54 protein-coding genes and 1 pseudogene (2 of these 55 running past the window's edge) are annotated in these 55,967 nt (G+C 59.7%); 26 read left to right on the forward strand and 29 right to left on the reverse strand.

Going from position 1 to position 55,967, the window contains the following annotated elements; all coding sequences use genetic code 11:
- The 4 genes from SM764_RS03955 to SM764_RS03970 form a co-directional block, all read left to right on the forward strand.
- Window positions 1–85, forward strand: the 3' end of a protein-coding gene (locus SM764_RS03955; RefSeq protein ID WP_274836274.1) for a GcvT family protein. Its footprint begins 2,423 nt before the window's first position; only the last 85 of its 2,508 coding nucleotides appear in the window; its start codon lies off the left edge, out of view; its stop codon occupies window positions 83–85.
- A 171-nt stretch (window positions 86–256) separates the two neighbouring features.
- Complete coding sequence (locus tag SM764_RS03960; protein ID WP_369001060.1) at window positions 257–1,495, forward strand: PQQ-dependent sugar dehydrogenase; 1,239 nt, start codon at window positions 257–259, stop codon at window positions 1,493–1,495.
- Window positions 1,496–1,590: 95 nt separating this feature from the next.
- Window positions 1,591–1,938 (forward strand): CidA/LrgA family protein, encoded by a 348-nt coding sequence (locus tag SM764_RS03965; protein WP_369001061.1) that lies wholly within the window; start codon window positions 1,591–1,593, stop codon window positions 1,936–1,938.
- Window positions 1,931–2,662 (forward strand): LrgB family protein, encoded by a 732-nt coding sequence (locus tag SM764_RS03970; protein WP_368948613.1) that lies wholly within the window; start codon window positions 1,931–1,933, stop codon window positions 2,660–2,662. Before SM764_RS03965 ends, SM764_RS03970 begins: the two co-directional genes overlap by 8 nt.
- A gap of 6 nt (window positions 2,663–2,668) precedes the next feature.
- Here SM764_RS03970 and SM764_RS03975 read toward each other — a convergent pair whose 3' ends face one another.
- The 5 genes from SM764_RS03975 to SM764_RS03995 form a co-directional block, all read right to left on the reverse strand.
- Complete coding sequence (locus SM764_RS03975) at window positions 2,669–3,259, reverse strand: HD domain-containing protein (RefSeq protein WP_369001062.1); 591 nt, start codon at window positions 3,257–3,259, stop codon at window positions 2,669–2,671.
- Window positions 3,260–3,344: 85 nt separating this feature from the next.
- Window positions 3,345–3,683: a carboxymuconolactone decarboxylase family protein gene (locus SM764_RS03980; protein WP_065271100.1), complete on the reverse strand. Its 339-nt coding sequence runs from the start codon at window positions 3,681–3,683 to the stop codon at window positions 3,345–3,347.
- 73 nt (window positions 3,684–3,756) lie between these two features.
- Window positions 3,757–4,413 (reverse strand): DUF938 domain-containing protein, encoded by a 657-nt coding sequence (locus SM764_RS03985; protein WP_369001063.1) that lies wholly within the window; start codon window positions 4,411–4,413, stop codon window positions 3,757–3,759.
- Window positions 4,413–5,489, reverse strand: a complete 1,077-nt coding sequence (locus SM764_RS03990) for an NAD(P)/FAD-dependent oxidoreductase (RefSeq protein ID WP_369001064.1) — start codon at window positions 5,487–5,489, stop codon at window positions 4,413–4,415. Before SM764_RS03990 ends, SM764_RS03985 begins: the two co-directional genes overlap by 1 nt.
- A gap of 2 nt (window positions 5,490–5,491) precedes the next feature.
- A complete protein-coding gene (locus tag SM764_RS03995) occupies window positions 5,492–6,442 on the reverse strand; it encodes an aldo/keto reductase (protein ID WP_369001065.1) in 951 nt (316 codons plus the stop codon).
- 129 nt (window positions 6,443–6,571) lie between these two features.
- On the opposite strand from SM764_RS03995, the gene SM764_RS04000 reads away from it, so the two are divergent.
- The gene (locus SM764_RS04000; RefSeq protein WP_369001066.1) at window positions 6,572–7,186 is read left to right on the forward strand and encodes a CDP-alcohol phosphatidyltransferase family protein; all 615 of its coding nucleotides are present in this window, start codon (window positions 6,572–6,574) and stop codon (window positions 7,184–7,186) included.
- Between the two features lie 45 nt (window positions 7,187–7,231).
- On the opposite strand, the gene SM764_RS04005 is transcribed toward SM764_RS04000, so the two are convergent.
- The 9 genes from SM764_RS04005 to xdhA form a co-directional block, all read right to left on the reverse strand.
- The gene (locus SM764_RS04005; protein ID WP_369001067.1) at window positions 7,232–7,549 is read right to left on the reverse strand and encodes a hypothetical protein; all 318 of its coding nucleotides are present in this window, start codon (window positions 7,547–7,549) and stop codon (window positions 7,232–7,234) included.
- Window positions 7,550–7,760: 211 nt separating this feature from the next.
- Window positions 7,761–8,834 carry a BMP family ABC transporter substrate-binding protein gene (locus SM764_RS04010; RefSeq protein WP_065271094.1) on the reverse strand — a complete coding sequence of 358 codons (1,074 nt, stop codon included), beginning with the start codon at window positions 8,832–8,834 and terminating at the stop codon, window positions 7,761–7,763.
- Window positions 8,835–8,905: 71 nt separating this feature from the next.
- Window positions 8,906–9,826, reverse strand: coding sequence for an ABC transporter permease (locus tag SM764_RS04015; RefSeq protein WP_274832287.1), 921 nt, complete (start codon window positions 9,824–9,826; stop codon window positions 8,906–8,908).
- Window positions 9,826–10,098 carry a hypothetical protein gene (locus tag SM764_RS04020; protein WP_368948606.1) on the reverse strand — a complete coding sequence of 91 codons (273 nt, stop codon included), beginning with the start codon at window positions 10,096–10,098 and terminating at the stop codon, window positions 9,826–9,828. Before SM764_RS04020 ends, SM764_RS04015 begins: the two co-directional genes overlap by 1 nt.
- Window positions 10,098–11,180: an ABC transporter permease gene (locus tag SM764_RS04025; protein WP_065271092.1), complete on the reverse strand. Its 1,083-nt coding sequence runs from the start codon at window positions 11,178–11,180 to the stop codon at window positions 10,098–10,100. Before SM764_RS04025 ends, SM764_RS04020 begins: the two co-directional genes overlap by 1 nt.
- 39 nt (window positions 11,181–11,219) lie before the next feature.
- Entirely contained in the window at window positions 11,220–12,737 is a 1,518-nt protein-coding gene (locus tag SM764_RS04030) for an ABC transporter ATP-binding protein (protein WP_369001068.1), read from the reverse strand.
- Entirely contained in the window at window positions 12,734–13,696 is a 963-nt protein-coding gene (gene xdhC / locus SM764_RS04035) for a xanthine dehydrogenase accessory protein XdhC (protein ID WP_369001069.1), read from the reverse strand. Before xdhC ends, SM764_RS04030 begins: the two co-directional genes overlap by 4 nt.
- Window positions 13,686–15,983: a xanthine dehydrogenase molybdopterin binding subunit gene (xdhB, locus tag SM764_RS04040; RefSeq protein WP_369001070.1), complete on the reverse strand. Its 2,298-nt coding sequence runs from the start codon at window positions 15,981–15,983 to the stop codon at window positions 13,686–13,688. Before xdhB ends, xdhC begins: the two co-directional genes overlap by 11 nt.
- Window positions 15,980–17,341 carry a xanthine dehydrogenase small subunit gene (gene xdhA / locus SM764_RS04045; RefSeq protein WP_369001071.1) on the reverse strand — a complete coding sequence of 454 codons (1,362 nt, stop codon included), beginning with the start codon at window positions 17,339–17,341 and terminating at the stop codon, window positions 15,980–15,982. Before xdhA ends, xdhB begins: the two co-directional genes overlap by 4 nt.
- Before the next feature lie 393 nt (window positions 17,342–17,734).
- Here xdhA and dnaE point away from each other — a divergent pair, with 393 nt between their 5' ends.
- A complete protein-coding gene (gene dnaE / locus SM764_RS04050) occupies window positions 17,735–21,247 on the forward strand; it encodes a DNA polymerase III subunit alpha (RefSeq protein WP_274832291.1) in 3,513 nt (1,170 codons plus the stop codon).
- A gap of 142 nt (window positions 21,248–21,389) precedes the next feature.
- Window positions 21,390–22,988: a putative bifunctional diguanylate cyclase/phosphodiesterase gene (locus tag SM764_RS04055; protein ID WP_369001072.1), complete on the forward strand. Its 1,599-nt coding sequence runs from the start codon at window positions 21,390–21,392 to the stop codon at window positions 22,986–22,988.
- Window positions 22,989–23,083: 95 nt separating this feature from the next.
- On the opposite strand, the gene SM764_RS04060 is transcribed toward SM764_RS04055, so the two are convergent.
- Window positions 23,084–23,278, reverse strand: coding sequence for a SlyX family protein (locus SM764_RS04060; RefSeq protein ID WP_065271085.1), 195 nt, complete (start codon window positions 23,276–23,278; stop codon window positions 23,084–23,086).
- Between the two features lie 133 nt (window positions 23,279–23,411).
- Here SM764_RS04060 and SM764_RS04065 point away from each other — a divergent pair, with 133 nt between their 5' ends.
- From SM764_RS04065 to hisG, 4 genes are all read left to right on the forward strand, one after another.
- A complete protein-coding gene (locus tag SM764_RS04065; RefSeq protein WP_368948601.1) occupies window positions 23,412–24,215 on the forward strand; it encodes a crotonase/enoyl-CoA hydratase family protein in 804 nt (267 codons plus the stop codon).
- 139 nt (window positions 24,216–24,354) lie between these two features.
- Window positions 24,355–25,842 (forward strand): histidine--tRNA ligase, encoded by a 1,488-nt coding sequence (gene hisS / locus SM764_RS04070; protein WP_274866592.1) that lies wholly within the window; start codon window positions 24,355–24,357, stop codon window positions 25,840–25,842.
- Window positions 25,843–25,846: 4 nt separating this feature from the next.
- Entirely contained in the window at window positions 25,847–26,935 is a 1,089-nt protein-coding gene (locus SM764_RS04075) for an ATP phosphoribosyltransferase regulatory subunit (RefSeq protein ID WP_369001073.1), read from the forward strand.
- The gene (gene hisG / locus SM764_RS04080) at window positions 26,932–27,621 is read left to right on the forward strand and encodes an ATP phosphoribosyltransferase (RefSeq protein ID WP_065271081.1); all 690 of its coding nucleotides are present in this window, start codon (window positions 26,932–26,934) and stop codon (window positions 27,619–27,621) included. Before SM764_RS04075 ends, hisG begins: the two co-directional genes overlap by 4 nt.
- A gap of 53 nt (window positions 27,622–27,674) precedes the next feature.
- On the opposite strand, the gene SM764_RS04085 is transcribed toward hisG, so the two are convergent.
- Window positions 27,675–28,106 (reverse strand): DUF1489 family protein, encoded by a 432-nt coding sequence (locus tag SM764_RS04085; RefSeq protein ID WP_369001074.1) that lies wholly within the window; start codon window positions 28,104–28,106, stop codon window positions 27,675–27,677.
- An 836-nt stretch (window positions 28,107–28,942) separates the two neighbouring features.
- On the opposite strand from SM764_RS04085, the gene SM764_RS04090 reads away from it, so the two are divergent.
- From SM764_RS04090 to SM764_RS04105, 4 genes are all read left to right on the forward strand, one after another.
- Window positions 28,943–31,237, forward strand: coding sequence for an adenosylcobalamin-dependent ribonucleoside-diphosphate reductase (locus tag SM764_RS04090; RefSeq protein ID WP_369001075.1), 2,295 nt, complete (start codon window positions 28,943–28,945; stop codon window positions 31,235–31,237).
- Between the two features lie 320 nt (window positions 31,238–31,557).
- Window positions 31,558–32,658, forward strand: a complete 1,101-nt coding sequence (locus tag SM764_RS04095) for an AAA family ATPase (protein ID WP_369001076.1) — start codon at window positions 31,558–31,560, stop codon at window positions 32,656–32,658.
- Window positions 32,655–32,843 carry a hypothetical protein gene (locus SM764_RS04100; protein ID WP_369001077.1) on the forward strand — a complete coding sequence of 63 codons (189 nt, stop codon included), beginning with the start codon at window positions 32,655–32,657 and terminating at the stop codon, window positions 32,841–32,843. The genes SM764_RS04095 and SM764_RS04100 overlap by 4 nt, the downstream gene beginning before the upstream one ends.
- A 107-nt stretch (window positions 32,844–32,950) precedes the next feature.
- Window positions 32,951–33,478, forward strand: coding sequence for an RNA 2'-phosphotransferase (locus SM764_RS04105; protein ID WP_369001078.1), 528 nt, complete (start codon window positions 32,951–32,953; stop codon window positions 33,476–33,478).
- Between the two features lie 409 nt (window positions 33,479–33,887).
- On the opposite strand, the gene SM764_RS04110 is transcribed toward SM764_RS04105, so the two are convergent.
- Entirely contained in the window at window positions 33,888–34,499 is a 612-nt protein-coding gene (locus SM764_RS04110; protein ID WP_369001079.1) for a hypothetical protein, read from the reverse strand.
- 34 nt (window positions 34,500–34,533) lie between these two features.
- On the opposite strand from SM764_RS04110, the gene SM764_RS04115 reads away from it, so the two are divergent.
- The gene (locus tag SM764_RS04115; RefSeq protein ID WP_369001080.1) at window positions 34,534–34,788 is read left to right on the forward strand and encodes a hypothetical protein; all 255 of its coding nucleotides are present in this window, start codon (window positions 34,534–34,536) and stop codon (window positions 34,786–34,788) included.
- A gap of 634 nt (window positions 34,789–35,422) precedes the next feature.
- Here SM764_RS04115 and SM764_RS04120 read toward each other — a convergent pair.
- A complete protein-coding gene (locus SM764_RS04120) occupies window positions 35,423–35,938 on the reverse strand; it encodes a hypothetical protein (protein WP_369001081.1) in 516 nt (171 codons plus the stop codon).
- A gap of 146 nt (window positions 35,939–36,084) precedes the next feature.
- Window positions 36,085–36,261: a hypothetical protein gene (locus SM764_RS04125; protein ID WP_369001082.1), complete on the reverse strand. Its 177-nt coding sequence runs from the start codon at window positions 36,259–36,261 to the stop codon at window positions 36,085–36,087.
- Between the two features lie 551 nt (window positions 36,262–36,812).
- Here SM764_RS04125 and SM764_RS04130 point away from each other — a divergent pair.
- A complete protein-coding gene (locus tag SM764_RS04130) occupies window positions 36,813–36,992 on the forward strand; it encodes a hypothetical protein (RefSeq protein WP_369001083.1) in 180 nt (59 codons plus the stop codon).
- Between the two features lie 113 nt (window positions 36,993–37,105).
- On the opposite strand, the gene SM764_RS04135 is transcribed toward SM764_RS04130, so the two are convergent.
- Window positions 37,106–37,348: a hypothetical protein gene (locus tag SM764_RS04135; RefSeq protein ID WP_369001084.1), complete on the reverse strand. Its 243-nt coding sequence runs from the start codon at window positions 37,346–37,348 to the stop codon at window positions 37,106–37,108.
- 647 nt (window positions 37,349–37,995) lie between these two features.
- Here SM764_RS04135 and SM764_RS04140 point away from each other — a divergent pair.
- Together SM764_RS04140 and SM764_RS04145 are read left to right on the forward strand one after the other, a co-directional pair.
- Window positions 37,996–39,828 carry a caspase family protein gene (locus SM764_RS04140; RefSeq protein WP_369001085.1) on the forward strand — a complete coding sequence of 611 codons (1,833 nt, stop codon included), beginning with the start codon at window positions 37,996–37,998 and terminating at the stop codon, window positions 39,826–39,828.
- Window positions 39,829–39,840: 12 nt separating this feature from the next.
- Window positions 39,841–40,749 carry a lipase family protein gene (locus SM764_RS04145; RefSeq protein ID WP_369001086.1) on the forward strand — a complete coding sequence of 303 codons (909 nt, stop codon included), beginning with the start codon at window positions 39,841–39,843 and terminating at the stop codon, window positions 40,747–40,749.
- 69 nt (window positions 40,750–40,818) lie between these two features.
- Here SM764_RS04145 and SM764_RS04150 read toward each other — a convergent pair whose 3' ends face one another.
- From SM764_RS04150 to hxsB, 6 genes are all read right to left on the reverse strand, one after another.
- A complete protein-coding gene (locus SM764_RS04150; protein WP_369001087.1) occupies window positions 40,819–42,324 on the reverse strand; it encodes a cytochrome-c peroxidase in 1,506 nt (501 codons plus the stop codon).
- A 68-nt stretch (window positions 42,325–42,392) separates the two neighbouring features.
- Complete coding sequence (locus SM764_RS04155) at window positions 42,393–43,619, reverse strand: His-Xaa-Ser system-associated MauG-like protein (protein WP_369001088.1); 1,227 nt, start codon at window positions 43,617–43,619, stop codon at window positions 42,393–42,395.
- Window positions 43,603–44,001 carry a TIGR03982 family His-Xaa-Ser system protein gene (locus SM764_RS04160; protein ID WP_369001089.1) on the reverse strand — a complete coding sequence of 133 codons (399 nt, stop codon included), beginning with the start codon at window positions 43,999–44,001 and terminating at the stop codon, window positions 43,603–43,605. The genes SM764_RS04155 and SM764_RS04160 overlap by 17 nt, the downstream gene beginning before the upstream one ends.
- Complete coding sequence (gene hxsA / locus SM764_RS04165; RefSeq protein ID WP_274837028.1) at window positions 43,976–44,512, reverse strand: His-Xaa-Ser repeat protein HxsA; 537 nt, start codon at window positions 44,510–44,512, stop codon at window positions 43,976–43,978. Before hxsA ends, SM764_RS04160 begins: the two co-directional genes overlap by 26 nt.
- The gene (gene hxsC, locus SM764_RS04170; RefSeq protein ID WP_369001090.1) at window positions 44,509–45,588 is read right to left on the reverse strand and encodes a His-Xaa-Ser system radical SAM maturase HxsC; all 1,080 of its coding nucleotides are present in this window, start codon (window positions 45,586–45,588) and stop codon (window positions 44,509–44,511) included. Before hxsC ends, hxsA begins: the two co-directional genes overlap by 4 nt.
- Entirely contained in the window at window positions 45,585–46,994 is a 1,410-nt protein-coding gene (gene hxsB, locus SM764_RS04175) for a His-Xaa-Ser system radical SAM maturase HxsB (protein ID WP_369001091.1), read from the reverse strand. Before hxsB ends, hxsC begins: the two co-directional genes overlap by 4 nt.
- Before the next feature lie 481 nt (window positions 46,995–47,475).
- On the opposite strand from hxsB, the pseudogene SM764_RS04180 reads away from it, so the two are divergent.
- Window positions 47,476–47,649, forward strand: a pseudogene (locus SM764_RS04180) (transposase); the annotation flags it as partial.
- 282 nt (window positions 47,650–47,931) lie between these two features.
- The gene (locus tag SM764_RS04185) at window positions 47,932–48,369 is read left to right on the forward strand and encodes an Xre family toxin-antitoxin system antitoxin (RefSeq protein WP_369001141.1); all 438 of its coding nucleotides are present in this window, start codon (window positions 47,932–47,934) and stop codon (window positions 48,367–48,369) included.
- 776 nt (window positions 48,370–49,145) lie between these two features.
- Here the strand turns inward: SM764_RS04185 and SM764_RS04190 are convergent.
- On the reverse strand, window positions 49,146–50,399 hold the full coding sequence (locus SM764_RS04190) for an NnrS family protein (protein WP_369001092.1): 1,254 nt from the start codon (window positions 50,397–50,399) through the stop codon (window positions 49,146–49,148).
- Window positions 50,400–50,477: 78 nt separating this feature from the next.
- Window positions 50,478–50,906 (reverse strand): pseudoazurin, encoded by a 429-nt coding sequence (locus SM764_RS04195; protein ID WP_369001093.1) that lies wholly within the window; start codon window positions 50,904–50,906, stop codon window positions 50,478–50,480.
- Window positions 50,907–51,005: 99 nt separating this feature from the next.
- On the opposite strand from SM764_RS04195, the gene SM764_RS04200 reads away from it, so the two are divergent.
- Window positions 51,006–51,701: a Crp/Fnr family transcriptional regulator gene (locus tag SM764_RS04200; RefSeq protein ID WP_369001094.1), complete on the forward strand. Its 696-nt coding sequence runs from the start codon at window positions 51,006–51,008 to the stop codon at window positions 51,699–51,701.
- Window positions 51,702–51,754: 53 nt separating this feature from the next.
- Here SM764_RS04200 and SM764_RS04205 read toward each other — a convergent pair whose 3' ends face one another.
- On the reverse strand, window positions 51,755–51,967 hold the full coding sequence (locus SM764_RS04205) for a DUF1858 domain-containing protein (protein WP_369001095.1): 213 nt from the start codon (window positions 51,965–51,967) through the stop codon (window positions 51,755–51,757).
- Between the two features lie 125 nt (window positions 51,968–52,092).
- Between SM764_RS04205 and SM764_RS04210 the strand changes: the two genes are divergently transcribed.
- The 4 genes from SM764_RS04210 to SM764_RS04225 all read left to right on the forward strand — a co-directional run.
- On the forward strand, window positions 52,093–52,545 hold the full coding sequence (locus SM764_RS04210; RefSeq protein ID WP_369001096.1) for a c-type cytochrome: 453 nt from the start codon (window positions 52,093–52,095) through the stop codon (window positions 52,543–52,545).
- Window positions 52,546–52,622: 77 nt separating this feature from the next.
- The gene (locus SM764_RS04215) at window positions 52,623–53,966 is read left to right on the forward strand and encodes a cbb3-type cytochrome c oxidase subunit I (protein ID WP_369001097.1); all 1,344 of its coding nucleotides are present in this window, start codon (window positions 52,623–52,625) and stop codon (window positions 53,964–53,966) included.
- A 4-nt stretch (window positions 53,967–53,970) separates the two neighbouring features.
- Window positions 53,971–54,765 carry a CbbQ/NirQ/NorQ/GpvN family protein gene (locus SM764_RS04220; protein ID WP_369001098.1) on the forward strand — a complete coding sequence of 265 codons (795 nt, stop codon included), beginning with the start codon at window positions 53,971–53,973 and terminating at the stop codon, window positions 54,763–54,765.
- A 4-nt stretch (window positions 54,766–54,769) separates the two neighbouring features.
- Window positions 54,770–55,967 carry the 5' portion of a nitric oxide reductase activation protein NorD gene (locus tag SM764_RS04225; RefSeq protein WP_369001099.1) on the forward strand. The gene runs 677 nt beyond the window's last position, so the window shows 1,198 of its 1,875 coding nt (coding positions 1–1,198); its start codon is at window positions 54,770–54,772; the stop codon falls past the right edge of the window.

Here is a 55,967-nt window from a genome sequence, read left to right on the forward strand (position 1 = left end):
GATGCTGGACCAGCTGTGGGATGCGGTCGTGACCTGCGACAGCCCCTATGATCCGAAGAACGAAAAGATCCGTGTGAACGGATAAATCAGCAAAGCCCCGGCCACCGTGCTGGGGCTTTTTTGTTGGAATGACGGACCGGTCGCGCTTTGCTGCCGGTTGTCCTGCTTCTTTTTCCGACTACCCTTTGCGATGTGCCGTGCATGGCTGTGGCGTCTGCGGGCTTGTGATCGAATTTGCGATTTCAGGGAGAAGAGGATGAGACAGGTCTTTGGTAGTGTAGCTTTGTGCCTGATGTTTGCTGCGTCTGCATCTGCGCAGTCTGCCCCCGGAGATCCGGACGCGATCAGGATCACCGGATCCGCCGAACACACCTATATCGACCAAGACACGGCAGATACCGATGCGTTGCGGCGCGTGTTGGAGGGCATCCGTTTGCCGACGGGGTTCAGGATCGAACTCTATGCGCTGGTTCCCGGTGCCCGCCACATGGCGCTTTCCCCTGGTGGCACAGTCCTGTTCGTCGGCACAAGGCGGGACAAGGTCTGGGCGGTTCTGGACCGTGACCGCGACGGCGCTGTGGATGAGGTCAAGGATTTCGCGCCCTCCCTGAGCCTTGATATCCCCAATGGCGTGGAGGTTTCTCCGGATGGCGATCTGTTCATCGCCGAGCGCAATCGGGTTTTGCGCATTGCAGGCGCCGAGGCCTTCGATCAGAACGCTGACATGGTCGCGGTGCCAATCGTGCCGCGGGGCAGCCTGATCCCCGAGGCCGAGGAAAGCTCTTATCACACGGCGCGGGTCATCAAGCTGGGGCCGGACAACAAGTTGTATATCTCGCTTGGGCAGCCCTTCAACGTGGCGCCACCGGAAAAGCTGGCGCTTTACAATGAAACCGGGATTGGTGGGATCATCCGCATGAACCGCGATGGCAGTGGGCGCGAAGTTTTTACCTATGGCGCGCGCAATTCCGTTGGGCATGACTTTCACCCGGAAACTGGAGAGCTGTGGTGGACTGACAATCAGGTCGATGGCATGGGCGACGACATTCCACCCGGCGAAATCAACCGCCAGACCGAGAAGGGTCAGCATTTCGGCTTTCCCTGGTACGGTGGCGGATCAACCCGGACGCGCGAGTATGCGGGGCAGGAGGTTCCGGTCGAGGTTGTCATGCCTGCGGTCGAAACCATCGCCCATGCGGCTGATCTGGGTATGAGTTTCTACACCGGGGACATGTTCCCCGAAAAATACCGCAACGCGATCTTTTCGGCCCAACATGGGTCCTGGAACCGCTCCGAGCGGGTCGGCGCACGGGTGATGGTGACCTTCATCGACGCGCAGGGGAACGCGGCCATTGAACCCTTTGCCGAAGGCTGGCTGAACCAAGACGGTGAATATGATGGTCGCCCGGTGGATGTCATCCAGCACCCGGATGGCTCCATTCTGGTGTCGGATGATTTTGCCGGTGCCGTCTACCGGATTTCCTATTCCCCGTAGGCCTGCTGCCTTGTCCGACCCGATGAGAGGGCACGCCGCTTGTTTGGATGCCAGAGGGATGCCACAGTCACCTCATCAGGTGCAGGAGGGATAAGATGCTGGGTTTCCTTACGCTTATACTGGTGTGTCAGCTGGCTGGGGAGTTCATCACCGGCGCCTTGGCGCTGCCCATACCGGGGCCGGTGCTGGGCATGGTGTTTCTGTTTATCATTCTGATGTTGCTGGGCCGGGTGCCCGCGCAACTGGATCAGACGGCAAACGGCCTGTTGCGGTCGATGTCGCTGCTGTTCGTGTCGGCCGGGACCGGGGTGATCCTGCATTTCCAGCTGTTGGGACAGGCGCTGTTGCCGCTGGGGCTGGCGCTGGTGGTCTCGACTTTGGCGACCATCGCGGTGACCGGGCTTTTGATGCAGTGGCTGGGGGCAGGGTCCGCCGATGGATAACCTGCAGGACACCTGGGTCTATCTCAGCGCATCGCCGCTGTTTCATCTCACCCTGACGCTGGTGGCCTTTCAGCTGGCCAGTTTCCTGTTTGAGAAAACCGGCAGGAACCCATTGCTGAACCCGGTGCTGGGGGCGGTGCTGATCGTTGTGGCTGTGCTGATGCTGACCGGGACGGATTATGGCAGTTATTTCGAGGGCGCCCAGTTCGTGCACTTCCTGCTGGGGCCAGCCACGGTGGCCCTTGCGGTGCCGCTCTATCGGCAATGGTACCGGGTGCGCCGTTCGGCTCTGGCCATCGTGGTGAGCCTTGTTGCCGGATCGCTGACCGCCATCCTGTCGGCCGTGGCGGTGGCCTGGATTGCAGGCAGTTCCGAGGCGGTTCTTGCATCGGTGGCGCCGAAATCGGTGACGGCGCCCGTGGCAATGGGCATTGCCGAGAAACTGGGCGGCCTGCCGTCGCTGACCGCGGTTCTGGTGATCGTGACCGGTATTCTTGGCGCCATGCTGGGGCCGAAGGTTCTGGACGTGACCGGCGTGGTCGACTGGCGCGCGCGGGGGCTGGCGATTGGCACCGCCAGCCACGGGATCGGTACCGCTCGAGCGCTGCAGGTGAACGAAACCGCAGGCGCCTTTTCCGGCCTTGCCATGGGCCTCAACGCGCTCGCAACCGCGCTGCTGCTGCCGATCATCTGGAGCGGCATCCTGTGGATCATGGGCGGCTGAGCCGGATCAGCTGTCGCTGGTCTCGTTCAGCTCCATGTGGCCTTCGCCGCGCGCGAGCACCCGGCGCAGGATCGGTTCGAAGAATTCCAGCGGTTTCGTCGGGTAATCCGGGTCAAAGGCGCATTGATCATAGTCGTGACAGAACTTGCGGCAGTCCTCCCAATAGGGGCTGTCGCGGTATTTGTCCCGTGCGTGACGGTCGCCGCCAAGGTGGTGATTGTAGTAATACCCCTGAAAGACGCAGTGGTGTTTCAGGATCCACCAGGTGCGTTCGCTGACATAGGGTTTCATCATCGCGGCGGCCAGTTCGCCGTGGTTATAGGGCGACAGGATATCGCCCACATCATGCACGAGCGCCGCAACGACGATTTCGTCATCGGCGCCATCGGCATGGGCGCGGGTGGCGGCCTGAAGACAATGCTGGAAGCGGTTCACCGGGTAGGGCGTCCAGTCCTCGTCAAGCGAGCGGATCGCGTCCAGAATGCGGTCGGGCAGGGCGGCGTTATAGGCCTCCTCATTCTCCATGACCGCATCCCAGTCTGCCTTCCCAGCCTCTTCAAAGCTGGTCCAGGTGGGGGTGTGACGTTGATCTTTCATGGCAGGCTCCCGGTTGATCTTTTCCGGAAGCCTAGCCGCTGTTTTTCGAATGGAACAGGCCATTCTGTGTGTAGTGATCCACGCCTCAGGCGGCGGTTAGCTCGTCAAAGCAGGTCATCGCCTTGGCCGCGTACATCATCGCGGGTCCGCCGCCCATCTGGATCGACATCGCGAGTACGTCGGCCACTTCTTCGCGGGTGGCGCCAGCCTTGATCAGGGTTTCCACGTGCAGCCCGATACAGTCCTCACACCGCAGGGCGACCGCGATGCCAAGCGCCACGAATTCCTTCTGCTTGAACTCCAGCGTGCCACCCTGCTTCACCGCCTTGCCAAGGGCGCCAAAGGCCTGCGCGGTCTCGGGGATCGCCCGGTTCAGATTGCGCAGCCCGTTGCGGGTTCCGTCCAGTTTCTCGTGCCAGCCCATGATCTGTCCTTCATCATCATATTCATTTTCCTGAAGGAGTAGGGTGGCTGCAGTACTGCGGCTTTGATCTGGGTCAGAAATCCGGTTTTTGCGCCACCAGGGCCAGATTGTTTGCTGGCATTTCGATCACCTCGGCCAGATCAAGGCCCGCCTCCTGCAGCCAGTCGATGGTGTCGAAATCGTCCTTGTAGCCGATGAGCGGATCATGGTCCGTCAGAGAGGCGTGGAACCTCTGATCGCCTTCGCTTGTCAGCTCACCAGCGCGCATGAAGGGGCCATAGATCGCGATCCTTCCGGCCGGGGCCAGCGCGCGTGCGGCTTCACGGATCAGGGTCCTGGCGTCTTCCTCGGTGATGAGGTGCAGAAGATTCGACAGGATGATGAAATCGACTGGCCCGACCGTTGCGGCCCAGCCCGACGCCGTCGCATCCAGTTCTGCGGCGGGGCGCAGGTTATCAAGGCCCGCCTCTGCGACATAGGCATCGATGCTGGCGCGCCGGGCGGCGTCCACCTCGGTCGGTTGCCATGTCAACCCGGGCAGGCGCCGGGCATAGGCCACCACATGCTGGCCGGTGCCGCTGGCGATCTCCAGCGCGCTGCCGGTTTCAGGGACGATGTCGGCCAAGAGATCGCACAGGGGATCGATATTGCGCTCGGCAGAGGGGGCGAAGAGCTTGCCATCCTGCGCAGCGGCGACAGAGGCGGTGCCGGGAACAGAGCGGACGGGCATCAGCGCAGCCTTTCTGGTGACAGGGAGGTAATGATATCGCGGTCCAGTTCGGGCGTCTTGCCGCCGATCAGATCGCGCAGCAGGCGCGAGGCGGCTGGTGCGGTCTGAAAGCCATAGCCGCCCTGCGCCGCGCACCAGATGAAATCGGGGCGGTCAGGGTCCGCGCCCAGCACCAGCGCGCCATCGCTCACGAAACTGCGCAGACCGGCCCAGTTGCTTTCGACCCGTGTGACGGGTTCGGTTACCTTTTCCTCATAACGCGCCAGCCCTTCGGCCAGCACCATATCGTCGGCAAAGGCATCGTGCGGCTCAACCGGGTCGGCATCCGCAGGGGAGACCAGCAGCTTGCCTGCATCGGGTTTGGCGTACCAACACTCCCCGACACCCATCATCATCGGCCACTTTGTGACATCGTGACCGCCCGGCGCGGGCAGTCGCGCCATGGAGCGGCGCTTGGGAGTGATCCCGATGGGCGCAACCCCGGCAAGGGCGGCGATACGATCCACCCAGGCCCCTGCGGCATTGATTAGTTGCTTGCCTTCATAGGCCCGACCGCCTGCCGTCACCTGCCAGCCTGACCCGCTATGCTGGATCGCGGTGACCTCGGCCCGTGTGATCACCTGTCCGCCTGCACCGCGCACCACGCGGGCAAAATCCTGGATCATCCGGTCGGTATCCAGATCCTGCGCATCCTCGTGCAGGGCGGCCATGGTGACGGAGGCCGGATTCAGGATCGGCACCCGGGCATAGGCATCGTCGATATGGATCTTGTGCAGATCCAGTTCTGCGACATCTGCCGCAAACCCGTCTTCTTCGCCGGGGCCTGCCACCAGCATGAAACCGCGCGGCGTCAGGTAACCGCCATTGGCATTGTAATGGTAGTCGGCGCTGGCCTTGTTGAGCGCGACAACGGCTGGGTTGCCATAGCTTTCCTCGAACATGGCGGCCGAGCGCCCCGAGGCGTGATAGCCAAGCGCCTCTTCCGCCTCCAGTACCGTGACGCTGCCGAGCTCCGACAGCCGTGCGGCGGCGCTGATCCCTGCGATGCCGCCGCCAATGACGATAAAATCCCTCATGCCTAAATACCTTCGTCCTGTTCTTCCAGCCGGTCTGTCGCCGGCGCCGGGCGCGGGCTGAGCGCTGAAATCCGCGCATAAAGATCGGCACTCATATCGAAATCCATCGCCGCAAGCGACGGCGCAAGTTGTTCTGCGGTGCGTCCCGAGATGATCGGCATCGGACCGCTGGAATGGGCCGCCACCCAGGCCACGGCAAGGGTCGCCGGATCGGTGCCAAGCTCTTGCGCCAGCGCGGCCAGATCTGCGGCGGCGCGGTGCATCCAGTCCTGCCCATAGCGGCTGTTGTAGCGGGGATCTTCCTGCAGGCGCCCTTCGCCACTGCCCTCGGCGTATTTGCCGGTCAGCAGTCCGCCGCCCAGCGGAGAGTAGGGCGCGATGGCGATGTCCTGATCTGCGCACATGGGCAGGATCTCGACCTCGGCCTGGCGTTTGACCAGGGAATACATCGGCTGCAGGATATCAATCGACAAATCGAATTTGGCGCCGATCATCTGCGCCTTGACTACCTGCCAGGCGGCGAAATTCGACAGGCCCACATAGCGGATCATCCCCTGTTGTTTCAGGGATGCAAAACATTCCAGCGTTTCGGTGAGGTCGGTTTCGGGATCGAACCGGTGCAGGTAAAGGACATCCACCATATCCAGATCTAACCGCGCCCGGCAGGTGTCGAACTGCGCTCGCATGTTGGCTTCCCCTGCGCCGCCGGTATAGCCCACCTTGGTCGCGATCAGCAGCTTGTCGCGCTCCCCCTTGATCAGGCGGCCGAGGATCTTCTCGCTTTCGCCCTCGTTATAGACCCAGGCGGTGTCGAAATGGGTGATCCCGGCTGCGCGGCAGGCGTCATACATTTCGGCCGATTGCGTTTCGTCGGCGCGGCCTCCGAACTGCATGGTGCCAAAGGCAAAGCGACTGACGGGGGCGTGGTCGGGGGTGGTCAGGATGCGTGTCATGGCGGCAACCTGCCACGTCGCGGGAACAGGGAAAAGAGCGAAGATGACGCAACAACAGGCTTCTGCCAAAAACGCCGCCGCGCGCAATTGTGACTGGAGCGCGCAGCGTTTGCAGGGCACAACAGAGCCATGTTTGATGCCCGTATCCGCCCGTTGATCGACCCTGCGTTGAACGCGCAGGGCAGGGTCATTGCGCGCTGGGGGATCAGTGCCAATCAGGTGACGCTGGTAGGGCTGGCGCTGGGTCTTCTGTCTGCCGGGCTGATTGCTCTCGGGATGTTTGGCTGGGCGCTGCTGCCGTTGTTGCTGTCACGCCTTGCGGATGGGCTGGACGGGGCGGTGGCGCGGGCCAGCGCGCCGACGGGGTTTGGCGGTTATCTCGATATCACCTGCGATTTCCTGTTCTACGGAGCGGTGCCCTTGGCATTCGTGCTGGCGAACCCTGGGGCCAATGGCGCGGCAGGTGCCTTTCTGCTCATGTCTTTCTACGTGAACGGTGCCAGCTTCCTTGGTTATTCCGTCCTGGCCGAGCGGCACCGGATGTCCAGCACCGCGCGCGGCGTCAAAACGCTCTATTTCACCGGAGGGTTGCTGGAAGGAGCCGAGACCATTGGCTTCTTTGTGGCGCTGTGCCTGTTTCCGGGGGCCTTTGCCCTGATGGCCTGGGTGTTCGGCGCCTTGTGCTTCGTGACGGCTGCGTCGCGTGTGCTGTTGGCCTATCGGGTGTTCTCGCAGAAGCGCTAGGCCCCCCGGTGATTACTGTCGAGGCTGCGTTGTCTATGCGCCAGCTTATCGGCGTCTGATCCGATCCCGTCGTGCGATAATGTGAGTGACCGCACAGACCGGAAGCCAGATCTGAGCAAGCAGACCTGCGCCCAGTACGTTCCAGAACAGCGCCTCGGCGCCGCCCGAAAAACCGAACCTGGTTCCGGAGAGCAGGAACGCCACGCAAAAGGAGATCAGGCAGGACAGGAAAAATGCGCGCCATGGCTGGTTCGGCAGACGCCGGATCGTGAGAATAGACGCTGCGCAAGCAACCACGGCAAGGGCGATGGAGTAGGGGAGCCAGTCGCCCGCCAAGAGATAGCCGTAATCGAAAAACTCCATCCTTTTCTAGGCCTCCCGGTCTAGCGCCCGCCGATGCTGGTGCGATGAGAATACTAGGAGAGTTGGTCGTGGTCTGCAAAAGGTTGCTTTGCTGCAGAAGTTGGGGTCGCCCAAGATTTGCGGAGTGGCTGTGCAGAGGAGAACTGCAGCCACCAAAAGAAAAGGCCCGCCAATCTGGCGGGCCTTTCCGTAACTCGTCTGGGCAAGCCGCTTACTGCGGGATATCGCCTTCGATGCCTTCCACAAAGAAGTTCATGCCGGCCAGGGTGCCGTCATCGGCGGTTTCACCCTCTGCCAGCCATGCCGAACCGTCCTGCTTGTTCAGCGGGCCGGTGAACGGGTGGTAGGAACCGTCCGCGATGGAGGCTTTCAGCGCCAGCGCGGCTTCTTTCACGTCGGCGGGAACCGCGTCGGAGATTTCACCGATGCCGACCATGCCCGGGCCGATGCCGTCCCAGGTGTCAACCGAGGTCCAGGTGCCGTCCATCACGGCCTTGGTACGGGCGATGTAATAGGGCGCCCAGTTGTCGATGATCGAGGAGACGCGCGGTTTCGGCGCGTATTCGGCCATGTCGGAAGCCTGACCAAAGGTGATCACGTTGCCTGCGGCCTGTGCGGCCGCCTGCGGTGCGGTGGAGTCGGTGTGCTGCAGGATCACGTCGGCGCCCTGTTCGATCAGAACCTTGGCGGCGTCGGCCTCTTTCGCCGGGTCGAACCAGGTGAAGGCCCAGACGATCTTGAAGGTGACGTCGGGGTTCACTTTCTTGGCGTGGATATAGGCAGAGTTGATGCCGCGGATCACTTCGGGGATCGGGTAGGAGCCGATGTAGCCGACGATGTTGCTCTCGGTCATGTTGCCCGCGATGGTGCCCTGAACGGCGCGGCCTTCATAGAAGCGTGCAGAATAGGTCGAGACGTTGTCGGCGCGCTTATAGCCGGTGGCGTGCTCGAACTTCACGTTCGGGAACTTCTTGGCGACGTTGATGGTCGGATCCATGTAGCCGAACGAAGTGGTGAAGATCAGATCCGCGCCTTGAAGGGCCATCTGGGTGATCACGCGCTCGGCGTCGGGGCCTTCGGCGACGTTTTCCACGTAAACGGTTTCGACCTTGTCGCCGAATTCCTCTTCTACGGCCAGGCGGCCCTGATTGTGCTCATAGGTCCAGCCACCGTCGCCGACGGGACCGACATAGACAAAGCCTACCTTGGTCTTGTCTTCGGCCATCGCGCCGGTCGCAAGGCCAAGCGCCATGGCGGCGCTGGTCAGAAGTGTCGTCAGTTTCATCAAAGGGATCCCCCGTGTTGTTTATAATGTGCCCGGATGCCCGGGCAGGGTGTTTGGCCTGCCGTCAGATCCTAACGGGAGGCATGGAAATTGCGGCCAAGGGCAGCGGGTGCGCTGCTCTTATCCGCTGATAGAATGACAAGCACCACAATGGTGATCAGATAGGGCGACATTGCCAGATACTCGACCGGGATGGCAACGCCTGCTGCCTGAAGATTAAGCTGCACCACGGTAACACCGCCGAAAAGATAGGCGCCCAGCAGCACCCGCCAGGGTTTCCAGCTGGCAAAGACCACCAGCGCAAGGGCGATCCAGCCGATGCCGGCGGTCATGCCTTCGGTCCACTGGGGGACCCGGATCAGGCTGATATAGGCACCGCCCATGCCAGCGCAGGCGCCGCCGAACAGGATCGCCAGCACCCGGATGCGCAGCACCTTGTAGCCAAGCGCGTGGGCCGCATCGTGGTTCTCCCCGACCGCGCGCAGGATCAGACCCACACGGGTGTATTTCAGTACCACCCAGACCACCGCTGTCAGGACAATGCCGAAATAGAGGATGATGTCATGGCCAAACAGGATCGGTCCAACGACGGGCAGATCACTCAGTACCGGGATATGGATGTCCTGCATCTGCGGCGGTTTGATACCGACATAGCTTTGTCCCATCAGCGCCGAGATTCCGAGCCCGAAGAGCGTGAGTGACAGGCCCGATGCGACCTGGTTGGCCTTGGCAAACTGGGTGAGGATGGCGAAGAGGGTGGACAGCGTCGCCCCCGCCACTGCGGCGATGACAAAGCCGAAGAGCGGTGAGCCGCTTTCGACGGCGGTGGCAAAGCCGGCGATGGCGCCGGTGATCATCATGCCTTCGACGCCAAGGTTCAGAACGCCTGCCTTTTCCACCACCAGCTCGCCCACGGCGGCCAGCAGCAAGGGTGTGGCTGCCACCATGAGGGAGGCGATCAGCAGGACCGGATTGATTGCAGAAAGATCCATTAGATGTCCCTCATGGCCAAAGCTAGGAGAAGGAAGCCGCTTGCTGCGAACAATGTGCCAGTTGCGACGGCTGTGCTGGACAGTACACGCTTCAGTACAGGTTGCGATGTTGTCTGCCCAACAAAGGCTACTGCTACGATGACCGGAATAGTAATGAACCAGAACATTGCCAGTGCAATAATCCACAATTGCAATCCAGCTAGATGCAGTACGGCGTACACGACCAACGCACCCAGGATGCCGAAAACGAGATTTGTTGCAGTGTCTCCCATCACGCCACCTCCGGCTTGCCGATTGCGATACGGAAATTGGTGAGCAGGTCGAATGCCAGAAGGAAGAACAAAAGCATCCCCTGGAAGACCTGGATCGCTGCCGAGGGCAGGCCCATGTTCGATTGCGCGATATCGCCGCCAATATACGTCAGCGCCATCAGCCCTCCTGCCAGCAGGATCCCGACGGGATGCAGGCGACCAAGAAAGGCCACGATAATGGCAGTGAACCCATAGCCCACGTTGAAATCGATCGAGACCTGGCCCGACGGGCCGGAGACCTCGAACAGGCCCGCAAGGCCGGCCAGCATGCCGGAGGTGCCAAGGCAGAACAGCACCAGCCGCGCCGGGTTCACGCCGGCAAAACGCGCGGCGCGCGGCGCTTCGCCGGTCAGGCGGATCTGATAGCCCAGCATGTGCCGGTTCAGCAGGACATAGGCAAAGATCACCGCGATTAGCGCGGCAACCACACCCCAGTGCATGCCGGAGCCTGCGATCAGATCGGCGTTATGGGCGCTTTCATATTGTTGCAGGTTGCGGCTGCCGGGAAAGCCAAAGCCTTCGGGGTTTTTCAGCAATCCCAGCGACATGGAGGCGAGGAACTGTTCGGCCACATAGACCAGCATCAAGGAGACGAGAATTTCATTGGTGCCGAAGCGAACCTTCAGAAAGGCCGGAATCATCGCCCAGATCCAGCCGCCAAAGGCCCCTGCGAGGACCATGAGCGGGAAGATGTACCAGGCTTCGTGAGGATAAAAGGCCAGCCCCATCCCGGCGCCGAACAGCGCGCCCATGATGTACTGCCCTTCGGCGCCGATGTTCCAGATCCCGGCGCGAAAGCCCAAGGACAGCCCGATGGCGATCAAGACCAGCGGCGCGCCTTTAATCAGCAACTGCGGGCGGTAGTAGAAGGCGAACTCGCCAAACAGCGGTTCCCAGAAAATGGTGCGGATCGCCTCGACCGGGTCCTTGCCCAGGATGGCGAACAACAGCCCGCCCGCGATCATCGTTGCCAGCACCGCCACCAGCGGCGTGGCCATCGACCAGGCGCGCGACGGCTGTGGCCGTTTCTCAAGCCGGATCATGCGTCGGCTCCTTCATTGATAGTCAAATACTGGCAGGGATCAGACATGCGCCACCTCCATGCCGTGGGCGCCGCCCATCATCAGGCCGATTTCATCCACCGTCAGCCCCGCAGCCGGGCGCGGCGCGCTCAGGCGGCCTTCGTTCAGCGCGGCGAAACTGTCGGAAATCTCCATCAGTTCGTCCAGATCCTGACTGATGCAGATGACGGCGGTGCCACCTGCGGCCAGATCCAGCAGCGATTGCCGGATCGCGGCGGCGGCAGAGGCATCGACGCCCCATGTGGGCTGGTTCACCACCAGCACCTCGGGGCGTTGCAGCACCTCGCGGCCGATGACGAATTTCTGCAGGTTGCCCCCGGACAGAGAGCGTGCCGCGTTTTCCGGTCCCGGCGTGCGCACGTCGAATTCGGAAATCACGCGTTTGGCAAACGCCTTGGCGGCGGGCCAATTGAGGAAACCGCGGCTGACCAGACCTTCGCGTACGGCGGCAGTCAGCATGGCATTTTCCGTGAGGCTCATGTCCGGCGCTGCCGCATGGCCAAGGCGTTCTTCGGGGGCCGACAGCAGCCCAAGGCGGCGCCGCGCAACCGGACCCAGCTTGCCGATGGGCTTCCCGTGAAGTTTTACAGCATCCGGAACCGACAGGGTCTCGCCCGACAGAACTGCAAGGAGTTCATCCTGCCCGTTGCCGGCCACACCGCCGATGCCAAAGATCTCTCCCTTGCGCACGCTCAGGTGGACATTTTTCAGCGCGGTGCCAAAGGCCGAAGGTGCGGGAACCGACAAGCCGCTGATGTCCATCGCCACGTCGCCCAGATCCCGGCCAGCGCGTTCCGGGGTCTTGAGAGCGGTACCCACCATCATCTCGGCCATGTCGCGGGCCGAGGTTTCGGATGGGGTGCATTCGCCGACATTCTTGCCCAGCCGCAGGATCGTGGCGTGATCGCACAGGGTGCGGATCTCTTCCAGCTTGTGACTGATATAAAGGATCGAGGTGCCTTCGCTGCGCAGTTTCTGCAGGGTCTCGAACAGGATCTCGACCTCCTGCGGGGTCAGCACCGAGGTTGGCTCGTCCATGATCAGCAGTTTCGGGTCCTGCAGCAGGCAGCGGATGATCTCGACCCGCTGGCGTTCCCCGGCAGAGAGATCGCCCACGGTGCGGAACGGATCGAGCGGCAAACCATAGGTTTCAGAGACCTCGCGGATGCGGCTGGCCAGATCGCGCAGCGGCGGCGGGTTTTCCATGCCAAGGGCGATGTTTTCCGCCACGTTCAACGCATCGAACAGGGAAAAATGCTGGAATACCATTGCGATGCCATCGGCGCGGGCGGCGCGAGGTTCGGCCGGGGCAAAGGGCGCTCCGCGCAGCAGCATCTGGCCGCTGTCCGGCTTCACCAGCCCGTAGATCATTTTCACGAGGGTGGATTTGCCGGCGCCGTTTTCGCCCAGAAGGGCGTGGACCTCGCCTTCGCCGATGTCGAAGGACACCTGATCGTTGGCAACGACGCCTGGGTAGGCCTTGGTCAGGCCCTGGAGGCTCAGAAGGGGTACAGTCACGCGTGCCGGTCCTTTCTTAGTTCCTGTTCTGCGCTGCCTCTTGCATCCAGCGCCAGCAGCTGCGCCGTCACACCGACCGCGATTGCCTGCGGGTGCTTGCCCAGGGCCGGATCCCCAATTGGGCAGGTGATCCGGTCGATCCGCGCGGGGGCGTGGCCTAGGGCAGCAAGCCGGGAACGGAAGCGCGCCCATTTGGTCGCGGAGCCAATCAGCCCGGCAAAGGCAAAGTCATGTTTCAGCAGGGCGTGGCATAGCGCCAGATCCAGCTCATGGGAATAGGTCAGAACCAGATGTCGGGCAGTTGACGGCGCGTGAGCCACCAAAAGCGACGGATTTTCAGCCCATACGGGGGTTATGGTGTCCGAAATATGCTCAGGAAACCGGTTTCGGGCGGTGTCGACCCAGGTGATGTCGTGATCGGGCAGGGGCGCCAAAACATCGACCAGCGCGCGCCCGACATGGCCCGCGCCCCAGATCCACAACGGGTGCTCTGGCCGGTGCCTGGCTTCGATCATCCAGCCGTCGATCAGCTGCGGGGCCGGGCGCTGGCCCTGATTGCGCTGCCGGGTCAGCAGACGCCGCACCGTGAGCGGCATCGGGCTGTCCTGTCCTGCAGGGCGCGCGATCACCTCGGTGTCGAGGCGTTCTAGGTCATTCGCCTCATAGACTTCGCTCAGCAGCGTTACCGATCCGCCGCAGCACTGGCCCAGATCGGGGCCAAGCGCGTGGGTGCTGAGAACCGATGCCCTGTCCTGCACGGCGGCCGTTTGCGCTGCTTCATATTCAAGCGCGCCTCCGCCGATGGTACCGGATTGGGCAAAACCATCCTCTGTGCGCCAGATCAGCATGGCGGCGCCCACTTCGCGTGGGGAGGAGCCGCGGATGGCGGCGATCACTACGCGGGTGACACGACCGTGTGCTGTTACTGCGGCCTTGAGCCCGTCCAGATCAAGTCCCATCACTGGTCCTCCGCGCCGCGCGCCAGATCTCTTCGGCGGTGGCCGGTGCATCAAGGGCAGGATAGGCCGCACCAAAGGCGGACACCGCATCCGACAGCGCCAGCCAAGCCGAAATCCCCAGCATGAAGGGCGGCTCGCCCACCGCCTTGGATCGGTAGATGGTCTCTTCGCGGTTCTGCCCGTCAAAAAGCGCCACGTTGAAGATAACCGGGCGGTCAGAGCAGGCGGGGATCTTGTAGGTCGAAGGCGCATGGGTGCGCAGAGCGCCCTTGTCGTCCCAGACCAGTTCCTCGGTGGTGAGCCATCCGGCGCCCTGCACGTAGCCGCCTTCGACCTGGCCGATATCCAGCGCCGGGTTCAGCGAGGCGCCTGCGTCATGCAGGATATCGGCGCGCAGGATGCGGTTTTCGCCAGTCAGCCGGTCCACCACAACCTCGGTCAGGGCGGCGCCATAGGCAAAGTAGAAGAAGGGGCGTCCCTGTCCCTTGATCCGGTCCCACTCCAGTTTTGGGGTTTTGTAGAAGCCGGTGGATGACAGGCTGATCCGCCCCTCGTAGCATAGTTTCGCCGCCGCATCGAAGCTGAGCTCCAGAGCGTCGCCGATCCGAACCACGCCATCTGCAAAGACCACATCCGCAGGCGCCGCCTGATGCAGGTTAGCCAGATGTTCGGCCATGCGGGCACGGATGGTGTCGCAGGCGGCCTTGACCGCCATCCCGTTGAGGTCAGACCCGGAAGAGGCCGCCGTGGCGGAGGTATTGGGCACCTTGGCGGTGTCGGTGGCGGTGATCTTCACCTTCTCCAGTGGGATGCCAAACCGGCTGGCGGCCACCTGCGCGACCTTCTGGAACAATCCTTGTCCCATCTCGGTGCCGCCGTGGTTCAGGTGGACCGAGCCATCCTGATAGACATGAACCAGCGCCCCGGCCTGATTGAGGTGGGTCAGGGTGAAGGAAATGCCGAATTTGACCGGAGAGAAGGCGAGCCCCCGTTTGAGCTGTGTCTGCCCCTGGTTCCAGTCGGCGATTTCTGCCTTGCGGGCGGCATAATCGGCGCTCTCCAGCAATTGCGCGGTCATCTCGTGCAATTCGAAATCGCTGACCTCCATGCCATAGGGGGTCGTGTTGTCGCCCGTGGCGGTGCCGGGGGCGGCGTAGTAGTTGCGTTGCCGCAATTCGACCGGGTCCAGCTTCAGATCATGGGCGATATGATCCATCACCCGTTCGATCCCGACCATGCCCTGAGGGCCGCCAAAGCCGCGATAGGCGGTGGCGCTTTGCCGGTTGGTCTTGAGGCGATGACTTACGATGCGGATCGCGGGGATCGCATAAGCGTTGTCAGCGTGCAGCATGGCGCGGTCGGCAACTGGCAGCGACAGATCCTGCGCCCAGCCGCAATCCACCAGATGGGTGAACTCCACCCCCAACAGGCGGCCGTCCGTGTCAAAACCCGCCCGGTAGGAAATGCGGAAGGCGTGACGTTTGCCGGTGATGACCATGTCGTCATCGCGGTCATAACGCATCTTGCACGGGCGCCCGGTGTGGCGCGCGGCAATGGCGCAGGCGACCGCCAGCGCGTTGCCCTGGCTTTCCTTGCCGCCAAATCCGCCACCCATGCGCCGGGTTTCCACCCGCACCGCATGCATCGGCAGGCCAATGGCCTCGGCCACCTTGTGCTGAATCTCGGTCGGGTGCTGGGTCGAGGAATTGACCAGCATGCCGCCATCCTCTTGTGGCTGGGCCAGCGCAGCCTGACCTTCCAGATAGAAATGTTCCTGCCCGCCAAGATCAAAGCTGCCTTCGACCATGCGCGGGGCGGTGGAGATGGCTGCGGCGGCATCGCCCTTTTGATAGATGCGCGGGCCTTCCTCGAACCGGCTGTCGGCGGCCAATGCGGCCTCCAGCGTCAGCAGGGGTGTTTCCTCGGCGTAGTCTATCATGGCTTTGCGGGCGGCGATGCGCGCGGCCCGGTGGCTGCTTGCCACCACCAGAAACACCGGCTGGCCGACATAGTTGACCGCGCCGGATGTCAGCAGTGGCTCATCATGGTTCGACGGGGAGACATCATTGTCAAAGGGCAGATCACCGGCGCTCAGCACCGCGACCACGCCGGAGCTTTGGCGGGCGGGCTCCAGATCCATCTTGGTGATGCGCCCCTTGGCGATGGGCGACAGGCCAAAGGCCAGATGCAGTGTACCGCGCGGCGTCGGGGTGTCGTCCACATAGCGGGCGGCGCCGGTCACATGCAGGCGGGCGGCGTCGTGGGGCAGGGGCTTTGCAACGCTCATTGTCCCACCTCCAGCACGCTGACGGTTTCGCCCGCGAGATCCGCGAAACAGCGTTGCAGCATGTTGCGGGCGCAGTCGAGGCGGTATTCATCCGAGGCGCGCATGTCCCGCATCGGGGTGAAGTCCTTGTCGAATTCCGCTTGGGCAAGGGCAATGGTCGCCGGTGTCCAGGGGTGACCGACAAGAGCGGCCTCAACATGGGACGCGCGTTTGGGAATGCCTGCCATACCGCCAAAGGCAATGCGGGCCGCGCGCACGATGCCATCTTCGACCGTGACATTGAAAGCGCCGAGCACGGCCGAGATGTCCTGGTCAAAGCGTTTGGAGAGCTTGTAGACGCGCAGGGTATCGGGCTGACGCGGGAAAGAAACCGCCTCGACGAATTCGCCCGGCTGACGGTCCTGTTTGCCGTATTCAAGGAAGAAGTCTTCAAGCGGCAGATCGCGCCGGGTATCGCCCTTGCGAAGATGCAGCGTGGCGCCAAGCGCGATGAGCGCGGGCGGGTTGTCCCCAATGGGGGAGCCATTGGCGATATTGCCGCCGACCGTGGCGGCTGCACGCACCTGCTGCGAGGCATAGCGGCGGATCATCTCGGCATAGGACGGGTGCAGCGGGGCGATGGCGGCCCGCATCCGGTTCATGTCGACCATGGCGCCGACGCGCGCGGTCTCTTCGCTGATCTCGATCTGTTTCAGGTCGGTGCAGCGGTCTAGGAAAATCATATGCTCCAGATCGCGCAGGCCCTTGGTCACCCAGAGACCGACATCCGTCGCCCCGGCCACCAGCGTTGCCTCGGGGTTAGCGGCGAAGAGCGCGGCGAGATCGTCGGATGAAGTCGGCATGTTATCAAGGGGTTTGGCCGCAGGTGGGGCCTCGGACGCGATCCAGTCGGGCACCGGTTGATCGGCTGCCGCCTTGGCCGCGCGGACGATGGGCGCATAGCCGGTGCAGCGGCACAGGTTTCCGGCCAATTGGTCGTCGAAATCGTGGGCGCCGTTCTTGTGTGCGGTGACCATCGACATGACGAAGCCGGGGGTGCAGAACCCGCACTGGCTGCCATGATGGTTGATCATTGCGTCCTGGACCGGGTGCAGGCTGCCGTCCGGCCCGGCAGCGCCTTCGACGGTGCGCACCGATTTGCCGTTCAGCTGTGGCAGGAACAGAATGCAGGCATTCAGCGGCTTTGCGCCCTGTTCATCGGTCACCATCACCGTGCAGGCGCCGCAGTCGCCCTCGTTGCAGCCTTCCTTGGTGCCGGTCAGGCCGCGCTCTTCGCGCAGCCAATCGAGCAGCGTCGCCGACGAATTCGCATCGCTCAGCGTTACCTCCTCACCGTTCAGATGAAAGGTGATTGTCATCTTGTGAAACCCGTCGCCTTACCCTGTTTTCCCGTACTGCCAACCCTTCGATGCGACGTAGAAGAGCCAGCGGGATATATGCATGCTTGTTAAGCATAGCCTAGAAAGCCCAAGCGGATTCTGGCAAGAAAAAGCGACACTACGGGCGGCAAAAGCTTTTGGCCGTGAAATCGTCCGGTCGAATGATTTCCATTTGTTATTAGTGCGGTAGCGGGGATTTGAGTGCGCTGGCTTGCCGCGCCTGTTGAAAACACTTTCAAAAAGAGGCGAAGAATACAGCCCATTATTCAGGCGAAAAGACAGAATCTGCGGTGACAGGCGGCAGCGCGCAAACTGCCGGGCGCGGCACGAATGCGCTTTTCTCCTGCACGTGGGATCGGATAGCTTGCAGCCATGACCAACGCTCCCCGATTCATTCACCTGCGCACCCACACCGAATACTCTTTGCTGGAGGGGGCGCTGCGGCTGAAGAAGCTGCCGGATCTGTGCAAGGCAAACGATATGCCTGCCATTGCGGTGACGGATACCAATGCGATGTTTTCCGCGCTGGAGTTCTCGGTCACCCTGTCCGGCGCCGGGATCCAGCCCATCATCGGCTGTCAGGTGGATCTGACTTTCGAGAAGACCGAACCGGGAGAGCGCCCCAAGGCGCCGGCCCCCATCGTTTTGCTGGCCCAGAACGAGGAGGGGTACGAGCATCTGATGAAGCTGTCCTCCTGTCTTTACGTGGACAAGGGTGGGCAGCTGCCGCAGGTCACGCTGGAGGATCTGGAGGTCAATTCGGCGGGTCTGATCTGTCTGTCCGGCGGGCCGGACGGGCCGGTGGGACAGCTTTTGCAGCAGGGACAGCGCCCGGCGGCCGAAGCGCTGATGCAGCGGTTGAAGGCGATCTACCCGGATCGGCTGTATGTAGAATTGCAGCGCCATCCGGGCGAGGACGGGCAGCCCGATGCGGAAAAGCTGACCGAACGCGGCCATGTGGAAATGGCCTATGCGATGGAACTGCCGCTGGTCGCCACCAATGACGTCTATTTCCCCAAGACCGAGATGTATGAGGCGCATGATGCCATGATCTGCATCGCGGAAGGCGCCTATGTGGACCAGTCCGAGCCGCGCCGCCGCCTGACCGCGCAGCATTATTTCAAAAGCCAGCAGGAGATGGTGACGCTCTTCGCCGATCTGCCGGAAGCGGTCGAGAACACGGTGGAAATCGCTAAACGCTGCGCCTTCATGGCCTATCGGCGCGACCCGATCCTGCCGAAATTCGCCGACGATGAGGTGCAGGAACTCAGGCGGCAGGCCAACGAAGGCTTGCAGAACCGCCTTGCCGTGATCCCGCACGCAGTCAGCGTAGAGGAATACCAGAAACGGCTCGACTTCGAGTTGGACATCATCGAGGGCATGGGCTTCCCCGGCTACTTCCTGATCGTTGCCGACTTCATCAAATGGTCCAAGGACAACAATATCCCCGTTGGGCCAGGGCGGGGCTCGGGTGCGGGCTCGTTGGTGGCCTATGCGCTGACCATCACCGACCTTGACCCGCTGCGCTATAGCCTGCTGTTCGAACGCTTCCTCAACCCGGAACGGGTGTCGATGCCCGACTTCGACATCGACTTTTGTATGGACCGGCGTGAAGAGACGATCCGCTACGTGCAGCAAAAATATGGCCGCGACAAAGTAGGCCAGATCATCACCTTCGGTGCATTGCTATCCAAGGCGGCGGTGCGCGATATCGGACGCGTCTTGCAGATGCCCTATGGCCAGGTGGACCGCCTGTCCAAGATGATCCCGGTGGAAGGGGTGAAACCTGTCTCCATCGAAAAGGCCTTGCAGGACGAACCTCGCTTGAAGGAAGAAGCCCGCAATGAGCCTGTGGTGGACCGGCTTCTGACATACGGTCAACAGGTCGAAGGTCTGCTCAGGAATGCCTCGACTCACGCGGCGGGGGTGGTGATTGGCGACCGGCCACTGGATGCGCTGGTGCCGCTTTATCAGGATCCGCGGTCGGACATGCCCGCGACCCAGTTCAACATGAAATGGGTGGAACAGGCCGGTCTGGTGAAGTTCGACTTTCTGGGCTTGAAGACGCTGACCGTAATTCAAAACGCGGTGGATCTTATCAACCAGTCCGGGCGCGATCTGCACATCGCAGCCGATGGCACCCAGCTTTATGAGCCGCCCGAAGGCGCGGTGAACGAGATCAACGCCATCCCGCTGGATGACGAGGCCTCTTACAAGCTTTATTCCTCGGCCAAGACGGTTGCCGTGTTCCAGGTGGAATCCACCGGCATGATGGATGCGCTGAAGCGCATGAAGCCGAACTGCATCGAGGATATCGTTGCGCTGGTGGCGCTCTATCGTCCCGGTCCGATGGAGAATATTCCAACCTATTGCGAGGTGAAGAACGGCCAGCGCAAGATCACCTCGGTACATCCGCTGATCGACCATATCCTTGAGGAAACCCAAGGCATCATCGTCTATCAGGAGCAGGTGATGCAGATCGCCCAGGTCATGGCGGGCTATTCGCTTGGCGGCGCCGACCTCTTGCGCCGCGCGATGGGTAAGAAGATCAAGGAGGCGATGGACGCCGAACGCCCGAAATTCGAAAAGGGCGCCGCGGAAAATGGCGTCGACAAGAAGAAAGCCTCGGAGGTTTTCGACCTTCTGGAGAAATTCGCCAACTACGGTTTCAACAAATCCCACGCGGCGGCCTATGCGGTGGTGTCCTACCAGACGGCTTGGCTGAAGGCGAACCACCCGGTGGAGTTCATGGCCGGGGTGATGAACTGCGATATTCACCTGACGGACAAGCTGGCGATCTATTTCGAAGAGGTTCGAAAGGGGCTGAGCCTGCCCTACGTGCCGCCTTGCGTGAACCGGTCAGAGGCGACGTTCAACGTGGTGAACGGCGAACTGGTCTATGCGTTGGGCGCGCTCAAGAACGTCGGCGTCGATGTCATGCGGCTGGTGACAGCGGCGCGGCGCGAGGATGGCACGGAACGGCCCTTTGTCAGTATTTTCGACTTTGCCCGCCGGGTGAATCTGAAGAAGGTCGGGAAGCGCCCGCTGGAAATGCTGGTACGGGCCGGAGCCTTTGATCAGCTCGACAGCAACCGCCGCCGCCTGTTCGAAAGCCTCGAGGGGCTGGTCAATTATTCTGCCGCGATCCACGAACAGAAGAATTCCAATCAGGTCTCGCTATTCGGCGAGGCGGGCGACGATCTGCCGGAACCGCGCCTTGCTGGTACCCCGGACTGGCTGCCTGCCGAACGTCTGGGCGAGGAGTTCAAGGCGATCGGTTTCTACCTGTCTGGTCACCCGCTGGACGACTATATGCCCGCCTTGAAACGCAAGGACGTGATGACCCTGGATGAGGTCACCGCCAAGGCCGAGCGCGGTCCCTTCATGGCCAAGATGGCCGGGGTTGTCGCCGGGCGGCAGGAGCGCAAATCGGCGCGCGGCAACCGGTTTGCCTTTGCCCAGCTCAGCGATACCAGCGGCGCCTATGAGGTGACCCTGTTCTCCGAAGTTCTGGAAAAATCGCGCGAGTTCCTTGAGACCGGTGCCAAGGTGGTGATCACCGCCGAGGCGACCATGGAAAGCGACCAGCTGAAACTGCTGGTGCGCTCGGTCGGGCCAGTCGATGCGGCCATTGCCGATGCCGGGAAAAGCTCGCTCAGGGTCTATGTCAGCGATGCCAGCGCCATCGGCACTGTGGCCCGCGTGCTGGAGGATGCAAAATCCGCCGCCCGCAACGCCAGCCGGGGCGAGGTGCTAATGTATCTGCAGGATCCCGGTCTTCCGGGCGATGTGGAAATGGATCTGGGGCAGATCTTTCCGATCAACCCGCAGATCAAGGGCGCGCTGAAGTCGCTGGAAGGTGTTCTGGACGTCGAGGAAATCTAACCCCAGACCCGGCGGGAAACCACCGCGCCGGGATGTGGGGAGGGAACCGTTAAAGCTTTAGATAAACGTCTTCTTCTTGCTGAACGTGTTTTTAGGATAACTGGCATAGTCAAAGGGAAACCTTTTGCACTAGGGCTGCTTCGTGTCATCGTTTTTCGCCAGATTGAAAGACTACTGGGTCTACCTGCTGATCTGTGCAGGGACGATGGTAACCTTTGTGATCAGCGTTGAAATCGATGCATTTGATTCCTTCTACGAGTATAGTCGCGCGCATGAGGACTGGGAGCTGGACGAGATCGCCATTCTGGTGCTCAACTTGGCCTTCGGGTCGTTTGTTGCGCTGATCGTAAGGTCCCGCCAGTTGGCCCGCGTTGCAGGGGAACGGGACCGGGCCGAGAAAGAGGCGCAGCAGTTCGCGTGGCATGATCCCCTGACGGGCCTGCCGAACCGGCGTGCGTTCGTCGATCACCTGGCTACGCTCGACAGCGCAGACGGGGCATCGGGCGGGGTTGTGCTGATGCTGGATCTTGATCGGTTCAAGGCGGTCAATGACATCCACGGACATGCCTATGGCGATCTGGTCCTGATGGAGTGTGCAGCGCGGCTGCGGGCAGAACTCACTGCGGATGATCTTGTTGCGCGTCTGGGCGGAGATGAATTTGCAATCGCGCTGGATCCAGAGACCACCGCGACGCGCGCTGAAAGCGTCGCCCGACGTTTGCTGACTGCGATTTCACAGCCGATTCTTGTGGATGGTATCCGGCTGTCCGTCGGCACAAGTGTCGGACTGGCCTTGCTGACACCCCGGCATAAGGCGTCAGACGCCCTGCAATACGCGGATCAGGCGCTCTATTCGGCCAAGAAAGGCGGCCGTGGGCAATTTGCCTGGTTCGACGCAGAGTTGGAACAGGAGGCCCGGGAGCGGCGCGCATTGGAGCTGGATCTGAAAGAGGCCGTAGCGAATGACGAAATCGCGCCCTTCTTTCAGCCCGTCTTTGACATTGCCACCGACAGGCTGCGCGGCTTTGAGGTGCTTGCGCGCTGGACCCACGCCACCCGCGGCGTGGTGCCGCCCGATCTGTTCATTGAAATCGCCGAGGATGTCGGGCTGATTGCCCCGCTGGGCTGGAGCGTCCTGCGCCAGGCCTGCCTTGTGGCGCGCAGCTGGGATCCGCGGGTGCGGCTGGCGGTGAATGTATCGCCGACCCAGTTCCGCGACGGTCATCTGGTCGAGCGGATGAAAGAGGTGTTCGAGGAAACGGGCTTTGATCCCCGTCGGTTGGAAATCGAGCTGACGGAAACCGCAATCATGTCGGATTTTGCCATGGCGCAATCCACCCTAAGACAGCTGCATGCACTGGGCGTCACAGTGGCGCTGGATGATTTCGGGGCGGGGTTCTCGTCGCTGTCAAACCTGCGGCAATTACCGTTCGACAGTATCAAGATCGATGGCAGCTTCATTTCCGACATCAAGGATCGGCCCGAAAACCAGCGAATCGTATCGGGGATCCTGGCCCTGGCGCATGGGCTGGATCTGGAGGTGACGGCGGAAGGAGTGGAAACCGATGCGGATTTCGACTTCTTGCAGTCGGTGAAATGCGAAATGGGGCAAGGGTATCATTTCGCCCGCCCCATGTCGGGGGAAGACGTGGCTTGGATGCTGGAAACAAAGTGGTCATCGCTGCGGCGCATGCGCTCCAACTCTGATCCGGAGCAGGACCGGTTCTCCAAGGCAGGTTAGCGCCGCGTGCCTGAAACGCCGCAGCGGCGGGGCGGAAACGGGTGACCGTGGTCGGGGAAGGGGCTTTCCAGCCTTGCCTGCAATCCTATAGCAGCTCAGTAATGCGGCGGCCGCTCATCTCCGAAAATCACCCCGCCGGTACCTTCCTGTGATCGGGTTGCCTCGCGTTCGAACAGCATCTGAACCCGGTGGGTTAGGCGATCCAGTTCGGTTTGCTGACGGGCAATCACATCGCTCAGCTCGTCAACGGTGCGGGTAAGATGCGCGATCTGTTCTTCCAGGTGCTGCATGATGTGTCTCCTTGGCTGCGCAACGTCATACGCGCGCCGGGCTTGCCGGTCCATGGGGGAAACGCCAACCTGCTACCACGGTGGGCCGACGGGAGACGGCCGACAGGCACAGGATCGACAGGGGGGATGCGCCATGACAATCAGCAGTGAAACACAGGATGGGGTCACTACCATCTCCATCTGCCGCCCCGAGGTGCGCAACGCGGTGGATCCGGATACGGCCCGCGCGCTGTTCGAGGCGTTTCTGGGGTTTGACGCAGATCCGGGCGCTCGGGTTGCTGTGCTGACCGGGCAGGGCGGTTATTTCTGCGCCGGGTTTGATCTGAAGTCCGCCGGATCGGGCGCTGCGGATGCCTGGATCGCCGGGCTGGATATTCCTGAAGGGTGGTCTGATCCCATGGTCGATCCACTGCCCGGACCGATGGGACCCTCGCGGCTGATGCTGCGCAAACCGGTGATCGCCGCCATCGAAGGCCCTGCCGTCGCCGGGGGGCTGGAACTTGCCGCCTGGTGCGATCTGCGCGTGATGGCTGACGACGCGACCGCAGGTGTATTCTGCCGCCGCTGGGGGGTGCCGCTGATCGATGGCGGCACGGTGCGCCTGCCGCGCATTCTGGGGCAGGGGCGCGCAAATGATCTGATCCTGACCGGACGCCCGGTGCAGGCATCGGAAGCCCTGTCGATGGGGCTGGCAAGTCGGGTCTGCGCCCCAGGGGCTGCGTTGGAGGAGGCTCAGGCGCTGGCGGCCGATCTGGTGCGCTATCCGCAGGCCTGCATGTTGGCCGATCATCTCTCCGCCCGCATGGCGCCAGCGGAACTGGCGGCGGCACTGAAACGCGAATGGCAATCGCGCGCAAGCTTCGTGGCCGAAGGGCGCGACGGCGCGGCGCGCTTTGCCGCAGGGAAGGGTCGTAGCGGGGACTTTGCCAATATCTGACGGGGCGGGGCCGGGCACGCACCTGCGGCGCAAAGGCCGCGACGTCACCTCAGCGCGTATCGTTACCTTGCCGTTGTTACATGCATCGGCTAGACCCCGCGGCACGTATCAGACCAACGACACCCGTGAGGAGGCCACAATGGCCAAAGTCAAGAAACAACCCCGCCCCAAGGCCATCACGCCCAAGGGTTTCCGCGATTATTTCGGCGCCGAGGTCACCCAGCGCACCGAGATGCTGCATGCGATCGCCGGGGTTTACCATCGATACGGGTTTGATGCGCTGGAATCCTCGGCCGTGGAAACGGTGGAGGCGCTGGGCAAGTTCCTGCCGGATGTGGACCGCCCGAACGAGGGTGTCTTTGCCTGGCAGGAAACCGACGAGAGCGGTCAGGGCGACTGGATGGCGCTGCGCTATGATCTGACGGCGCCGCTGGCGCGGGTTTATGCCCAGCACCGCAACGATCTGCCCACCCCCTATCGCCGCTACGCGATGGGGCCGGTCTGGCGCAACGAAAAACCGGGACCGGGCCGCTATCGCCAGTTCTACCAATGCGATGCCGATACCGTTGGTACCGCTTCGATGGCGGCGGACGCTGAAATCTGCGCCATGCTGTCTGACACGCTGGAAACCGTCGGCATTCCGCGTGGCGACTATCTGGTGCGAGTCAACAACCGCAAGGTTCTGAACGGTGTGCTTGAGGCCATGGGACTTGAGGAAGGCGCTGCCTCCCGCGATGACGTGCTGCGCACCATCGACAAGTTTGACAAGGTCGGCGAAGAGGGCGTGCGCCAGCTGCTGACCAAGGGACGGCTTGATGCCTCGGGCGCCTATATCGATGGCGTTGGCCTTAGCGAAGAACAGGCCGCACCGGTCCTGGCCTTCCTGACCTCCAAGGCTGCCGACACTGCTGGAACGCTGGAAAACCTGCGCGCTGCCGTGGGCGACAGCAAGATCGGCGCCGAAGGCATTGCCGAGCTGGAGCAGATTGGCGCGTTGCTGGCGGCGGGGGGCTATGGCCCCGACCGGATCGAGATCGACCCCTCGGTGGTGCGCGGTCTTGGCTATTATACCGGTCCGGTGTTCGAGGCCGAGCTGACCTTTGAAATCCTTGATGAAAAAGGACGCAAACGGCAGTTCGGCTCGGTTGCGGGCGGCGGTCGTTATGACGGGCTGGTGAAACGGTTCACCGGGCAGGAAGTGCCGGCCGTTGGGGTCTCCATCGGCGTTGACCGCTTGCTGGCGGCGCTGCGTGAAAAGGGACGTCTTGCCACCCAGCCGACCGGGCCCGTGGTGGTCACCGTGATGGACCGCGACCGCATGGCCGATTATCAGGCGATGGTAACCGAACTGCGCAACGCAGGCATCCGGGCCGAGGTCTATCTGGGCAATCCCAAGAATTTCGGCAACCAGCTGAAATATGCGGACAAACGCCATTCCCCCGTCGCCGTGATCGAAGGCGGCGACGAAAAGGAAAACGGTGTGGTGCAGATCAAGGACCTGATCCTTGGGGCAAAGATTGCCGAAAACGCCACGCTGGAAGAATGGAAAGAACGGCCCAGCCAGTTCGAAGTGCCGCGCGCGGATCTTGTCGCGAAGGTGCGCGAGATCCTCGAAAGTCAGGGATAGTCCGATGCCCACACGTTCAGACATATTGGCCCGCGCCGCACGGTTGCGGATGAATTTCGAGGCGGCCGGTGCCCAGGCAGTCGAGCCGCCGCTGTTGCAGCCTGCTGAAACGCTGCTGGATCTTTACGGCGAGGACATCCGCGCCCGCGCCTATATCACCTCGGATGCGCTGCGCGGCGAACAGATGCTGCGCCCCGATTTCACCGTGCCCGTCGTGCAGATGCATATGCGCCAAGGCGCCGATCCGGCCCGCTATACCTACTCGGGCGAGGTGTTTCGCCGTCAGGAACATGACCCGGACCGCGCCAATGAATATGTGCAGGTCGGCTATGAGGTCTTTGACCGCGCCGATCCCGCCGGGGCCGATGCCGAGGTTTTTGCCCTGATCGCCCTGCAGCTCCGGGGCCTGCCGCTGCGCGCCGCGACTGGCGATATCGGTATCCTGATGGCCGCGGTAGAGGGGCTCAACACCACCGACAAGCGTAAATCCGCGCTGATGCGGCATATCTGGCGGCCGCGCCGGTTCCGCAGCCTTCTGGAACGCTATGCCGGGCGGGGCACCGTGCCGGAAAGCCGTAAGAAGCTCTTGTCCACCGAAGGTTCCTTGAGCGGATCCGCCCCCGCGATTGGCAAGCGCCGCGCCGCCGAGGTTGACGCACGGGTTGAGCTGCTGCGCGCCGATGCCGCCATGCCGCCGATTTCCGAGCATGAGCTGTTGGCGTTGGAAGCGCTGATGGCCGTGCGCGAAACCATCCCCTATGCCATCGAGCAGATGCGCGATATCGCGGTGGATCTGCCACAGATCCTGCCCGCGCTGGACCGGCTGGAGGCGCGCAGCGCCGCGATGAAGGCGCGTGGCATCGATGTCGACAGTCTCGATTTCGAAGCCTCCTACGGGCGAACCTCGATGGAATATTACGACGGTTTCGTCTTTGGCTTTTATGCCGAAACCCAGCCCGGACTGCCGCCGGTTGCCAGTGGCGGACGCTATGATGCGCTGACCCGGCAGTTGGGGCAGGGTGATGAAATCCCGGCGGTTGGCGGGGTATTGCGCCCCGATCTGATGCTGATGCTCGAGGAGGTGCAGTCATGAGCCTGAAGCTTGGCGTGCCGTCCAAGGGGCGGCTGATGGAAAAGACCTTTGACTGGTTTGCGAAACGGGGCGTGACCCTATCGCGCACCGGGTCCGAGCGTGAATATGCCGGCGCCATCGAGGGCGTGCCGGGGATGGAACTGGTGCTGCTGTCCGCCGGGGAAATCCCGCGTGAACTGGCGGCGGGGCGGATTCACCTTGGGGTGACAGGCACCGATCTGGTGCAGGAAAAGCTACCGCGCTGGGAACAGCAGGTCGAAGAGCTGGAGCCACTGGGGTTCGGCTTTGCCGATCTGGTGCTGGCGGTGCCGCAGTTCTGGATCGACGTGGATACGCTGGATGATCTGGATGCGGTCGCGGCGGCCTTTCGCCAGACCCATGGCCACCGCCTGCGGATCGCAACGAAATACCACCGTCTGGTGCGGGAATTTCTGACCGAGGCTGGGGTGGCGGATTACCAGTTGGTCGACAGCCAGGGCGCCACCGAAGGCACGGTCAAGAACGAGACCGCGGAAATGGTCGCAGATATCACCTCGACCGGGGAAACCCTCAGGGCCAACCACCTGAAGCTGCTGAGCGACGGTCTGGTGCTGAAGTCTCAGGCGACTCTGTGGCGCAGCCGCGAGGCGAAATACTCCGCCGATGAAAAGGCCGCGCTGAATACCCTGCTGGACATGATTGGTTAAACTCTCACGTCGGCCCTTGGCTCCCGCGTTCGCGGGGGCCGGGGCAGGGCGCGTTACAGGACGCCGATCTCCGCCAGTGCCTGTGACAGTTCGGCGGGCAGGGGCTGTTCCTCTTCGCGCCCCTCTGGCAGGTCTGCGGGGCTGTCCTCGGGCTTCAGATAGCGCCAGCCCTGAAACGGACGTTTGGGCGCGGTGTTGGTGCGATGCAGATTACGGTCCAGCACGATAGCGCAGCGGCGGATACCGTCCTCGCCGGTGACTTCATCCAGCCGCAGAATGCGCTGGCGGCATTGGATCAGCCCCTTGATCACCCAGAAAACCGAGCCGCCATTCAGCAGTTCCGTCTCGCGTTTCGGCCACATGCGGGTCACGTGGCGGGGCAGGCCTTCGGGCAAAGTTTGGCGGTAATGCTCCTGCCAGGCCTGCAGGTTTTCAACACTTTCGGTCCCGACCGAGAGTTTGACCAGATTGATGTGCTTTTCCAAGGTCGTCCCCCAAGTGCCCAGTCACTGTGTCCGGGTTCTTTATCCTAGACCTTTTGCCGCGCGCAGCAAGCGACTGCAAATCGCTTTTGCGTGGGAGGCACTCGCGCCGTTGTCATGGTGCAGGTTCGGGCGGGACCGTCGAAAATTCTCCCGCAGTTATCCACAGGCTGCCCACAGATTCCTCCCTGCAGCTAACAGCATCTAGTGTCTATCTTGGGGGTGTGTGCCAATATATGGTGGGTCAAGGGCAAAATTCTATGTCGAAATCGTAAATTTGCGTTGAAGTGCGCAATTTTGCTGTAGAAGAATGTAGAAGAATAAGGACGGCGCCGACCTTCCATGTGAATTTGCCGTTCTCGAAAGGTCAGCGCCAAAGATGTCCGATCCCCTGAAGTGAGGAACCAGAATCTTGAGTTACCTTAAACGAACTTTACTGCGCTCGACCAGATCAAAGAATGCTGAGCTGAGAATCCGATCCCGTTTCAGTGAGGTTATAGTCCACGGCAGCCCGGACTTTGTTCGGTCCTCTATGACGGAATGGCAGATCTGGAGGCTGGTTCATCGGGCTGCCGGATTTGGCATGGCATTAATCTTGATCTGGTGCACAAGTGGCTGATGGACGGGATAAAAAGCCCCCTCAAACTATCCACAGGCTGTCCACAGATTTCTCCCCGGAAGTAACAGTATCTAGTGTTTTGTTTGGGGTGGGCGCCAATATATGGTAGGGTTGAGGGCAAAAATCTATGTCGAAATCGTAAATTTGCGTTGAGGCTTCTCCAAACCGTGTAGTATCGAGAGCGCCAAGCCGTAACGACCAGCCACGAGGGATTCGCTGTATGAGCCGCTTTGCCGCCCCCATTGCCGAGCAGATCTGGGACATGAAATACCGCTTCAAACAGGCGGATGGGACCCCGATTGACGTCACTGTCGAAGACAGCTGGCGCCGGATTGCACGCGATCTGGCACGGGCCGAGGACAAGCCCGATGTCTGGGAGGAAAAGTTCTTTGAGGCGCTGGAAGATTTCAAATATCTGCCCGCAGGCCGCATCACTGCAGGGGCGGGGACTGCGCGTCAGGTGACCCTGTTCAACTGTTTTGTCATGGGCACCGTGCCCGACAGTATGGCGGGTATCTTCGACATGCTGAAAGAGGCAGCCCTGACCATGCAGCAGGGCGGCGGCATTGGCTATGATTTCTCGACCATCCGCCCGCGGGGCGCCGACGTAAAAGGCGTGGCGGCAGATGCATCCGGCCCCCTGTCCTTTATGGATGTCTGGGACGCCATGTGCCGCACCATCATGTCCGCAGGCTCGCGCCGCGGCGCCATGATGGCGACCATGCGCTGCGATCACCCGGATATCGAGCAGTTCATCACCGCCAAATCCGACCCGGCGCGGCTGCGTATGTTCAACATGTCGGTTCTGGTCACTGATGATTTCATGGATGCGGTCAAGGCTGACGGCTCCTGGGATCTGGTCTTTGGCGACAAGGTCTACCACACGGTCGAGGCACGTGATCTGTGGAATAAGATCATGCAGGCCACCTATGACTATGCCGAACCGGGCGTGATCTTTATCGACCGGATCAACAAGGCCAACAACCTCTCCTACGTCGAGGAAATCTGCGCCACGAACCCCTGCGGCGAGCAGCCCCTGCCGCCCTATGGCGCCTGCCTTCTGGGCTCCGTCAACATGGCGCGGCTGGTGTCGAACCCGTTTGAAGCCAATGCCGAGCTGAATCTTGATGCGATGCAGGAACTCGTCGCCACCGCGGTGCGGATGATGGACAACGTGGTTGACGTCTCCAAATTCCCGCTGGACGCGCAGGCGGCTGAAGCCCAGAACAAGCGGCGGATCGGCCTTGGTGTCACCGGGCTGGCTGATGCGCTGCTGATGCTGGGCCTGCGCTATGGCTCGGACGAGGCGGCGCGTCAGACCGACGAATGGCTGCACCAGATCGCCCGCGCCGCCTATCTGGCCTCGGTGGATCTGGCCAAGGAAAAAGGCGCCTTCCCGCTGTTCGATGCAGAGAAATATCTGGCGTCGGGCAATATGATGAACATGGACGAGGACGTGCGCGACGCGATCCGCGAACACGGCATCCGCAATGCGCTGCTGACCTCGATCGCGCCCACCGGCACCATCTCCCTTTATGCGGGCAATGTGTCCTCGGGGATCGAGCCGGTCTTCGCCTATGCCTATACCCGCAAGGTGCTGCAAAAGGACGGCTCGCGCACCGAAGAGGAAGTGGTGGACTACGCGGTGAAGATGTACCGCGACAAGTTCGGCGCCGATGCGGAACTGCCCGACTATTTCGTCAACGCCCAGACCCTGGCGCCCGCGGATCACGTGAAGATGCAGGCGGCGGCGCAGAAGTGGATCGACTCATCGATCTCCAAGACCATTAACTGCCCGGAAGATATCTCGTTCGATGACTTCAAGGACGTCTACATGCAGGCCTGGGATCAGGGCTGCAAGGGCTGCACCACCTACCGCCCGAACGACGTTACAGGATCGGTGTTGTCGGTCAGCGAAAGCGCAGACACCGCGCCGGGTGAAACCGCGGATGCACCGCACGAGAGCGATACCGAAAACGGCGCCGAAGTGGTCTATATGTCCGAACCGCTGGACCGCCCGCAGTCGTTGGAAGGCCATACCTACAAACTGAAGTGGCCGGACAGCGAGCATGCGATCTACCTCACTATCAACGACATCATCATCAACGGCCACCGCCGCCCGTTCGAGGTCTTCATCAACTCCAAGAACATGGAGCACTACGCCTGGACGCTGGCGCTGACGCGGATGATCTCGGCCGTGTTCCGCCGTGGTGGCAACGTATCCTTCGTGGTGGAGGAACTGAAAGCCGTCTTTGACCCACGTGGGGGGGCCTGGGTGCAGGGCAAATATATCCCCTCGATCCTGGCGGCCATCGGCGGCGTGATCGAAACCCACATGGTAGCAACCGGGTTCCTCGAAGGGGAGGGCATGGGGCTGAAGTCGGATCCCAAGGCGGAAGTCGTCACTCTGAATACCCCGCGCGGCAAGGCCTGCCCAAGCTGCGGCCAGTTTGAAATGCAGATGGTCGAAGGCTGCATGACCTGCCGCAGCTGTGGCCATTCCAAATGCGGCTGAGCGTGGGGTAACCAAAAGTCATGTCGGGACCACTAATAAACTGCCATTGACGGGGGTTTTTTGCCATTCCCGCACGAGATAAATTGCCACCGGCTGCGTTGCAGTCGGTGGTTTTGTTTTTAAACAATGACTTAGGCGAGGCCCCCGATTTGCCTGCAGAAAGAGGCCTTACTCCCTTGAGCAACAAAGGCACCTGTTGACCGAGGCAACCGTATTGAGCAGGACTGAACTCAATACCTGGCCAGGTTCTTCCCCAAACTTCCCGACCGCACTTCCTTGCATTCGGGAACCAAACGGCGCGGTGCGTCGGGAAAGGACCAATGATGACTAAGATCAAATTCATTGAGGCGGAGTTTTATGATGCCAATGCAGACAAACGAGCAATTCGGCGGCGCCTGGAACGGTTCCTGAAAGTACGCCGCGCTCCAGGGCTCGGGGTCGCGCCGCCCGATCCGGATGTTCCGAGTGATCTCCTGCGTTGGGAGAGCGATTTGGCCTTTGTTGAAATCGGGCGCGAAGTTGAGGGGCGGATAGATCGCCGGGCTGGTAGGATGGTGGAAATGCGGGCCGCGCTCGCAGGCCTCTCTCATCTCAAGCACGATGACTTGAAGGCCCTGAAGGTTTTGCGCAACGGTGCGGAGCTGATCCAGATCCGGTCGGAGCAGCAGGCGGATGAAATCGCTGCCGGGATCCACGAAAACATGCCTTGGATGGCGCCCGCGACAGATTTTCTCTGGAAGTCGATGCGACGCTCAGTTCGCAATGGCGACGCGGGCTTCCGCCTTCCTCCGGTTCTCCTCGACGGACCGCCGGGGATCGGAAAAAGCATGTGGGCCCGTCAGTTGAGCACAAAACTTGGTGTGCCACGTTGTGGTGTGGAGGCGACGGCAGAGCAGGCGTCGTTTAGCATCGTGGGGGCGCAGCGCGGCTGGGCCAGCGCAATTCCGGGACGCCCATTGACGACAATCCTGAAGCATCTGATTGCGAACCCGGTGGTTGTTGTGGATGAAGTTGAAAAGGCCGGGGTTGCCAACTCGACCAAAGGGACCAGCTTTGGCCTGACCGAGGGGTTGTTATCCCTCTTGGAGCCATCTTCCGCGATCTCGTGGCAGTGCCCCTTTTACCAGGTGGGGTTCGACATGTCCTGGATTAGCTGGGTGCTGACCTCCAACACATTGGCGACTTTGCCTGCTCCATTGCTGAGCCGCCTGGAGGTTATGCGCCTGCCAGCGATTCCTGTTGCTGAGCTAACCGATTTTGCCCGACGGGAGGGCAGGAGGCGTGGACTAACGCAATCTTCGGTCGAGGCCGTCGTCGAGGCGTTGGACATTGCTGGGCGAGGCGCGGAGCTGAATCTGAGGCATGTGACCCGAATGCTGACACGGGGTGAAGCGATGGAGGTGGTTGGAATTCGTCATTGAGCACACAGTTCTGCGCCCACTTCATCCACAGAAAAGGAGCCGCATATCCCAAGCTCGCGCGGATCGATCCAGGTTTCCTGGCATGGTATCTTTTCTTTGATCTCCTGACTTTGGATGCATTGAAGGTCACCGAAGAAACCTACGACTTCCTGACCGAGATCATGAACAGGGCGGTTGGCGAGTAACCCACACCCGGATCCGCGATCCTTTTTATAGAACGTACATATTTACAGGGGCATTGATGAAATCGTCCCCACCTTGGAACCAAGTGAGATGAGGTAACACAAAGACCATGTCGAGACAGAGCAAGCTTTTATCACGCATCCTCCGGCATGAACCTGACCTGGTCGGGCTGACACTTGGCAGGGGCGGCTGGATCCAGGTGGATGACCTGCTGCGCGCCATGAAAAAGGCAGGACATCGGATCACGCGCGACGCTCTCCGCCAGATCGTAGCGGAAAATGACAAGCAACGCTTCACGCTCTCCGACGACGGGCGGCGCATCCGGGCGACGCAAGGTCACAGTATTCCGGTGGACCTGGAACTGTCTCCCTCCGAGCCCCCGACCGAACTGTTCCACGGTACCGCAAGCGCAAACCTCGATGCGATCTTTGCATCGGGCCTCATCCCTGGCCGCCGACAGCACGTCCACCTGTCGCCGGATCAGGGCACCGCGTTGAAGGTCGGCACGCGTCACGGCCGCCCGGTCGTCCTGCGGGTCAACACTGCGGCCATGCACGCAGATGGCCTCATCTTCTGGAGAGCGGATAACGGCGTTTGGCTTACCCCTTCCGTTCCATCTAAATACTTGGGCTTCTGAGCTCTTGATTACTCTCAGAGCCGTTGATCCAGACCACTATCCTGGGCGAAATTGGCAGCCTACATTGGTGGACAGCGCGGTTAGGCTGCGCCTACAGCCGCCTGGCATGACCGGTCGGCTAGGCGCAGGAAGTAGACCTGGTGTTTGGAGTATAGAACGCCGCCCAGTCCGGTGCATAACAGCCCTTCGTGTGAGACACAGCGTGAGGCTGCAGCCAGCCCAATTAAGACATTCGTGCAAGGCACAACGTTGCCCCTGCTGCAAGCGTGAGCAAAAATGACGATTTTCCCGAAAGCAGCCCCCTTCAGTAGGGAACCTCGATCCTGCCAGATGCTGCAGCTTGCACGACAGCGGCATTTCGCCCGATCAAACAACCTCTGCGCTCGTTTCTGACGTCAGTCCCCTGACATTATGGCGCTCCTACCCGCCTCTTGATCTCCTCGGTTACACCATTCGAAATTATTGCCGAGAATAGAGCAACACCTGGTGGGTTCAGTGTATCGCTACTGTAGTGAAGTACCTGTGGAAGCCCCCACAGCCGATCCTGGTACCAATGCAAAACATGACAACTGGCAAAAGTACCACCGGACAGCAAGAAATCTTTGCCTTCAAGCGGCGAAAAATCTGGTACGCCCTCTATCTCCACATACAAGTTAGAAGGTCGGAAAGAAATCGTCTCTGAACTTCCATTAGCTAATAAAATATCTTTGTCTTGTTCGAAAGTTAATGTGGACTTTGCTGTGAACGGGCCGATGACTTGGGCGGAGGTCGACCCATCATAAAACATTATATCACTAGCGGAGTATTGCTGGTTTGAGCTGCACTTGTAACCTATTATCAAAGTTGGAGAAAACCCATCATTATAAATACTCACCTCCACACTGAGCGCAGTGATGTCGATCTCATAACGTCCATGTGCATCATAGGGGATATCCGATATGTCGGGTTGCCAACTTGCTGCACCAAATAATGGCGGATTTTCAAAAAAGTAGTAACCGAGATACTTGTCGATGCTAGTCACGTAGTTTCCGGCCAATGTTACTGAGAGGGCTATAGTGGCTACGATCAGTGAGGCGGGACCGGAGCTTGAATTTAGAAACCTAATCCAGCGTTTCTGGCTTTTTTGGCAAAGGGGACAAACAGTCGCCATTTTGAAAATATCAGATCCGCATACCGCGCAAGGTTTGCACAAAATATCAGACCTAGCCGTTGGCGAGGTTTCGCCTTTGGAAGGGCTGATGGGTGGTTTTTCAACTTCTTTACTCATGATGCATAAGGCCCTTAAACCGGATGAAGAAAGTGTGCTTTAATATTTGGCGCCACTCCATCTCCTTCTTGCAAAAGGCACAAAAAGCAGCGGTCTATGGGACATAGTCAAGCGTCCGCTCTGCCCTCACCATTCACCTTCGATGGCAGTTGATAGTTGCACTTGCGGCGAAAGTCGGATTTTCCGATCCCCATGCAGCATAGGACTTCCGTCATGGTCCCAAAACCCACGATTTTGCAATTGGTGCTTCTTGCGCCTAGCATACACAGCCGCCCGGACCCGCGTCCTTCGAAACCTGATCGATCGCTCCCAGCCCATTCGTGACATGAGCGATCCGCGCACCGGGTAGACTGCAGATCTTCGCCGCGCACAGCATGAATGTCCAGAATGCGCAGGGGCGGACGGACGAATCGCCGTCCCTTGTCGACGCGACGCGCAGGAAGCGGACATGCCTAAATTCAAGGGAACTGATCCACCTATGCCCACGAGTCCGTGCCCAATGCGATCACGCGTCTGCGGCCCAGCGAGGCTGTCTTGCGCCGCCTGGTGGTCGGTAAGCTGAAGGAACTCGGAGTGAAATAGGGCTATTGACATCAGAGCCCCGCCATTTGGCGGGGCTTTTGATTAAGGTGGCCGAAGCACATCTCCGAAGTCTGCAGTTCGGAGCCTAACCCTGTTCAAACTGCGCCGTTCAATGAGCCGTTTTTGCGATAGTGCATTATGTCAACCCGACAAATTTCAGAGACGATTTCCGGGTGTAAATTGTGGCGGTGGGCTATTTCTTCCGTGCCGAGACCTTGTGCTATATGCCCCTCTACAGTTTTGTGGGGCAGGATCACTTCGGCGGCAGCAATAATACCAGCGTCATCCGCTGCTACATTGAGAGTGTAGCGGCCAGCTCTCTTCACAAGAGCATTGAGCAAGGAACCAGCATCCTCTGGGGTCGAGCAATACCCATCCATAGGAGTAAAGCAGTGCATCATTTCTTTGATAATGATGAAATCGCGCCAGTGATTTTCTAGTTCATCGTGGACGTAGACTGCTGCCACCTCGGGTTCGGGGGTTCCCGGCAACACAAGTCGGGCGAACATCCCGTCAACCGGTCTGGGCAGTCTCTCAATATGTACGTCGATCTGATCAATGCTCGTATGGTCTGATGCGAGAACGGCGTTCCACACTTCCGCGACGGTCATAGCGCTACCAATAGCGCGACCGGTTTTGTTGTGACGCAACTGGTGAAGGTGTTGGGCTAGATACGTAATTTTCAAAAAACGAGGCCTCCGGCTTGGCACCGGAGGCCCTTGTTGATTGTGTGGACACTGCACGGCGTCCAGACTGATTACATCAGAGCTTCCGCTCCCGCAAGAGGCGAGGCGTTTTTGACAACTTCAGCCAGTTTGATGTCAATGCTGGTTACAGCTTGGTCGGCTGCTTCAACAGGATTGACAATAAATTTTACGTCGCGCACCTCGGCTTCGGGGTACTTTTCGCGAAGCGCGACGAACAGCTTTTGCATTTTTCGCACCTCCTTGTGCTTCGCTTGTCCGACTCGACATGGGCGAGTCAATGATAACTTTCCAGCCGCTTACGTCATGATTATGACGTTTGCAAGATAACATTTTGTTAAATTCGGCTTGCAGAGCGTTCTGTCGCACTCCTTGAGAAAAAGTGTAGCTGAGCCACTTCGGTATCGCCAGAAGAATTTTTTTCCTTATGGTCCAGGCGCTTGATAGGCGTACTGTTCGTGCGGTGCATGCTCGATCATGTTGCGCTAGCAAAATCACGACTCTGTTTTACAGTCGTGTGTAGTGGAGTAGGTGCTTTTCGTCGGTCCCTACTGGGTTCTTTCATTGGAGAGAACGATGTGAGTTTGACGACGATCCAGGTGTCCAGATTGCCAGATGGTCAGGTGAGCGTCAGTAAGGGCTTTTGGAGTGATGTGTTCCCTGAGGAGCGGCGTGAACTGCGGGCGGCTTGGTGCGAGAGTATCCACGCCTGCTGGTGCGGGAGCTTGCTATTAGCTCGTCTGCCTAGCCAAGATACGACTACAACCATTTGGAGAGAATCATGTCCGATACAGCTAAATTTGTTTCAACCAATGAAGGTCGTCACCGCGTTGCCTATGAGATGGCTCTGGGCATGTGGACGGAAACCAATGCTGGTAGACGCCCCTCTGTAGAAGACAGCGAGAAGTTTCTTGAGCTAGTGGAGCGTTGTACCAATGCACTGGCCTATGGAATGGGGTGATTTGCGGCCTCGTCAGGAAAAGTAGAGAAAGCCCCATAAAACGCGGGGGTTCTTGGTATATCGGAGACTTTTCAGGCGGCAGCTGCCGTGACTTCCAGCTGCATTCCAAGCCCTTAAAATGCTGTTTCGACCTGTGCCAGCTTGCTTTCGTGGTTCGGGTCAAACATCCTGTCAGCCTTGGTCTTGGGCCACCCGGCGACCTGTTGCAGATTCGCGCGGGTCATGCCTGCAGCTGTCAGTTCCCTGTAGAGCTGAAGCTTGATGCTGAGTGCCAGGGGAACGGCAGAGCCATGATTGACGGATAGGTAGGGAAACTCCTGAAAGCCATTCATCCGCGCTGCGATAGCTTGCAGCACCGCTTTCCGGCCATGCTCCCTTGCTTCCTCCTTGGTGTCGCGAAAGGAGGTTGCTTCCGGGAGGGCCGGGCAGGTCACCAGAAAGGGGTCGTTATCGTCAGGGGGGGCGTTAAATCGGGTAAGACATGGCGGGTTCCTTTGTGGGTAATCCCGGCCTTATTCAAGACTGAGGCCTGGAGTATTCTGTTCAGGAGACCTGTTTTAAGCCCTTTTCTCTAGCCAAGCATTGGTGACTGAGAGGTCTTGTCGCCTAGCTTGACCGTCCTATGTCCACCTCCGCCTTTGTGGTTTTCTGAGGTGCGTCCATGCCGCTTGAATGGATCCTTGAAATTTCATGCTGTTCACTGGTTTGTATTATACTTAAACGCGCAATTGGCGTGTGGTAGGCGGTAGTGCTTTTTGGTTTACGTGAGGCTGTTACGTAAATGTGCCTGCCCAACTGCTCAAGGATATCGGTGTTCATCCAGGATGAGGTATTATTCTTTTTGGAAATCCGGATCCGGATGTACTGTTTCAATTTTGTTTGTGAGGGTTGCATTGGAAATCGTATGGATTGCAATTCACCTTTTGGTTTCCGTTTTTCAATAGAGAGTTTGCGTTCCCTGTGGTAAGGTTCACGCATTCAATACAAAGTCCTGGGGGATGAGATGCCCGACGCAACGTCGATCCGAAAGGCAATGATCATTATTGCCGTCTCTGACTACGTGGGCGCCTACGCGCAACTGCCTGGCACGTTAACCAGTGCTGCGAGGCTGGCTACTTGGGCCAGGGACCCTGCGCCGGGCAGAGACTACAAGGTACTCGAGATCACCGATGCAGCCAATAAGCCTGTCACGGTTGACCGGTTACGCAAGGAGATCGAGGCCTTGCTGTCGACCACAATCATCGACCGGCTGGTGGTCTATTTCGCCGGTCATGGCCTTGTGCGCTCGGCCACCGACCAGTTTTGGCTTCTGACCAATGCTGCACATGATCGGCGAGAGGGTGTTGATTTGATGCCTTTCATCGACGGGTTGAAGCGCTACAGCATCGGTGCTTCCAATCGGCATCTTAACAAGGGGCAGCTTTGCATCATCGCGGATGCCTGTCGCGATACCAGCCGTGAGGCAATCAACTTCACCGGCGATCCGATCCTAACTTCTGCTGCGCAGGCTAGCCCGATGGACATGGATATGTTCTTGGCCACGACACTGGGCGATTTTGCCTATCAGCCCGCTGCAGTCGCGGGCGCACGCGCTTCGTGTCTGTTTTCCGATGTTCTGTGCGAGGCGCTTGAAGGCAGCGTGCCAAGCGTGATCGACCCTGATCACAATTTCGGCGCGGTCATCGATAACCAGAAATTGGCGACCTATCTCGACGATGAAGTCCCGAAAAGGGCGAAGAAATACAATGAAAAGATGACGCCTGACACAATCAGCGGTCTGCGGCGCGACTTCAACTTCTACGACGTAGCCCCCCAGCCGCGCCTGGAAGTTCCGACAGCGGCTGCGCGTTACGCTACCGTCGTTGCGAACTCCACCATAGAGCCGCTCAACCCAGTGGCTGGCGATCGCATCGCCCGCGACGTTTCCGCTCTTGGCCTCGCACCCGCCGAAATGCGGTCGAGTGGCTTTGGCCATGTCATCGCCCGTAGTGCCGATCTTATGGACAAGCTGGATGTTGGTCGGCGCCGCGATGGCGCGGTCGTCTCCGAATTCGACGAACGGGTCGCTCTTCCGGAAACGGTCACGAGAAATCTTTCAGTTTATGGGAGCCGCTGGAGTTTCCTGCCCGAAAACGCCCACCCAGCACCGCAGCTTTTCGTTAGGCAGCGCCATTTCTGGACGCTCGCCCCGGTCTATCCACACAGTGTGACGGTGCTGCAGCCGTCAAACCCCGGCGATGTTCTGGTCAAGACACGTGGCGAGGACCCTGGGACGGAATGGGACACCGCGCTCAATTCCTCCGTCGCTAATAGCCGATGGGAAAATCGCCGTATGGAAGACGCGATCCGAGCCGCGGATCAGCTGCGCTTTGGCAAGGAGCGCCAGCCGTTGCATGCCGATCAAGCTGGGTATATCTATCATATGATTGGTGACACCGATAACGTCGTCCGCACTGCGCACTACATGGCCCAGGTCGGTTTCCTAAGCTGCGATCTAGCATGTCTTGCGGCGACGGAACTTCGGTGGTCACAGGGCCCAAACGGCTGGGAGATATATGCCGACTTGCCAGCGGTGGAGCCCGATGATGACCCTCTGCGCCCCGATTTTGCGAATACAGCGATGAACCCTTGGCGCAACGTGCCTGTGAACACGCTTTTCCCAGTTTTCCGGCAGGGCTGGCGCCGGATGGCCGAACTTCCCTACAGCAGCATGCCGAAGGTCTTGCGAGAACTGTCGCATATGACAGAGGGCTACGCCGCCGTTGTCTTGCCCGACAGCGCTATGCCCATCATTCAAGAGCACTTCTCGTATGTGATTCGTGATTTGTCCCGATAGGAGATTTAATCCATGCGACGTTTGGTTTTCGTCCACGGCATCAACAATGAAAGCCGTACCCGCGAAGACATCGCCAAGTTGTGGTGCGACGCACTGCGACAATCAATCGGGTCGCGCGCTGATCCATGGTGGGGTGAAGTGGAAGTGCGTACCGCTTACTATGCGACGACACTGGCGCGGGAAACGAGTGACTGGGACAAGGTGGAGACCACCGGCACCCGGATGAGTGCTGCCTCTCCCAACACCGATTACGCGGATCAGGACGTTGCGGCTCTCTACCTTGCGCTGCAGCGGGCTTACGGCATAGACGATGATCGTGTGGCACAGGAACTTGACCCCGGCGACGAGCGCGCAGCGGCGACGCGCATGGCTGCAGGCATCCACAAGGAATGGCTCAAAGCCATCGCCCGCACACTGGAAAAGGTCATCCCCTCGGCGGCTGACGGACTGGCTCGCAAGTTCCTTGCGCAAGCCGCAGCCTATCTCAACAAGCCAGGGGTTTTCGATCAGATCAACGAAATGGTGAATGAACAGGTTTTCAGCGATCTGGATCCGCTGGACCGGACCGTTGTCGTCGGCCATTCTCTCGGCACCGTCGTCAGCTATGTGCTGCTGCGCAGGATGGTGCGGGATGACAAGCTGCCGGTTTTCGTCACGCTTGGCTCACCGCTCGGCATCGATATCGTGCGCAATCGCGTGGGTCATCCCCGGATCACGCCTCCCGTGGCCGCGCGATGGGTCAATGGCGCCGATCCGGAGGATTTTGTGGCACTTCAGCCCAGTCTTGATCAGGTCAGTTTCGGCCCGGCGGAGATCGTCAATTTTCCAAATCTCGACAACGGGCACGAGGATGCCCATTCGATCGAGCGATACCTCGCGCATCCTGAGATCGCAGAAGTGATCTACGCGGGTCTGAAGTGACTTGACAGGAAAAGTTCCGATTCCTGGTGGGATTTGATGAGCCGCTAGCTCAGCTCAGGCGGCAGTCACTTAATTCCTAGCCTGCCCAGCTCGGCGATCTTCGAGAGACCGTAGAAATTTGACGAGTAGCTCCATCTGCTCTCGGGTTACTACCTTCTTGCTTGAAAGAATTGGCGAAATTGACGCGATCTCAGCGGGCTCCATGAGGTGCGCGCCAGTTTCTGCGTATTCTCGTGAATATCGATATGGATTAAGGTGCTGAGTGACTACGTCGATGAGGCTATTGGATTGCCCATTGTGAAAGTATGGAGCAGTCAATGTGATGTTTCGCAACGGAGGCGTGCGGAAGAGAAAGCGATCTTTTGGGAAACCCGTAGCATAATACCGTCCCAGATCTTTGTGCTCTCGCGGGTCTGGGACACCCACAGAATGGAAGCCAAAATCACTGAAAAGGTTCCCGCTATGACAGACGGAGCACCTTCCCACTCCGAAAAAGACAAGAGCGCCGCGCTTCTGCTCTTTCGTCAAAGCTTCAAGGTCTCCGGTGAGGTACATGTCCCACGGTGTTTCCCGGGTTTGAAACTCGATTTCAATATAGTGTGCCAGCGCGTTTCCTATATGGGCTGGGCTGATCTGCTCGGCACGGGTCAAGCCGTAGCTTGTCTGGAATAGCTCCTGGTAGCCAGTGTTTTCACCCGACATCTCTGCTTCACCGGTGAAGAGCAACTGGCTAAGGCGCGCCAAGACGTCTTCAGGTTCCAATGGGGCGATGCCACCAGGTGCTATCGCGTTTTGAGGCCCCGGTTTCCCCAGCATTTCAACCGGGCTGAACACCGGGCGGATTGATTGAAGCGCCATCAGGTTTTCGAAGCCGGATGTGTCAAGTCCTTCGGGAGACGAGAGGCCTCCAAGGCTTGCTGCAACCTCCACCTCCAGGCGTCCGTCCCATAGCATCGCAGAAACGTCATTATGGTCGCGGTTCCATAAATCCGGTACATTGCGGGCTGGTATTTCTGGCACCAGTTCTGGCGCCACCTCGAGCCGCGGTTCAAGATCATCCGCGTTAGAAGTGGCATTCTGCAGGTTGTGGCATGTCGCACAGGTCCGATCGCCGTAGCCACTCAACCGCGGATCATGGAAGAGCTTCTCGCCAAGCAGAAACTTTGGATCTCGCAGGTATTCTTTCAGGGGTAGTGGGGTGAGGTCCAGTCTCTCGATCGCGATGCGCAGTCGAGCATCGAGCTCAGCCTCTGTGGCACCACCCTCTCTCAGATCGGGATAGGCTGGGTCAGCGGTGGCAGAGAGGTGCAACGCTGCGAGAGCGTGCTTAGATACGTCCTGAGCAAGCAGGTGCTCTCTTAGCCGCGCGTAGCTCTTGCAAGGGAGCCGCGCTATGTCCAGAGCCTGGTCCAGGCGAGCCATCTCGGCCGAAGAGATGCGTTCGCGGGTGGCGCCATCCATGTCAGCGGCGCGCACGGCCTGATCGCAGGCCGCAGCGAGGTGTCGGAACTCTACCTCACTGAGATGAAGCTGGAGGCGAGGATGGAACTGCGCCAAGTAAAGGTGGATCGCCAATGAAAAGCATATTCCGACTACCGACAGGCGAAACAAGATGCTGAGTACAGATGTGGCTGATATCGGCCTCAACGTTCGGACTCGGGGTCGAAATCCAGCGCCGAGAGGAAGTCGACAATGTCTGAGATCTCCTGCGTACTGAGTTCGACCGAGTACACTGGTTCCTGCGACCAGCGCGCAATCCTCTGGTAGACTTCCGCGCGATCCAAGGGGGAAAGGGCGCTGGTGTCAATTTCTGCCAGCGGGTCCACATGTGTGCGGATTGCCTTAGCCAGATCAGGTTCTGCCCCGGAGTGGGAATAGGGAGCTGTCTTCGTCACATTGAATAGAGGAGGGGTCCTGAAGGTGTAAAGGTCACGGGGATCCTGGGTGAAGTTGTACCGCCCGTAATCAATACCGAAGCCGTTGAAGCCGAAACCGAACTGGGGGAAGGGGACCGCATGAAAATCGAGATCCGAAAAGTAGGGTCCAGAATGACACGCCGCGCATTGGCCGCGTCCATAAAAAATCAAACCACCTGCCAACTCGGATTCACTTAGATCCTCGCCATCGAAAACAAACCTGTGCAGTTTAGTGTCGCGAAGCCGAAACTCCATCCGGATGAAGGCTGCGAGCGCTTCAGCAACCTGCAGATAGTCCAGTTCTGCAATGTTGATATCGAAGGCATCCGCCATTGGTTTTGCGATCTCGGGGGTGGCCCGGATACGTCTGGCGATCTCCTGGTGAACTTGTTGGGCTGCATCGACGTCGCCTTGGCGCAGCCATTCCGTAGCATCGCTCTCACCGATCATTTCACGAAATTCGACTGTAGGTAGATGTGCAGCCACGACGAGCGGGTCATCTGAAGGGACGAGCGCGCCGAACTGGCTTTGCACCGAGCCGGAGCTGCCATCGACCCGGCCATCCCAGAAGAAAACATCGAAACCTGCGCCTCCTCGTCCCCAGAGTGCTAGGGCATTGCGAGAAAGCAGCCCCGCCGGGCTTTTCATCCTCTCGACGCCGACCCCGACGCCGCCCGCCCCGTGACCGAGCGGCAGTCCGTCCGCAGACCCGAACTCATCCAGATGGCAACTTCGACAGGAGACATTTCGCGTGAGCGAAAGCAGCTCGCTCTCAAAAAGGCGTTCGCCGACAGCGGCCTTGGCGGGATTGAATTCCGGCCAGAGCGCTTCAGACCGGCTCAGACCGTTGTCGAGTGCAGCCTGCCGTAGCACTGCCTCTCGCATGGTCTCCGCAGCGGCGGGGACAGAAAGGGTCAGCACGAGAGTGCATACAAGTTTAGTAACGAATTTCATGGATCTCGATCACGTCTTGCAAATCGATGGCTTTCGCTTCGATGGCTTTTAGCGCCATGAAGCCCAAGGCGTTCTCATCAAGGCCGAACAGCTGCAATCGCTTTCGGAGCAGATCGTAGTCCTGGCAGTCGATAAGACCAATCTCACTCGCCTCAAGCGCACGGACCGTTTCTTCGGAAGGCGCAGCTTCGACCTTTTGCTTGGCAATGAGATGGGCTCGCATGGAACGATCACATCTGTAGGTGACCTCTTGATAAGAGGTTTGCGCCACCGAGATCACCGCCCATTTCCATGCCGGTGGAGCGATTTGACCGACAAGTACGCCAGCTACAAAGATCAAGGCGCGACCGGCCCATTTATTTCGCGACGATATTGAGCGCATCTAAGACCTCCGGGGTGATCGTTCCAGTAATACGCAAGCTCCAGTCTTTTTGGAATTTGCTGATCGCGGATCTGGTGCCGGTGCCGACGATGCCGTCTATCGGGCCGGTGTAGTATCCGTAGGTATAGAGTGCCGTTTGGACGCGCTTTACGATGTCGATGAAAGCGGAGCTATTGCCTGGCAGTGGCTTTGGTGCCTGAGAAGCCCGTGGCATCACCGATGCGGGAGGGGTGCTGTTGCTTGACGGTGCGGTAGAACGGCTTGTCCCAGCCCCTGAATACCCACCACCCGACGAGGAACGGTGACTGCCGTGAGAGCCATGTGACCCATGGCTCGAGTGGGACCGATGACCTGCAAGTGTGTACTTGTGCTCACCTCGTAGCACTCGGAACAGTGATGTGGGGTTATCAGTATCCACATCGAACCCTGATGTTGCCACGGCCGCCTGGGTGGCCTGAGGCAGATAACCGGCAGCAGCGAGAGTGATGGCAAAGGTTCCAAATTTTTTCATTGGGGACGTATCTCCGTAAATCCACTATCTTCGCGATACCATTCGAAGAAACCGGTACAATCAGAGCGGAGCTGGCACTCTGCGCAAGCGGGAAGGTATTTTTGTTTCCAATCCGAAATCGAACGGGCTGCATATCGTCGGTATGCCGGAGGCACGGTGCAGAGCGGAAAATTGTAAAGGGTCACATCTTGATTGCGAGCCTGTATTAGGTCGATGGCGGTGCCAAGCTCATTGAAATCTGCGCTACTGTCGAAGAAACAACGGTCCCAGTTCATGCGCCCGTAGCCGATGCGCTCCATCTGCATAATCGCCCATGTGGTCGCGAAGGGAATATGTCGAGATATGAAGTCGGCAAGCCCGGCCAGTCCTGCAACGTTCTGTGTCATCACCACCGTTCGCAGCTCTATAGCCGCCCCAGCTAGCCCCATCAGCGAAAGGCTGTTGGACAGTTTATCAAAAGCGCCAGACTTACCCACGAGGTCATCATGAACCGAGGGAATTTCAGAATAGATCGGGATTCCCCAAAGCAGTTTACTTCGGTGCGCGCGCAGCCATGGCAGGTCATCGCGCTCAAAATGCTGCCCATTGGTGAGAATGTGGAAAGTCAGATCGTCTCTGTCGGTAAGGGACGTTTCGATGAATTCAAAAAGCTGCTTCTTGTGCAGCAGGGGCTCGCCACCTGACAGGCCAATACGAGCCCCGAGGGGGGCAAGTCTAGCGGCAGCCAGAAAATGGGCGAACATGTCCTCATGGTGGGGCTTAGGAGGCTGCGAGCACATGACGCAGAGCTGATCGCATTGCTCGGTGATTAGGAAGGTATTGTGCTGCGAGGCTGCTCGGATCAGCCTGTGGGCGATTTGCCGACGAGGATCAACAAGCAGAACGTCTCCGGCAACGTCTGCAGGTGCAACGTTGTGGAGATGAAAATCGCCACAAACCGATTGAAATCCAAGGAGGTTCGGCTCTTCCATGATCAGCTGAGCGTCTGAGGTGTCTTGCGACACTTCGTTGGCGATTCTCACGACAAAGGGCGCAAGCGATGGGTCACATTCAGATTTGAGGCGTAGAGAGATCATGGGGCCACCGGCTTTAGAGCGTCAGGAAGCGTTTCAAGGCCGAGCCACTTCGAAAGGGTATGCTGGACTGCCGGATCATCGCTGTAGAGAAGGTCGAACGCGAGATCAAAGACACCGAGATGCCGCTGGCAAAACCAACTGTCTCCTCGGGGTAAGTCTATCCTGCCACTGCGTGAAAGATCGTCGATTGGGTCGGTCCCGCAGAATGGCTGATAAGGACAGTGAATGCAGTCGGGATCAAAGTTGTTGATGTGCCCTGGTGCTAGCAGCGAGAGTTTGTCTTGGTCCAGCCCCTCCGCGACACTGCCGATCGACAGGTCCACCTGCTTGATGCGCGCCAGCATGCGGGCTTCATCGCTGGGGTAGATCAGCCCGTTGAAGTCGACCACGGCATTTGCGCCGCTCGGGATGTTGGGGTTTCTCAGGTCAGTATGGTTGTCGGCACCTGGTCCAAGGACGCGACGCAGGCAATGCGTGAGATAAAACTCTTCCATCACCCTGCCTGTGCGAGCGGTATGGGCGATGAGCGCGTCGATGAAGTCACGGTAATAGGTTGACCAGCTTTCAGACGCCCGTGCTGCCGGGTGGATCTTGCGGGCGAAACCTTGGTAGTTAACCGGCCGCAGGTAAAGTGACTTGAAGCCAAACTGCTCGTAACTCGCAATGAGTTCTTCCGCCGCAGGGGGATCCGTAATGTCGATTGTTGGCAGGGCCGAAACTCTTTCGGACCCGACCAGATCAATCACCCTGGCGAGATTGCGATGAAACTCCTGGGTTAGTTCGGGGTTTGCTGTCCGGTTGCGGGTATGAACATGGTGAGGGCCGTCGAGAGACGTGCTGATGAATACGTCGTCGCTCTTTATGAAGTCGGCGATATCGTCATTCAGAGTCTGCAAATTGGTGCAGACCACGAAGCGCGCACTGCGGAAGCGCTGCCGAGCGAACTCGGAAACTGCTTTCAAGTGATCGATACGCAGGAATGGCTCTCCTCCCTGGAACTCAATCTGGATCTCATCGCCCGGAAGCTGGTCGAGGAAGCCGAGGGTTTGTTCAAGTGTCTCGTCGCTCCAGTCGAAGCCCTTGGAGGCAAGGGGGGCACGGGACACTTGGCAATACGAGCATTTCAGATCGCACCGCAGAGTTGGAATGAGTATGACGTAGGCAGGTCCACCCCCAACATATTGGCGTTGCGCCCATCTGCTCATAAAGGCTGTGTGTGAAAGGTCGCCTTCTGTTCGAAAGGTATGTCCTTTCTCCCTAAGGAATGCGGTATCCGCTCGCGAAAGCTGTCCAACAGCATAACGTTCAACGAAATCTTGATGCGCTATAAAATAGCTGCCCGAGTCATCCGCCATTATCACACGTCGGTCAGAAAGCTCTCGAAACTTCAGAGGCCAAGTATGCATCAGACTGCAAGCATTTGATATAGGCAGCGCCGCATAGGCAGTGTCTGTTGGAAAATGCTCTCGCGGTAGACCTGATAAGCGATCTCGCGCTCAAGTTTTGCCTGATCCGTCGTTTCGGGGCCGCGAAACGTGACCCCGGTCTCTGTTCTTTCAATTGTCAGGTCTGGAAAAATGTACTTCAGGCGTAGGATTGCGGCTGGAATATATCCATGAAGCTCGTGCGGAATTGAAACATTCGAATGTATTTCGGACGACATAAGTGGCACCTTGTCAAATTTGAACGCAGGGCGCTGACCCAACCTGGTTCCTTTCTGCCCAAATACTCGGTCTCACTTCAAGCTCTTTACCTCCCAGGATTGTCGAAAGATGTCGTTGGCTTCTTTTTGGTTGCGGGCTCACTGCATTATTATCCAAGGGTGGCTCTGTTGCACATATCCTCTGAGGGATTCATCTCGCGCTTCCAGCGCGGTAGCTGGGATGCATGAGCAGACCCACACCTCCGACCTACAGGACCAAGAACTGGCCAGACCACAATGAAGCGCTCAAGCGCCGTGGCTCGCTTACGATCTGGTTCGACCCCGAGATGAACTGGGATGCCGCGCCGACAGGCAGGCGTGGCCGCCAGCAGACCTACAGCGATGTCGCTCGGTCGACGCCCCGAATGTGACTGCACTTTGCCTAGCTTGCAGCAAGAACAATCCGCCTACAGTTTTTCGTGAAAGTCGCTCCAGTGTCGGCAAAGTCCCCATTACTTGCGGCCTGAGTGGCCAATACAAGGCTAATCAATGTCTGTTTTTTGGTATCCCGACTGCAAGCATGCTAACAAACTTGTCAGTATCGGCAAGCTAAACGTATAGGGAGATTTTGAATGGCTGCAACCGGCCCAATACGCTATTCGGATGCTCCGGGTCGTCCGGCGGAGGTTACGAATAACGTGATGCGTGTCTGCAATCTACTTGGCGGCAGCAAGGTCATTAAACGTCCTGTCCGAACCCCATTGGAGGCGCACGACATGATCGCAGATGGGCTACCGCTCAAGGCTCTCTTATTCTTGGTAGACAGAGTGCAGGTGCTAAAGACTGGTGGCACACTTCACAAGGCCATCGGGTTCAGTCATTGCGCGCTTGTGCGGCGGAAGCCTGGAGGCCAAAGAAAGACGCTTTCAACGGAACTTGGTAGCAGGATCTGGCGCTTTGCCGACATCCTTTCCAGGGCCTCGGACGTCTTAGGAGACCAGAAGCTGGCAGAGGCTTGGCTTCTGGAACCTGCACTCGGTCTCAACCAGAGGAGACCGATCGACCTACTGGGGACCGCTATTGGGACCAAAGCAATTGAAGACCACATCGCCAGAATGGACTACGGGATCTACTGTTAACGCCATCTTGCCGTTCGATCTGTCGCCTTGGATTCGCCCATAACAGTGGAGAGAACCAGCAGAGGAACCAGGAGGTTGGCGTGCCGCCATCGGGTGGTCCGGTTCGATTGTTAGTGCATGATCGTCCGCAGTTCCATCAGTACGATGGTTTCCAGTGCCGGTGGGCGGTTGCTTCTGCAGGATCTGCGGCACGGCCTTGAGGGAGATTTTGTCGGCTGAAGACAGCTTCCCCATTGCCGCGAACACTTTGGATGGCGATCCGGGCCTCGTGAATCAATTCCACGAGTTCGTTGGCGAGAAACCCTCTTGGTATGAAATCTGCGAAGACGCCCCACAGAATGTCGGGCATCCGGATTAGGCGTTTAGCGGACGCTCAAGTCATTCTAATGGATGCCCAATTCGTCCGCTCTGCTGACTTCGGACAGGAAGACTATGATGCACGTTGCTGCGAAGGTCGGTTAGAGGAAGGTGCAGTGCAGCGATGGCCAACCTCGTGAATGTCCAGAGAGGGCCGGTTCCCCCCCCCCCGAACCCGCGGAGAAAACCCAACTCTGCGAATGGTGCTTTTTGCGCCTAATTGACCAGAGCGCCTGAACGCTCGCCATGTCGCTGCTGCCACTTAGGCCAAACTCCGCGTTCTGGCTATCGCCCTTGGCCGCTGCTTCCAATAACACCAAAGGGGCCCATTTGGGCCCCTTGGCTACCTCGACAACCTCTTAGCTATTCACCCTTGCGGTTGAACTGTCAAACGACAGCGGGGGAGCCCTTGCAGTCGATCACGAACTCCTATGCCTTTTAGAATAACGGCTGATCAACACCTCGTCCACTCCTACCCGTGCGGCTACGTTTGACACTGGTTTCCTTCCGATTTTTGGCCTCGTCATCCAGAGTCCCGTACGCCACAGGAAAATGCCAAAGCCAACAGCCCAAAACATGGTCGAGAGATCAATCCCATCCAAGTTTCCGATACCGAATTCTTGCCCGGCAACGCGGGCAAGCATCGCGGCGCAGATCATTGCGAATGCCAGACTTAGCGCGCGCCCGGCTACCAGCGGGCGGCCTGTATGCCCCATGGTGGCCCGCATCATCACCGCCAGGGTCATACCCGCAACTGCCCCGATGCCGAACACATGGGCAGTGACGGCAGGCTCTGCGATCCCCAGGGCACCCGCTGCAATCGTTGCAAAGCCGAGCGGCACCATCAGGTAGGCGATGTGCAGCATCAGCAACAGGGGGGACCGCCAGGTGTTCTGCCCCCGCCACCGCACAAGACGGCAGAGGTGCAGAATGGCCGCAGCGCCACCTGTGAACACGCTCACCAGATCGAAGGGGGCCACTGTCCAGCTGAGCAAGGCGGCCAGACCGGAGATAATGCAGACCCCGTCAAACCTGTTGAACGCGACCGGGAGCCGCGTCGCGCCCCGCTGGGCCAGCCAGTTGCGGGTGAAACTCGGTACGATCCGCCCGCCGATCAGAATGATCAGGAAAATCAAGAGCGCAATGCCAAGCCGCCGACCGGTGTCAGCAACACCATCTGTCAGCGCTTCGATGTGAAACAGGACATTCGCGCCCCAGAGCAGAGATACGGGGACAAGCACCTTCAGGTTCTTCCAGTTGCGGCCCGCCACGATTTCGCGGGCAATCATTGTGGCAACGACAAGCAGGAACATCTGGTCGATGCCCAGAACCCAGGGCGCAGCAAAAGGCACAAGGCCCGCGACGGCCACTCGCCCAGCCAGCCACAGCATCAGCAGCAACGCCAGTGGCCAGCCCCGCGTTGGCATTCTTCCGGTCCAGTTGGGAACCGCGGTGAACAGAAAACCGGCGACCACGGCGGCACCGTATCCGAAAACCATCTCGTGGATATGCCAGTCTGCCGGAACAAAATATCCGCCAAGGGTCACATACCCGCGCCAGACCAGCCACCATAGCGGGATTACCCCGCAGGCGAAGATGCAGGAAAAAAGAAAGAAAGGGCGAAAGCCATAGCTGAACAGCGGCGGCCCCTGAAAATCATTCCGCGGTTTCATTGATCACACCCTTTTCAAAGCAATCGGGCGGCACCTCTGGCACCGCCCGCTTCGGTCAGTTGACGCGGGCCTTTCGCGTTATTCGACCTGAGCGATGAGATCCGCCATCCGGCCCTTTGCCTTGCCCTTCTGTTTCACGGTCTTCGCGCCATCCAGGTTCACCGCATCCCCGACCTGGATCAGGGCGACCATGCCCATTGCGTAATGCGGCGTGCATTTGATCCCATAGACGCCTTCCGCCTCGACGGTCAGATCAAACTCCTTGTTGAACTTGCTTTTGAACCCTTCGACGCCATCGGGAAGCATTCCCTTGATATCTTCGACGTTGTGGCCCTTGTCGGTGGGAATGAATTTCACCACGTCGCCCGGCGCAGCCTTCACAAAGGCAGGTTCGAAGACCATCGCACCAACTTCGCCCTTGTTTAACATTCTAACCTCGAAGGTCTCCGCACCAGCAGCTCCGGCGGCAAGGGCAACACAGGCGGTCAGCATCAGTTTCTTCAGCATCGGAACATCCTTTCATTTGTCCGGTTGCGTTCTCTGCCCCTGATATGCGTTATGGGGAGATGCCGAACGTTGCTCTGAAACAAACTCCGGACACAAAACGTGCCCCAGCTCGATGAAAGCCTGCTGACCGATCTGCCGCCGTTCTCGCTTCTGGAGAGGGGACAGATTCGCGAGATCCTGAACCATGCGGTATCGCGCAGGTATGAAGAGGGGACCGAGATTTTCCGGGAGGGGCATGAGGCCGAGCGGTTCTACCTGCTTCTTGATGGCTACCTGCGCGTTGTGCGGACGACGCCCGGCGGCGACCAGATTATCGTGTTGCACATTTCGCCGGGGCAGCTCTTTGGCATCGCCCCTGCGCTCCAGCGGGATACCTACCCGGCGACATCCATCGCCGCAGCTGAGTCCATTGCGCTGTCCTGGCCCACCAGCGTGTGGGAGGATTTCACATCGCGGTTTCCGGGCTTCGCGAGTGAAAGCTACAAAACCCTTGGGCAGCGCCTTGGCCAGATCCAGGAAACACTCACCGAGATGGCGACCCAGGCGGTGGAAAAACGCGTCGCCTGTGCTCTTTTGCGGATGGTCAATCAGACTGGCCGCAAGACCGCGGACGGGATCGAGATCGCCTTTCCCGTGACCCGCCAGAACATTTCCGAAATGACGGGCACGACACTCCACACCGTAAGCCGCCTGTTGTCTGCCTGGCAAAAGGATGGCGTCGTTCGCTCAACCCGCAAGCATATCGTTGTCACAGACCCGCACCGGCTTGTCCTGCTGAGCGGCCTGGAAGGCTGAGACCGAACAGGCTGTGTGCTGCCGGATCAGGGGCTGCAGGCGCGCTGACCGGATCAGTCTTTTGGTATCAGCGCAGCCAGTTCCGCCCTGAACGCATCCTCATCAAGATCATATTCAAGGCAGGCATCCGTCAGCGCATGGAAGGGAGCGATCGGACAGCCGGGGCAAAGCATGCGCCGGTCGAAGAATACAGTCGCCATCTGTGGCCAAGCTGCAAACAGCTCGGACAGCGCCAGATCGGGATCATCGAAATCAGGCTTGCGCATGGCGGGTCCTTTCATACCGACATGCTGCGCGCATCTTTCGGCTCGTTCTTTGCGATTCCGCAATAAGCGACCACGCTACCCCCCATAGACGTCAGGTATCCGCAACAATTTGTCGGGACCGCGACATGTCAGAAATACTTACCAAATCGCGGGCCAGGAACGTGTTCTACGGGGGATCCATCTTCTTCGTCGTCGTGTTCGTGGCCCTGACGGCGCATAGCCACCGTTATATCGTAAACGAGGCCACGGCCGGAATGCCCCTGACCGAGGAGGTCAGGCTGGGCAAACATGTGTGGGAGCGCAACTCCTGCATCAACTGCCACACCCTGCATGGCGAGGGCGCCTATTTCGCCCCCGAGGTCGGCAACGTGATGACCCGCTGGGGCGCGCAGGACGATCCGGAACTCGCCTATGAGATCCTCGACGGTTGGATGAAATCCCAGCCCTCGGGCATCGAGGGGCGTCGTCAGATGCCGCATTTCGAGCTCACCGAAGAGGAAATGCGCGGGCTTGCCGAATTCCTCCGCTGGGCTGATCAGACCGATACCCAGAACTGGCCGCCGAACGACGCGGGCTGATCGAGGGACAGGAGACAAGCGCAACCCGAAAAGTGTGAACCGGTTTTCGGATCACGTTGCGCGTCAGGAGAACAAGCATGAAATATCAATCTCAAAAGGTAGCTTACGCCTACTTCCTTGTAGCCATGGCGCTTTTCGGCATTCAGGTGCTGGGCGGGCTGCTGGCCGGCTGGATCTACGTGTCACCGAACACGCTATCCGAGATCCTGCCGTTCAACGTTATCCGCATGATCCATACCAATGCGCTGATCGTCTGGCTGTTGCTCGGCTTCTTTGGCGCGGCCTATTACCTGGTGCCCGAGGAAAGCGAACGCGAAATATTCTCGGTCAAGCTGGCCTATATTCAACTCGCCATTCTCGTGGTCGGCACCCTTGGCGCTGTCGGCTCTTACCTTGGCGGCATTCACGGCGGGCGCGAATTCCTTGAGCAGCCGCTCTGGGTCAAGTTCGGCATTCTCGTCGCCGCGGTGATCTTTCTCGTCAACGTCTCGCTGACCTTCCTTGCAGGGCGCAAGACGGCGATCACCAATATCCTGATGATGGGGCTGTGGCTGCTTTGCCTGCTCTGGGTTTTCGCCTTCATCAATCCCGACAACCTCAGCCTTGATAAAATGTACTGGTGGATGGTCGTGCATCTGTGGGTCGAGGCGACCTGGGAGCTCGTCATGGCCGCGATCCTCGGCTTCCTGATGCTCAAGCTGACGGGCGTTGACCGCGAGGTAATCGAGAAGTGGCTCTATATCATCGTCGCGACGGCGCTGTTCTCGGGCATCCTCGGCACCGGCCACCACTTCCTCTGGATCGGTACCCCGGGCTACTGGCAGTGGATCGGTTCCATCTTCTCGACCTTCGAGGTGGTTCCCTTCTTCGCCATGATGTCCTTTGCCTTTGTCATGGTCTGGAAAGGGCGCAAGAACCACCCGAACAAGGCCGCGCTGCTGTGGTCGCTCGGATCTTCCACCGTTGCCTTCTTTGGCGCGGGCGTCTGGGGCTTCCTGCACACGCTGCACGGGGTGAACTTCTACACCCACGGCACGCAGATCACCGCCGCCCACGGGCACCTGGCCTTTTATGGTGCCTATGTTGCCCTGAACCTCGCGATGTTCAGCTATGCCATGCCGCTGCTGCGGAACCGCGCGCCCTATAATCAGGTGCTCAATATGGCGAGCTTCTGGCTGATGACCGGCGGGATGGCCTTCATGACCTTCACGCTGACCTTTGCCGGGACGATCCAGACACACATGCAGCGCATCGTGGGCGACTATTACATGGATGTGCAGGACCAGCTGGGTCTCTTCTACCTGATGCGCTTTGGATCGGGCATCGCGGTGGTCCTTGGCGCCATCCTCTTCATCTACTCCATGCTCGTGGTGCGCCGCGAGGTGGTCAAACCCGGCCCTGTGGCCGTTGCGGGAGAGTGATCCGATGAAAGACCTGCATAAACCCGACCTGCCGTTCTATGCGCCCGTTGCCGATGAATGCGCGGTGTTCGAGACGGCCCAAGCCAACGCTCTGCCCCTTCTTCTGAAGGGGCCGACCGGCTGCGGCAAGACGCGCTTTGTCGAACACATGGCGGCGCGGCTGGACCTGCCGCTGCACACAGTGGCCTGCCACGATGACCTCAGCGCCTCTGACCTGATCGGGCGCTACCTGTTAAAAGGCGGCGAAACCGTCTGGGTCGATGGCCCGCTGACACGGGCGGTGCGGGAGGGCGGTATCTGCTACCTTGATGAGGTAGTGGAGGCCCGCAAGGATGTCACCGTCGTGCTGCACCCGCTGACCGACGACCGCCGTCGGCTGGTCATTGACAAGACGGGTGAGGAACTGGTGGCGCCAGACAGCTTCATGCTCGTAGCCAGTTACAACCCAGGCTACCAGAACATCCTGAAAAAGCTGAAGCCCTCAACTAGGCAGCGCTTTGTTTCCATTGGTTTCGACTTCCCCTCGCCAGAGGTGGAGGCGCCCGTGGTCGCCCGCGAAAGCGGTCTTGATGAAAGCCGGGCCAAGGCGCTGGTCCGGCTGGCGGCTGGCATCCGCAACCTGTCGGGGATGGATCTGGAGGAGGGGGTATCGACCCGCCTGCTGATTTACGCCGCCACGATGATCACCAAGGGTATGCCCGTCGACCGGGCGCTTGAGGCCGCAATCATCGAACCGCTGTCCGATGAACCCGACGTTCAGCAGGCGCTGCGCGATCTTGCCAGTGCCGTCTACGGGTGACGCCATGATCCACGTTCTCGACCTCATGGAGCCGGAGGAAACCGTCGGCAACCTCTGGCACGACATGGCCACGCGCAAGGCCGCAATCGATGTGGAGCGCGCCGTGCGTTTCGATGCCATACGCCCCAGCCTAGCCGCGCTGCTGCGCGCGCTTGGCGGATCGGCAGGGGTCGAGATCGTGGCGGCGCCGCTTGCTTCCTCAGACCATCGGCCCGGCCTGTTGCGCCGGATCGGCACCCCGCGCGAGATGGCCCATGTGGCGGATTTCGATGGCGACCGCCTGCGTCTGCCTCCTGTGGTGGATGTCTTTTCCACCCACGAGCTGAACCGCGCCGCCTATCTGTGGCTCGCTGCCATCGCCGCCTTTGCCGAAATCCCGGCGCAGCAAGATGATCCCTACCGTAACGACCTGGCACAAATCGCAGCAAACGCGGCTGCGATGGATCGTGCCTTTGCGGCCTGTCCGGGCCTTCAGGACGCCTACCGCGCACTGTGCCTTGAAACCTGTGCTTTGCGGGACCGCAGCGCCCTGCCAAAACATGAGGCATCGGTCGAGCGGATGATCCTCGATCAGATCGGTTGCCAACGCGGCGGGATCGAGGAAATAGACACCCCAGCCCCGCGTGGTTATCGCAGCTATGCCCCTGTGCCGATCTGGTTGCGCTTCCTGCAGCGCGCCGCTGGCAAGGGCGCATCCGAAACGGCAGAAGAGCCGGGCCAGACGCCCGCCTTTGCCGTCCCGAGCCGCAAGGAAGCCAGACGCGAGGAACGTGATCAGGCCAACCGCAACGATGGCTTCATCATTCACCGATTCGAGACGATCATGTCCTGGGCCGAAAGCCTGAACATCAACCGCATGGTCGATGACGATGATCAGGACAATGCTGCCAAGGCCGCCGAGGATCAGGATCACCTGACCTTTTCCGAGAACATGAAACGCGCGGCGACCCGGCTGCGCCTGTCGCTGGACCTGTCACCGCAGGACGCCGATCACGAGATGCTGGCGGGCAAGTTCACCTATCCCGAATGGAACCGCCGCACCGGAGACTACATGCAGGGCCACACCCGCGTGCTGGAGGCCCCGGCCAAACCGCGCGCGGAATATGCGCCTGATCCGCGTCTTGTTGCGCGGGTCAAACGGCAGTTCGCGCCGCTGCACCCCCGCCGGGTGGTCCTGCCGCGCCAGATCGACGGCGAGGATC

The organism is Pseudophaeobacter sp. 1A16562 (assembly GCF_041008785.1).
GTDB lineage: Bacteria > Pseudomonadota > Alphaproteobacteria > Rhodobacterales > Rhodobacteraceae > Phycobacter > Phycobacter gallaeciensis_A.

Excerpts from the sequence above, each read along its gene's own strand:
- SM764_RS03960 (WP_369001060.1), top strand. The coding sequence starts at position 257 with ATGAGACAGGTCTTTGGTAGTGTAGCTTTGTGCCTGATGTTTGCTGCG.
- SM764_RS03965 (WP_369001061.1), top strand. The coding sequence starts at position 1,591 with ATGCTGGGTTTCCTTACGCTTATACTGGTGTGTCAGCTGGCTGGGGAG.
- SM764_RS03970 (WP_368948613.1), top strand. The coding sequence starts at position 1,931 with ATGGATAACCTGCAGGACACCTGGGTCTATCTCAGCGCATCGCCGCTG.
- SM764_RS03975 (WP_369001062.1), bottom strand. The coding sequence starts at position 3,259 with ATGAAAGATCAACGTCACACCCCCACCTGGACCAGCTTTGAAGAGGCT.
- SM764_RS03980 (WP_065271100.1), bottom strand. The coding sequence starts at position 3,683 with ATGGGCTGGCACGAGAAACTGGACGGAACCCGCAACGGGCTGCGCAAT.
- SM764_RS03985 (WP_369001063.1), bottom strand. The coding sequence starts at position 4,413 with ATGCCCGTCCGCTCTGTTCCCGGCACCGCCTCTGTCGCCGCTGCGCAG.
- SM764_RS03990 (WP_369001064.1), bottom strand. The coding sequence starts at position 5,489 with ATGAGGGATTTTATCGTCATTGGCGGCGGCATCGCAGGGATCAGCGCC.
- SM764_RS03995 (WP_369001065.1), bottom strand. The coding sequence starts at position 6,442 with ATGACACGCATCCTGACCACCCCCGACCACGCCCCCGTCAGTCGCTTT.
- SM764_RS04000 (WP_369001066.1), top strand. The coding sequence starts at position 6,572 with ATGTTTGATGCCCGTATCCGCCCGTTGATCGACCCTGCGTTGAACGCG.
- SM764_RS04005 (WP_369001067.1), bottom strand. The coding sequence starts at position 7,549 with ATGGAGTTTTTCGATTACGGCTATCTCTTGGCGGGCGACTGGCTCCCC.
- SM764_RS04010 (WP_065271094.1), bottom strand. The coding sequence starts at position 8,834 with ATGAAACTGACGACACTTCTGACCAGCGCCGCCATGGCGCTTGGCCTT.
- SM764_RS04015 (WP_274832287.1), bottom strand. The coding sequence starts at position 9,826 with ATGGATCTTTCTGCAATCAATCCGGTCCTGCTGATCGCCTCCCTCATG.
- SM764_RS04020 (WP_368948606.1), bottom strand. The coding sequence starts at position 10,098 with ATGGGAGACACTGCAACAAATCTCGTTTTCGGCATCCTGGGTGCGTTG.
- SM764_RS04025 (WP_065271092.1), bottom strand. The coding sequence starts at position 11,180 with ATGATCCGGCTTGAGAAACGGCCACAGCCGTCGCGCGCCTGGTCGATG.
- xdhC (WP_369001069.1), bottom strand. The coding sequence starts at position 13,696 with ATGGGACTTGATCTGGACGGGCTCAAGGCCGCAGTAACAGCACACGGT.
- xdhB (WP_369001070.1), bottom strand. The coding sequence starts at position 15,983 with ATGAGCGTTGCAAAGCCCCTGCCCCACGACGCCGCCCGCCTGCATGTG.
- xdhA (WP_369001071.1), bottom strand. The coding sequence starts at position 17,341 with ATGACAATCACCTTTCATCTGAACGGTGAGGAGGTAACGCTGAGCGAT.
- dnaE (WP_274832291.1), top strand. The coding sequence starts at position 17,735 with ATGACCAACGCTCCCCGATTCATTCACCTGCGCACCCACACCGAATAC.
- SM764_RS04060 (WP_065271085.1), bottom strand. The coding sequence starts at position 23,278 with ATGCAGCACCTGGAAGAACAGATCGCGCATCTTACCCGCACCGTTGAC.
- SM764_RS04065 (WP_368948601.1), top strand. The coding sequence starts at position 23,412 with ATGACAATCAGCAGTGAAACACAGGATGGGGTCACTACCATCTCCATC.
- hisS (WP_274866592.1), top strand. The coding sequence starts at position 24,355 with ATGGCCAAAGTCAAGAAACAACCCCGCCCCAAGGCCATCACGCCCAAG.
- SM764_RS04075 (WP_369001073.1), top strand. The coding sequence starts at position 25,847 with ATGCCCACACGTTCAGACATATTGGCCCGCGCCGCACGGTTGCGGATG.
- hisG (WP_065271081.1), top strand. The coding sequence starts at position 26,932 with ATGAGCCTGAAGCTTGGCGTGCCGTCCAAGGGGCGGCTGATGGAAAAG.
- SM764_RS04090 (WP_369001075.1), top strand. The coding sequence starts at position 28,943 with ATGAGCCGCTTTGCCGCCCCCATTGCCGAGCAGATCTGGGACATGAAA.
- SM764_RS04095 (WP_369001076.1), top strand. The coding sequence starts at position 31,558 with ATGATGACTAAGATCAAATTCATTGAGGCGGAGTTTTATGATGCCAAT.
- SM764_RS04105 (WP_369001078.1), top strand. The coding sequence starts at position 32,951 with ATGTCGAGACAGAGCAAGCTTTTATCACGCATCCTCCGGCATGAACCT.
- SM764_RS04120 (WP_369001081.1), bottom strand. The coding sequence starts at position 35,938 with ATGACCGTCGCGGAAGTGTGGAACGCCGTTCTCGCATCAGACCATACG.
- SM764_RS04125 (WP_369001082.1), bottom strand. The coding sequence starts at position 36,261 with ATGCAAAAGCTGTTCGTCGCGCTTCGCGAAAAGTACCCCGAAGCCGAG.
- SM764_RS04130 (WP_369001083.1), top strand. The coding sequence starts at position 36,813 with ATGTCCGATACAGCTAAATTTGTTTCAACCAATGAAGGTCGTCACCGC.
- SM764_RS04140 (WP_369001085.1), top strand. The coding sequence starts at position 37,996 with ATGCCCGACGCAACGTCGATCCGAAAGGCAATGATCATTATTGCCGTC.
- SM764_RS04145 (WP_369001086.1), top strand. The coding sequence starts at position 39,841 with ATGCGACGTTTGGTTTTCGTCCACGGCATCAACAATGAAAGCCGTACC.
- SM764_RS04155 (WP_369001088.1), bottom strand. The coding sequence starts at position 43,619 with ATGAAATTCGTTACTAAACTTGTATGCACTCTCGTGCTGACCCTTTCT.
- SM764_RS04160 (WP_369001089.1), bottom strand. The coding sequence starts at position 44,001 with ATGCGCTCAATATCGTCGCGAAATAAATGGGCCGGTCGCGCCTTGATC.
- hxsA (WP_274837028.1), bottom strand. The coding sequence starts at position 44,512 with ATGAAAAAATTTGGAACCTTTGCCATCACTCTCGCTGCTGCCGGTTAT.
- hxsC (WP_369001090.1), bottom strand. The coding sequence starts at position 45,588 with ATGATCTCTCTACGCCTCAAATCTGAATGTGACCCATCGCTTGCGCCC.
- hxsB (WP_369001091.1), bottom strand. The coding sequence starts at position 46,994 with ATGCATACTTGGCCTCTGAAGTTTCGAGAGCTTTCTGACCGACGTGTG.
- SM764_RS04185 (WP_369001141.1), top strand. The coding sequence starts at position 47,932 with ATGCGTGTCTGCAATCTACTTGGCGGCAGCAAGGTCATTAAACGTCCT.
- SM764_RS04190 (WP_369001092.1), bottom strand. The coding sequence starts at position 50,399 with ATGAAACCGCGGAATGATTTTCAGGGGCCGCCGCTGTTCAGCTATGGC.
- SM764_RS04195 (WP_369001093.1), bottom strand. The coding sequence starts at position 50,906 with ATGCTGAAGAAACTGATGCTGACCGCCTGTGTTGCCCTTGCCGCCGGA.
- SM764_RS04205 (WP_369001095.1), bottom strand. The coding sequence starts at position 51,967 with ATGCGCAAGCCTGATTTCGATGATCCCGATCTGGCGCTGTCCGAGCTG.
- SM764_RS04210 (WP_369001096.1), top strand. The coding sequence starts at position 52,093 with ATGTCAGAAATACTTACCAAATCGCGGGCCAGGAACGTGTTCTACGGG.
- SM764_RS04215 (WP_369001097.1), top strand. The coding sequence starts at position 52,623 with ATGAAATATCAATCTCAAAAGGTAGCTTACGCCTACTTCCTTGTAGCC.
- SM764_RS04220 (WP_369001098.1), top strand. The coding sequence starts at position 53,971 with ATGAAAGACCTGCATAAACCCGACCTGCCGTTCTATGCGCCCGTTGCC.